Annotated in this window: 53 protein-coding genes and 1 pseudogene (1 of these 54 running past the window's edge); 32 read left to right on the forward strand and 22 right to left on the reverse strand. The window is 34.2% G+C overall.

Going from position 1 to position 57,671, the window contains the following annotated elements:
* Positions 1-267: 267 nt before the first annotated feature.
* Both AB8B52_RS11205 and AB8B52_RS11210 read right to left on the reverse strand, forming a co-directional pair.
* Positions 268-900, reverse strand: a complete 633-nt coding sequence (locus AB8B52_RS11205; protein WP_406028119.1) for a 7-carboxy-7-deazaguanine synthase QueE — start codon at positions 898-900, stop codon at positions 268-270.
* A 112-nt stretch (positions 901-1,012) separates the two neighbouring features.
* Positions 1,013-1,462, reverse strand: a complete 450-nt coding sequence (locus tag AB8B52_RS11210; protein WP_406028121.1) for a RidA family protein — start codon at positions 1,460-1,462, stop codon at positions 1,013-1,015.
* 58 nt (positions 1,463-1,520) lie between these two features.
* Between AB8B52_RS11210 and AB8B52_RS11215 the strand changes: the two genes are divergently transcribed.
* The 6 genes from AB8B52_RS11215 to AB8B52_RS11240 all read left to right on the forward strand — a co-directional run bounded on the left by AB8B52_RS11215 (position 1,521) and on the right by AB8B52_RS11240 (position 6,123).
* Positions 1,521-3,059 carry a helicase HerA-like domain-containing protein gene (locus AB8B52_RS11215; RefSeq protein WP_406028123.1) on the forward strand — a complete coding sequence of 513 codons (1,539 nt, stop codon included), beginning with the start codon at positions 1,521-1,523 and terminating at the stop codon, positions 3,057-3,059.
* A 17-nt stretch (positions 3,060-3,076) separates the two neighbouring features.
* Positions 3,077-3,634 (forward strand): hypothetical protein, encoded by a 558-nt coding sequence (locus AB8B52_RS11220; protein WP_406028125.1) that lies wholly within the window; start codon positions 3,077-3,079, stop codon positions 3,632-3,634.
* 83 nt (positions 3,635-3,717) lie between these two features.
* Positions 3,718-4,083 carry a cupin domain-containing protein gene (locus AB8B52_RS11225; protein ID WP_406028127.1) on the forward strand — a complete coding sequence of 122 codons (366 nt, stop codon included), beginning with the start codon at positions 3,718-3,720 and terminating at the stop codon, positions 4,081-4,083.
* Position 4,084: 1 nt separating this feature from the next.
* Complete coding sequence (locus tag AB8B52_RS11230) at positions 4,085-4,912, forward strand: alpha/beta fold hydrolase (protein ID WP_406028129.1); 828 nt, start codon at positions 4,085-4,087, stop codon at positions 4,910-4,912.
* Between the two features lie 21 nt (positions 4,913-4,933).
* Positions 4,934-5,698 (forward strand): 23S rRNA pseudouridine(2604) synthase RluF, encoded by a 765-nt coding sequence (gene rluF, locus AB8B52_RS11235; RefSeq protein WP_406028131.1) that lies wholly within the window; start codon positions 4,934-4,936, stop codon positions 5,696-5,698.
* A complete protein-coding gene (locus tag AB8B52_RS11240) occupies positions 5,698-6,123 on the forward strand; it encodes a VOC family protein (protein ID WP_406028243.1) in 426 nt (141 codons plus the stop codon). The genes rluF and AB8B52_RS11240 overlap by 1 nt, the downstream gene beginning before the upstream one ends.
* Before the next feature lie 84 nt (positions 6,124-6,207).
* On the opposite strand, the gene AB8B52_RS11245 is transcribed toward AB8B52_RS11240, so the two are convergent.
* The 5 genes from AB8B52_RS11245 to AB8B52_RS11265 form a co-directional block, all read right to left on the reverse strand.
* The gene (locus tag AB8B52_RS11245) at positions 6,208-6,450 is read right to left on the reverse strand and encodes a type II toxin-antitoxin system ParD family antitoxin (protein WP_406028133.1); all 243 of its coding nucleotides are present in this window, start codon (positions 6,448-6,450) and stop codon (positions 6,208-6,210) included.
* Between the two features lie 58 nt (positions 6,451-6,508).
* Positions 6,509-7,210, reverse strand: coding sequence for a TIGR02206 family membrane protein (locus AB8B52_RS11250; RefSeq protein WP_406028135.1), 702 nt, complete (start codon positions 7,208-7,210; stop codon positions 6,509-6,511).
* Between the two features lie 11 nt (positions 7,211-7,221).
* Positions 7,222-8,106 (reverse strand): bifunctional 5,10-methylenetetrahydrofolate dehydrogenase/5,10-methenyltetrahydrofolate cyclohydrolase, encoded by an 885-nt coding sequence (locus AB8B52_RS11255; protein ID WP_406028137.1) that lies wholly within the window; start codon positions 8,104-8,106, stop codon positions 7,222-7,224.
* 156 nt (positions 8,107-8,262) lie between these two features.
* The gene (gene ffh / locus AB8B52_RS11260) at positions 8,263-9,594 is read right to left on the reverse strand and encodes a signal recognition particle protein (RefSeq protein ID WP_406028139.1); all 1,332 of its coding nucleotides are present in this window, start codon (positions 9,592-9,594) and stop codon (positions 8,263-8,265) included.
* Between the two features lie 216 nt (positions 9,595-9,810).
* Positions 9,811-12,369, reverse strand: coding sequence for a hypothetical protein (locus AB8B52_RS11265; protein ID WP_406028141.1), 2,559 nt, complete (start codon positions 12,367-12,369; stop codon positions 9,811-9,813).
* Positions 12,370-12,470: 101 nt separating this feature from the next.
* Between AB8B52_RS11265 and AB8B52_RS11270 the strand changes: the two genes are divergently transcribed.
* The 4 genes from AB8B52_RS11270 to AB8B52_RS11285 all read left to right on the forward strand — a co-directional run bounded on the left by AB8B52_RS11270 (position 12,471) and on the right by AB8B52_RS11285 (position 17,834).
* A complete protein-coding gene (locus AB8B52_RS11270; RefSeq protein ID WP_406028143.1) occupies positions 12,471-12,986 on the forward strand; it encodes an RNA polymerase sigma factor in 516 nt (171 codons plus the stop codon).
* Positions 12,987-13,277: 291 nt separating this feature from the next.
* The gene (locus tag AB8B52_RS11275; RefSeq protein WP_406028145.1) at positions 13,278-14,174 is read left to right on the forward strand and encodes a FecR family protein; all 897 of its coding nucleotides are present in this window, start codon (positions 13,278-13,280) and stop codon (positions 14,172-14,174) included.
* A complete protein-coding gene (locus AB8B52_RS11280) occupies positions 14,167-16,479 on the forward strand; it encodes a TonB-dependent receptor domain-containing protein (protein WP_406028147.1) in 2,313 nt (770 codons plus the stop codon). Before AB8B52_RS11275 ends, AB8B52_RS11280 begins: the two co-directional genes overlap by 8 nt.
* An 83-nt stretch (positions 16,480-16,562) precedes the next feature.
* Positions 16,563-17,834, forward strand: a complete 1,272-nt coding sequence (locus tag AB8B52_RS11285) for an acyloxyacyl hydrolase (protein ID WP_406028149.1) — start codon at positions 16,563-16,565, stop codon at positions 17,832-17,834.
* A gap of 55 nt (positions 17,835-17,889) precedes the next feature.
* On the opposite strand, the gene AB8B52_RS11290 is transcribed toward AB8B52_RS11285, so the two are convergent.
* Entirely contained in the window at positions 17,890-19,185 is a 1,296-nt protein-coding gene (locus AB8B52_RS11290) for a carboxypeptidase-like regulatory domain-containing protein (RefSeq protein ID WP_406028151.1), read from the reverse strand.
* A 194-nt stretch (positions 19,186-19,379) separates the two neighbouring features.
* Positions 19,380-21,158 carry an arginine--tRNA ligase gene (argS, locus tag AB8B52_RS11295; protein ID WP_406028153.1) on the reverse strand — a complete coding sequence of 593 codons (1,779 nt, stop codon included), beginning with the start codon at positions 21,156-21,158 and terminating at the stop codon, positions 19,380-19,382.
* Between the two features lie 530 nt (positions 21,159-21,688).
* Between argS and AB8B52_RS11300 the strand changes: the two genes are divergently transcribed.
* Together AB8B52_RS11300 and AB8B52_RS11305 are read left to right on the forward strand one after the other, a co-directional pair.
* On the forward strand, positions 21,689-23,749 hold the full coding sequence (locus tag AB8B52_RS11300; protein WP_406028155.1) for a tetratricopeptide repeat protein: 2,061 nt from the start codon (positions 21,689-21,691) through the stop codon (positions 23,747-23,749).
* A gap of 53 nt (positions 23,750-23,802) precedes the next feature.
* Positions 23,803-24,429 (forward strand): chromophore lyase CpcT/CpeT, encoded by a 627-nt coding sequence (locus tag AB8B52_RS11305; RefSeq protein ID WP_406028157.1) that lies wholly within the window; start codon positions 23,803-23,805, stop codon positions 24,427-24,429.
* A gap of 210 nt (positions 24,430-24,639) precedes the next feature.
* Here the strand turns inward: AB8B52_RS11305 and ctlX are convergent, their stop codons facing one another.
* Entirely contained in the window at positions 24,640-25,572 is a 933-nt protein-coding gene (gene ctlX / locus AB8B52_RS11310; RefSeq protein ID WP_406028159.1) for a citrulline utilization hydrolase CtlX, read from the reverse strand.
* A 62-nt stretch (positions 25,573-25,634) separates the two neighbouring features.
* Here ctlX and AB8B52_RS11315 point away from each other — a divergent pair, with 62 nt between their 5' ends.
* The 6 genes and pseudogenes from AB8B52_RS11315 (at position 25,635) to AB8B52_RS11340 (ending at position 33,447) form a co-directional block, all read left to right on the forward strand.
* Positions 25,635-26,075: a hypothetical protein gene (locus AB8B52_RS11315; protein WP_406028161.1), complete on the forward strand. Its 441-nt coding sequence runs from the start codon at positions 25,635-25,637 to the stop codon at positions 26,073-26,075.
* Positions 26,072-27,838 carry a M14 family metallopeptidase gene (locus AB8B52_RS11320; RefSeq protein WP_406028163.1) on the forward strand — a complete coding sequence of 589 codons (1,767 nt, stop codon included), beginning with the start codon at positions 26,072-26,074 and terminating at the stop codon, positions 27,836-27,838. Before AB8B52_RS11315 ends, AB8B52_RS11320 begins: the two co-directional genes overlap by 4 nt.
* Positions 27,839-28,261: 423 nt before the next feature.
* On the forward strand, positions 28,262-29,860 hold the full coding sequence (locus tag AB8B52_RS11325) for a tail fiber domain-containing protein (RefSeq protein ID WP_406028165.1): 1,599 nt from the start codon (positions 28,262-28,264) through the stop codon (positions 29,858-29,860).
* A gap of 236 nt (positions 29,861-30,096) precedes the next feature.
* Positions 30,097-31,542, forward strand: a pseudogene (locus AB8B52_RS11330) (RimK family protein).
* Positions 31,543-31,546: 4 nt separating this feature from the next.
* On the forward strand, positions 31,547-32,773 hold the full coding sequence (locus tag AB8B52_RS11335) for a glutamate-cysteine ligase family protein (protein ID WP_406028167.1): 1,227 nt from the start codon (positions 31,547-31,549) through the stop codon (positions 32,771-32,773).
* Positions 32,770-33,447 (forward strand): N-formylglutamate amidohydrolase, encoded by a 678-nt coding sequence (locus AB8B52_RS11340; protein WP_406028169.1) that lies wholly within the window; start codon positions 32,770-32,772, stop codon positions 33,445-33,447. The genes AB8B52_RS11335 and AB8B52_RS11340 overlap by 4 nt, the downstream gene beginning before the upstream one ends.
* A 27-nt stretch (positions 33,448-33,474) precedes the next feature.
* Here AB8B52_RS11340 and AB8B52_RS11345 read toward each other — a convergent pair whose 3' ends face one another.
* Positions 33,475-34,056, reverse strand: a complete 582-nt coding sequence (locus tag AB8B52_RS11345) for an NUDIX hydrolase (protein WP_406028171.1) — start codon at positions 34,054-34,056, stop codon at positions 33,475-33,477.
* 120 nt (positions 34,057-34,176) lie between these two features.
* Between AB8B52_RS11345 and pyrE the strand changes: the two genes are divergently transcribed.
* Entirely contained in the window at positions 34,177-34,821 is a 645-nt protein-coding gene (gene pyrE, locus AB8B52_RS11350) for an orotate phosphoribosyltransferase (RefSeq protein ID WP_406028173.1), read from the forward strand.
* Between the two features lie 109 nt (positions 34,822-34,930).
* Complete coding sequence (locus AB8B52_RS11355; protein ID WP_406028175.1) at positions 34,931-35,326, forward strand: SRPBCC family protein; 396 nt, start codon at positions 34,931-34,933, stop codon at positions 35,324-35,326.
* Positions 35,327-35,351: 25 nt separating this feature from the next.
* Here AB8B52_RS11355 and AB8B52_RS11360 read toward each other — a convergent pair whose 3' ends face one another.
* Positions 35,352-36,083 (reverse strand): biotin--[acetyl-CoA-carboxylase] ligase, encoded by a 732-nt coding sequence (locus AB8B52_RS11360; protein WP_406028177.1) that lies wholly within the window; start codon positions 36,081-36,083, stop codon positions 35,352-35,354.
* 92 nt (positions 36,084-36,175) lie between these two features.
* Here AB8B52_RS11360 and rsfS point away from each other — a divergent pair, with 92 nt between their 5' ends.
* From rsfS to AB8B52_RS11390, 6 genes are all read left to right on the forward strand, one after another.
* Positions 36,176-36,547, forward strand: coding sequence for a ribosome silencing factor (gene rsfS, locus AB8B52_RS11365; protein ID WP_406028179.1), 372 nt, complete (start codon positions 36,176-36,178; stop codon positions 36,545-36,547).
* An 18-nt stretch (positions 36,548-36,565) separates the two neighbouring features.
* A complete protein-coding gene (ftsH, locus tag AB8B52_RS11370) occupies positions 36,566-38,521 on the forward strand; it encodes an ATP-dependent zinc metalloprotease FtsH (protein WP_406028181.1) in 1,956 nt (651 codons plus the stop codon).
* Between the two features lie 106 nt (positions 38,522-38,627).
* Positions 38,628-39,236: an LUD domain-containing protein gene (locus AB8B52_RS11375; protein ID WP_406028183.1), complete on the forward strand. Its 609-nt coding sequence runs from the start codon at positions 38,628-38,630 to the stop codon at positions 39,234-39,236.
* Positions 39,236-40,057 carry a phosphatidate cytidylyltransferase gene (locus AB8B52_RS11380; RefSeq protein ID WP_406028185.1) on the forward strand — a complete coding sequence of 274 codons (822 nt, stop codon included), beginning with the start codon at positions 39,236-39,238 and terminating at the stop codon, positions 40,055-40,057. The genes AB8B52_RS11375 and AB8B52_RS11380 overlap by 1 nt, the downstream gene beginning before the upstream one ends.
* The gene (locus AB8B52_RS11385) at positions 40,047-40,700 is read left to right on the forward strand and encodes a phosphatidylserine decarboxylase family protein (RefSeq protein ID WP_406028187.1); all 654 of its coding nucleotides are present in this window, start codon (positions 40,047-40,049) and stop codon (positions 40,698-40,700) included. Before AB8B52_RS11380 ends, AB8B52_RS11385 begins: the two co-directional genes overlap by 11 nt.
* Positions 40,697-40,963: an acyl-CoA-binding protein gene (locus AB8B52_RS11390; protein ID WP_406028189.1), complete on the forward strand. Its 267-nt coding sequence runs from the start codon at positions 40,697-40,699 to the stop codon at positions 40,961-40,963. The genes AB8B52_RS11385 and AB8B52_RS11390 overlap by 4 nt, the downstream gene beginning before the upstream one ends.
* On the opposite strand, the gene AB8B52_RS11395 is transcribed toward AB8B52_RS11390, so the two are convergent.
* The gene (locus tag AB8B52_RS11395) at positions 40,964-41,875 is read right to left on the reverse strand and encodes a dimethylarginine dimethylaminohydrolase family protein (RefSeq protein WP_406028191.1); all 912 of its coding nucleotides are present in this window, start codon (positions 41,873-41,875) and stop codon (positions 40,964-40,966) included.
* Between the two features lie 165 nt (positions 41,876-42,040).
* The gene (locus AB8B52_RS11400) at positions 42,041-43,327 is read right to left on the reverse strand and encodes a citrate synthase (protein WP_406028193.1); all 1,287 of its coding nucleotides are present in this window, start codon (positions 43,325-43,327) and stop codon (positions 42,041-42,043) included.
* Between the two features lie 174 nt (positions 43,328-43,501).
* On the opposite strand from AB8B52_RS11400, the gene AB8B52_RS11405 reads away from it, so the two are divergent.
* Positions 43,502-44,260 (forward strand): DUF481 domain-containing protein, encoded by a 759-nt coding sequence (locus tag AB8B52_RS11405; protein ID WP_406028195.1) that lies wholly within the window; start codon positions 43,502-43,504, stop codon positions 44,258-44,260.
* A 64-nt stretch (positions 44,261-44,324) separates the two neighbouring features.
* On the opposite strand, the gene eno is transcribed toward AB8B52_RS11405, so the two are convergent.
* The 6 genes from eno to AB8B52_RS11435 all read right to left on the reverse strand — a co-directional run bounded on the left by eno (position 44,325) and on the right by AB8B52_RS11435 (position 50,987).
* Positions 44,325-45,617: a phosphopyruvate hydratase gene (gene eno / locus AB8B52_RS11410; RefSeq protein ID WP_406028197.1), complete on the reverse strand. Its 1,293-nt coding sequence runs from the start codon at positions 45,615-45,617 to the stop codon at positions 44,325-44,327.
* Between the two features lie 186 nt (positions 45,618-45,803).
* Positions 45,804-46,907: a glutamine-hydrolyzing carbamoyl-phosphate synthase small subunit gene (gene carA / locus AB8B52_RS11415; protein ID WP_406028199.1), complete on the reverse strand. Its 1,104-nt coding sequence runs from the start codon at positions 46,905-46,907 to the stop codon at positions 45,804-45,806.
* A 234-nt stretch (positions 46,908-47,141) separates the two neighbouring features.
* On the reverse strand, positions 47,142-47,900 hold the full coding sequence (tpiA, locus tag AB8B52_RS11420) for a triose-phosphate isomerase (protein ID WP_406028201.1): 759 nt from the start codon (positions 47,898-47,900) through the stop codon (positions 47,142-47,144).
* A 150-nt stretch (positions 47,901-48,050) separates the two neighbouring features.
* A complete protein-coding gene (locus AB8B52_RS11425) occupies positions 48,051-49,127 on the reverse strand; it encodes an ABC transporter permease (protein ID WP_406028203.1) in 1,077 nt (358 codons plus the stop codon).
* Positions 49,128-49,293: 166 nt separating this feature from the next.
* On the reverse strand, positions 49,294-50,388 hold the full coding sequence (locus AB8B52_RS11430; RefSeq protein WP_406028205.1) for a BT_3928 family protein: 1,095 nt from the start codon (positions 50,386-50,388) through the stop codon (positions 49,294-49,296).
* A gap of 59 nt (positions 50,389-50,447) precedes the next feature.
* The gene (locus AB8B52_RS11435; RefSeq protein ID WP_406028207.1) at positions 50,448-50,987 is read right to left on the reverse strand and encodes a DUF1599 domain-containing protein; all 540 of its coding nucleotides are present in this window, start codon (positions 50,985-50,987) and stop codon (positions 50,448-50,450) included.
* A 185-nt stretch (positions 50,988-51,172) separates the two neighbouring features.
* Between AB8B52_RS11435 and folP the strand changes: the two genes are divergently transcribed.
* The 5 genes from folP (at position 51,173) to AB8B52_RS11460 (ending at position 55,277) form a co-directional block, all read left to right on the forward strand.
* On the forward strand, positions 51,173-52,000 hold the full coding sequence (folP, locus tag AB8B52_RS11440; RefSeq protein ID WP_406028209.1) for a dihydropteroate synthase: 828 nt from the start codon (positions 51,173-51,175) through the stop codon (positions 51,998-52,000).
* A gap of 56 nt (positions 52,001-52,056) precedes the next feature.
* Positions 52,057-52,740, forward strand: a complete 684-nt coding sequence (locus AB8B52_RS11445) for a hypothetical protein (RefSeq protein ID WP_406028211.1) — start codon at positions 52,057-52,059, stop codon at positions 52,738-52,740.
* 114 nt (positions 52,741-52,854) lie between these two features.
* Positions 52,855-53,637, forward strand: coding sequence for a diadenylate cyclase CdaA (gene cdaA, locus AB8B52_RS11450; protein WP_406028213.1), 783 nt, complete (start codon positions 52,855-52,857; stop codon positions 53,635-53,637).
* Entirely contained in the window at positions 53,637-54,434 is a 798-nt protein-coding gene (locus tag AB8B52_RS11455; protein WP_406028215.1) for a DUF3667 domain-containing protein, read from the forward strand. Before cdaA ends, AB8B52_RS11455 begins: the two co-directional genes overlap by 1 nt.
* Complete coding sequence (locus AB8B52_RS11460) at positions 54,435-55,277, forward strand: DUF3667 domain-containing protein (RefSeq protein WP_406028217.1); 843 nt, start codon at positions 54,435-54,437, stop codon at positions 55,275-55,277.
* A 1-nt stretch (position 55,278) separates the two neighbouring features.
* Here the strand turns inward: AB8B52_RS11460 and AB8B52_RS11465 are convergent, their stop codons facing one another.
* Both AB8B52_RS11465 and truA read right to left on the reverse strand, forming a co-directional pair.
* Positions 55,279-57,048 carry an ABC transporter ATP-binding protein gene (locus AB8B52_RS11465; RefSeq protein WP_406028219.1) on the reverse strand — a complete coding sequence of 590 codons (1,770 nt, stop codon included), beginning with the start codon at positions 57,046-57,048 and terminating at the stop codon, positions 55,279-55,281.
* Positions 57,049-57,075: 27 nt separating this feature from the next.
* Positions 57,076-57,671 carry the 3' portion of a tRNA pseudouridine(38-40) synthase TruA gene (gene truA, locus AB8B52_RS11470; protein ID WP_406028221.1) on the reverse strand. It continues 172 nt past the right edge of the window, so only the last 596 of its 768 coding nucleotides appear in the window; its start codon lies off the right edge, out of view — the gene reads right to left on this strand; it ends in the stop codon at positions 57,076-57,078.

The raw sequence follows: 57,671 nt of genomic DNA on the forward strand, positions 1-57,671 counted from the left end.
GCTAGAAGCTAGAAGCTAGAAGCTAGAAGCTAGAAGCTAGAAGCTAGAAGCTAGAAGCTAGAAGCTAGAAGCTAGAAGCTAGAAGCTAGAAGCTAGAAGCTAGAAGCTAGAAGCTAGAAGCTAGAAGCTAGAAGCTCGGAAAAAAGTTCCAAGAACAATGACGTTTCTTGGAACTTTTTTTTTGTCTATTATATTAAAACATTTTGAACTACCAATGGGTTCTCAGAACTCTGAACTCTGAACTCTGAACTCTGAACTCTGAACTAATTAAGGAATATTCAAATATTTATGCGTTTGTAACGACACTTTCCATTTCGGGTTTGCCATCACATAATCCACAATCTGTGGCATCATTTTATCGCGTTTACTCCACTCTGGTTGTAAATATAAAATGCAGTCTTTATTTGTTTTTTCTGCTTGTTCTTCGGCAAACTTAAAGTCGTCTTTATTATAGATGATGCACTTTAATTCATGTGCCTTATCGTAAACTTCTTCGGTTGGTAATTTATTCTTTTTAGGAGAGAGACAAATCCAATCCCATTCTCCTGTTAATTTATAAGCACCTGAAGTTTCAATATGTGTTTGCACACCTTTTGCTTTTAACTGTGCTGTTAACGGATTCATATCCCACATTAATGGTTCACCACCTGTAACTACAATAGTGTTACTGTATTTTACGGCATTTTCAACGATTTTTTCAGTTTCTGTTGGAGGGTGTAATTCAGCCAACCAACTTTCCTTCACATCGCACCAATGGCAACCAACATCGCAACCACCAATTCTAACAAAATATGCTGCAGTACCTTTATGAAAGCCTTCACCTTGTATGGTATAAAACTCTTCCATTAAAGGCAATAATAAACCTTTATCAATCAGTTCTTGTCGTTCTCTTCTTGTCATAGTTGGCAAAGATAGTTATTAAGTGTAAAGTATGAAGGAAAAAGTGTGAAGTAAGCTCATTACTAATACATACTTATTACTTATTACTCGTTACTTCTTACTTCTTACTCCTTTACTTCTTCGCAGCAATCACGTCAATTTCAATACTTGCTCCTCCTGCTAAATCTGAAGCTTCAAAAGTTGTGCGTGCTGGTTTATTTGGAAAATAAGTCGTGTAAACCCAGTTAAAATCTTTCAAATCATCAATGTCTTTAAGAATTACTGTACACTTTACCACATGGTCTAAAGACAAATCATGATACTCTAATACAGCTTTAATATTTTTAATAACTTGTTTTGTTTCCGCATTAATTCCTCCCGATACTAATTGACCTGTTTTATGATCTTTACCAATTTGCCCAGTTAGAAACAATAAATTTTCGGTTTCCACAACATCACTAAAAGGTGCATTTGCTCTATTTGGTTCATGCGAAGGATGAAATACAACATTAGATTTTGAATTCTCACAAGACGAAAAAAACATTAAAATAAAAATACTTAAAATTGAAAAATAACACTTCATGTTAATAGGTTTTAAACTTGATTAAAATTACAGTATTTTTATCCAAATTTTCTGACTAATGAAGAATTCTGAAGCTTTCGAAAAAGAGATTAACGACGGTAACGTATTTAAAGGCGAATATATTACGCTTGGTTCTGCGATGCTTGATGGAGAAACCATATCAAACACCTTTGTAAATGTGCCTTTAAAAACCATGAATCGTCATGGATTAATTGCAGGCGCTACAGGAACAGGAAAGACCAAAACACTTCAGGTATTGGCTGAAAACTTATCTGAAAAAGGAGTACCTGTACTTCTCATGGATATTAAAGGAGATTTAAGTGGATTGGCAAAACCAAGCCCTGGACATCCAAAAATTGACGAACGTCATGCCAAAATTGGTTTACCTTTTGAAGCGAAAGGATTCCCTGTAGAAATGCTCACCTTATCTGAACAAGATGGTGTGCGATTAAGAGCGACTGTGAGTGAATTCGGTCCAGTTTTAATTTCTAGAATCTTAAATGTAACCGAAACACAAGCCGGAATTATTTCAGTAATTTTTAAATATTGTGATGATCATAAGTTACCGCTTTTAGACTTAAAAGATTTTAAGAAAATTTTGCAATATGCCACCAATGAAGGCAAAGAAGAATTTAAAGAAGCCTATGGTAGTATTTCAACAGCTTCAACAGGTTCTATTTTAAGAAAGATAATTGAAATTGAACAACAAGGTGGAGATTTATTCTTTGGAGAAACTTCTTTTGATACGCAAGATTTATTGCGCATTGATGAAAATGGTCGCGGATATATCAATATTCTACGACTGACCGACATACAAGATAAGCCGAAATTATTTTCAACCTTTATGCTTAGCTTATTGGCTGAAATCTATTCCACATTTCCAGAACAAGGTGATAGTGGACGACCAGAACTCATTATGTTTATCGATGAAGCGCATCTTATTTTTAATGAAGCGTCTGATGCGTTATTAAACCAGATCGAAAGTATTGTAAAATTAATTCGTAGTAAAGGCGTGGGACTTTATTTTGTAACGCAAAACCCAACAGATGTGCCAGAAGCCGTTTTAGGGCAATTGGGTTTAAAAGTGCAACATGCCTTACGAGCGTTTACCGCAAAAGATAGAAAAGCCATTAAATTAACGGCTCAAAATTATCCTGATACCGAATATTATGATACAGCTGAAGTACTGACCTCATTGGGTATTGGTGAAGCTTTAGTATCTGCTTTAGACGAAAAAGGAAAACCGACTCCACTTGCTGCCACCATGATGCGTGCACCAATGAGTCGCATGGATATTTTAACTGAAGCAGAACTCAGTAGTTTATTATCCCAATCTAAACTCGCCAGAAAATACAATAAAGAAATTGACCGAGAGAGTGCTTACGAAATGCTGAATGAAAAAATTGAGCAAGCCGAAGCAGATGAAGCTAAGGCAAAAGCCAAAGAAGAAAAAGAAGCGATGCAGCGCGCAGAAACAAAACGCAGTACACGCTCTAGCCGAAGCCGAAGTACTAGACAAAATCCATTTGTAAAAGCACTTTCTAGCCCAACGGTAATACGAAGTGTTTTGGGTATATTAACCAAATTATTAAAATAATAAAACCTAAAGCTAAAATGAAAAACAGCCTATTTGCCTTACTAATTTGTATTGTTTTAATAACAAGTTGTGCTAAAGACAGCAAACCAAACCCGTTTGTAGTAACCAAACATCATATCGGTTTATTAAACGATTCTACCCAAGTGAAAGACTTAGAAACTATTTTTAGTGCGGATTCTGTTGTACGCTATATTGCAGGAGATGAATTTACAGGATCTGTAAATACCATTGAAGTTTTTGAAAAAGGCGGCAAAAAATTACTGGATTTATCTCCAGAGGAAGCTTTAGATTCGACCTCCGTAATTTCGAGTGTTAATATTATTGATACGCGTTACAAAACTGAAAAGAACATTTCAAATTTAAGCACCTTTGAGGATATTCGAACGGCTTATAAAATATCAAAAGTAGATAATCTAATTAATGTCATTGTGGTTTCTGTAAATGAAATTAATGCCTCTTTTACCATTGATAAAAAGGAACTACCAGCGAGTATGCGATTTGATATGGATATGAGTATTGATGCTATTCAAATTCCTGGGAAAGCTAGAATAAAGTTTTTTATGATACATTGGTAATACAGTAAGCAGTAAGCAGCAAGCAGTAAGCAGTAAGCAGTAAGCAGTAAGCAGTAAGCAGTAAGCAGTAAGCAGTAAGCAAAATGAAAAAATATAACATACAAAATTCACCATTTGTAGTGCCTACAGATGATGGTAAAATTATAAAAGAACACTTTGGCAATGCCACTGATGGTAATTCTGAAATTAGCATTGCACATATGGTAGCACCTGCTGGTTGGTCTGAACCTTTTCAAACTCCAGAATTTGATGAATACACGTTTATCATCAAAGGTAAAAAACAGTTTATTATTGATGGTGAAACGATTATTTTAGAAGCTGGGCAATCGATTAAAGTCGAAAAGAACACAAGACTGCAGTATTCAAACCCCTTTACGGAACCTTGCGAATATTTAGCCATTTGCCTGCCTGCATTTTCTATAGAAGCTGTAAATAGAGAAGACCAATAGTATGAGTAGTTTTGTTATTAAATCTATTGGAGGAGCACTTAATGCTACGAGTTTAATTTCGTCCAAATATGCATCAAAAAAAGCCTTAAATTTATTTGCTTCGCCACGAAAAGGGCGTTATAACGACGATCAAAAACGCCTTATTGAATCGGCATTTTTTGAAGAAGTCAGTTATAACAATCTCAATATTGCCACTTACCGTTGGGTTGGGAAAGGCAAAACCGTTTTACTAGCCCATGGCTGGGAAAGTAACACAGCACGTTGGGATTATATTTTAAAAGATTTAATAACAGAAGATTACAATATTATCGCACTAGATGCACCAGCGCACGGACGTTCTGGAAGCAAACAATTTAATGCCATTTTATATTCAGAATTTATAAGTGTTATCGCTAAAAAGTTTAACGCAGACGTCTTAGTCGGTCACTCCGTTGGCGGCATGGCAAGTGTGTTTTGCATGCACAACCATCAACTCCCTTCTATAAAAAAATTAGTACTGCTAGGAGCGCCTGCGCATTTTACAGGAGTTTTTGATCGGTACAAATCCATGATGGGTTTTAACAACCGTATTTCAAATGGGTTGGATTCTATTGTTTTAGAACGTTTTAAGCAGCCTGTCGCCTACTTTTCGGTGGCCAATTTCGCTGCATCTATTGAAGCCAAAGGCTTAATAATTCATGATAAAAAAGACCGTATTATTCCTTACGAAGATGGTCAACTCATTGCTAGCCGTTACCAAAATGCAGAACTGATTTCTACAACTGGTTTTGGTCATGGATTAAAGGATGCATCATTAACACCTCAGATTATTGGGTTTATTAATGCGTAATCTTTATTGTATTTTTGCAGCATGTCCGAAAACCTAACAAGACTCAACAAATACCTCAGCGAAGCTGGTTACTGTTCGCGTAGAGCTGCTGACCGACTCATTGAAGCTGGTAGAGTAACTATTAACGATGTCGTACCAGAAATGGGCACCAAAGTCGCATCAGGAGATGTCGTGAAAGTAGATGGTGAAATTATTGGAGAACGCCAACAAGATTTTGTGTATTTAGCCTTTAACAAACCCGTTGGTATTGTTTGCACTACGGATACACGTGTTGAAAAAGATAACATTATTGACTATATCAATTACCCGAAACGTATTTTTCCGATTGGCAGATTAGACAAACCAAGTGAAGGTTTAATTCTGCTTACGGATGACGGAGATATTGTCAATAAAATTCTAAGAGCCAGCAACAATCACGAAAAAGATTACCTCGTCACGGTTGATATTCCTATTTCTCAAACCTTTATTGAGCGTATGTCTGGTGGTATTTATTTGGAAGATTTAGGCAAACGCACCAAAAAATGCAAGGTTAAAAAAATAGATAAATTTACATTTAGTATCATTCTAACTCAAGGCTTAAACCGTCAAATACGTAGAATGTGCGAATACTTAAATTACGAAGTACAAACCTTAAAGCGTGTTCGAATAATGAATATTAAACTCGATATATCTTCTGGACAACACAGAGAATTGACCAAAGCCGAGTTTGAAGAATTAAATACATTGATTAGTGATTCTGTAAAAACCTTTCAGCCGAAAACCATCGATAGAACCAATAAATTTTAATTATGAAGTTGACACCTTTTCATTTGGCCATCCCTGTGTCTAATTTATCAGAATGTAGAGATTTTTACACCAACGTTTTAAATCTTGAAGAAGGACGAAGCAGTGATCATTGGGTCGATTATAATTTTTTCGGACACCAGTTGGTGATCCATTATAAAGCGATTCAAAATAACCATGACCAAACTACTAATCCTGTTGATGGCAAGGACGTTCCTGTGCCACATTTTGGTGTGGTTTTGCCTTGGGATGCCTTTCATGAATTTTCAGATCTGCTAAAATCGAAAGACATTAAATTTGTAATTGAACCTTACATACGCTTTGAAGGTCAAGTAGGAGAACAAGCTACGATGTTTTTTAAAGATCCTTCTGGTAATGCTCTAGAATTTAAGGCTTTTAAAGATATGAGCCAGTTGTTTGCGAAGTGATTTTTTTACAAATGGTGAACAAAATCCATTCGTTTTCCGAGAATTCTAATAACCACAATATCTCGTGCAGCAGCACCAGATAAATTATAATTCTCCATTATCTACTGCATTCATTAAATCCAAAATAGATTTATCACTTACGCCACTATTGAAACCTTCATCAATTGCCATTTTAAGTTCTAAAAGCTTTTCATTTTGTACTTGATCTTTCCTAACCAAATCTCTTATATACTCACTATCGTTAGTATAATTGCCTGACTTAACCTTTAATTTAATCCAGGTGTTCTGTTGGCCTGTAAATGTAATTGTCTTTCTAATAGTGTTCATAAAACCCACTATTTGATACAATATAACGTACAACTGCACCAACTAAAAAAATCTAAGTTTATTTCTTCAGTCTAAACGGCAAATAAATAACCAAAAACAAAGGAATAATCAGCAATTGAGCCACCAAAATATAATAAGGCCAATCTCCAAAATAATCTAATAACGAAGCAGACTTAGGCTTTTCATTCAGATAAAAATAATTGGCATTAAGTAGATAGTTGACACCAATCATTAACACCACATAAACTTGAAGTGCCAAGAAAGATTTAAGCATACTTTTCAATGTTGGTTTCATCTGAAACACAAAAATGAAATAAAAGATCACCACAAGTAATCCTAAGTGAACAATCCAATACCTGAAGAAATCAAAACTTGGAAATCCGGTTGTAATATCTGGCGTAATAACCGCTTGAAGTGTTCCGCCAATAATCCAAAAGACTAAAATTTCGAACATCCAATACTTACGATAATGGGTAAAAACAGGAATCAATAAACCCATTAAACTGCAAAGATAAAGTGGTAAATCTGTTTTAAAATTGTAATTATCATACAACATGCGATATGCATGAAATGCAATAACCGTTGCAGAAATCAACCACCCTAAGCATGCAATCGTTTTTTGTTTTTGAAGTCTACTAAAATTCTTATTGACATACCGAATGAGAAAAATGGTAAAAAAAACAGATAATACTATCGGAATTATATGCTGAACGCTACCTATTGCGACTTTATTTTGAACAATAGCTAAGCATATAAACATAATTTTAAAGTTTATTTATTTTGCTGTCTGTGCTGTTCTCTTGCTAATAATGTATTTTTTAGCAGCATCGCTATAGTCATTGGTCCTACTCCACCAGGAACTGGCGTAATAAAACTGGCTTTTTTACTGACATTTTCAAAATCAACATCACCAGTAATGTAGTAGCCTTTTTCAGAATCATCTGGTACACGTGTAATACCAACATCAATAATAACCGCATCATCCTTTACCATTTCAGCTTTCAAAAATTGTGGAATTCCTAAGGCAGAAATAATAATATCAGCTTGCGATGTTATTTGAGTAATGTTCTTGGTATGGCTATGTGTTAAGGTCACTGTTGAGTTTCCTGGGAATCCTTTTCGACCCATTAAAATACTCATAGGACGACCAACAATATGAGAACGACCAATAACAACGGTGTGCTTTCCTTGGGTTTCCACACCATAGCGCTCCATTAATTCTAATATTCCGAAGGGAGTTGCAGGAATAAATGTAGACATATCTAAGGCCATTTTTCCAAAATTCATGGGATGAAAGCCATCAACATCTTTATCTGGATTTACAGCCATTAATACCTTACGCGTATTAATCTGCGGTGGCAATGGCAATTGAATAATGAACCCATCAATATCGTCATTATTGTTTAACTCCTCAATTTTATCTAAAAGTTCAATTTCGCTGGTGGTGTTAGACATCCGCACCATGGTAGATTCAAAACCAATACGCTCACAAGCTCTTACTTTGCTGCCAACGTAAGTTAAACTCGCACCATCATTACCAACAATTACGGCAGCCAAATGAGGTACTTTTTCGCCATTGGCTTTCATTTGTTTTACCTCTTCTGCAATTTCATTTTTAATGTCGTTGCTTATTTTTTTACCGTCTAAGATTGTCATGCTTCTTTTTGTTTTCTCGCAAAGGCGCAAAGGCGCAAAGCGGATTGGCAATATTTTTTAAAGTGACATTAAAAACAATTCACTTTACTATTTTACTTTGTTCTCTAAACCTTTTACTTTCCCCTTCTGGGGAAATGTCCGCAGGACAAAGGGGCTTTACCTCGGCATATTCTTCATAGCCTGCATCATACGTTTGCCTCCTCCACCTTGCATCATCTTCATCATTTTACTCATTTGCGTAAATTGTTTGAGTAACTGATTTACTTCTTGTACTGATGTTCCAGAACCTTTACCGATGCGTTTTTTTCGACTTGCATTTATCACAGACGGATTAGATCGCTCTTCTGGCGTCATGGAATGGATAATTGCTTCAATACCTTTAAAAGCATCATCGTCGATATCAATATCTTTCATCATTTTGCCTGCACCAGGAATCATGCCGATTAAATCCTTCATGTTACCCATTTTCTTAATTTGCTGAATCTGTTTTAAGAAATCATCAAACCCAAATTGGTTTTTGGCAATCTTTTTCTGAAGCTTACGTGCTTCCTCTTCATCGAATTGCTCTTGAGCTCTTTCAACTAAGGAAACAACATCTCCCATGCCCAAAATACGATCTGCCATACGCGATGGATAGAAGACATCAATGGCTTCCATTTTCTCACCTGTACCAATAAACTTAATCGGCTTATTAACTACAGATTTAATAGAAATCGCTGCACCACCTCGGGTGTCACCATCTAATTTGGTAAGAATAACACCATCAAAATTTAAAATATCATTAAAGGCCTTTGCCGTATTCACAGCATCTTGACCTGTCATAGAATCCACCACAAACAAAGTTTCTTGTGGTTGAATGGCTTTATGAATATTAGAAATCTCGGTCATCATAGCTTCATCAACCGCTAAACGACCAGCTGTATCAATAATTACCACATTATGTCCATTAGCCTTAGCATGCGCAATACCAGCTTGCGAAATTGCAATTGGATCATTATTTCCGCGATCACTAAAAACCTCAACACCTATTTGATCTCCTACAACATGTAACTGATCTATTGCAGCCGGACGATACACATCACAAGCTACTAATAAAGGCTTTTTGGTTTTTTTAGTTTTTAAATAGTTGGCTAATTTACCTGAAAACGTGGTTTTACCAGAACCTTGAAGACCAGACATTAAAATAATGCTTGGAGTTCCTGAAAGATTCAGCCCTTCAGCATCTCCTCCCATTAATTCCGTTAATTCGTCTTTAACGATTTTAACCATCAACTGGCCTGGCTGCAATGTGGTTAATACATTTTGACCAAGTGCTTTTTCCTTGACACGTACGGTAAAATCTTTAGCAATTTTAAAGTTAACATCGGCATCTAAAAGCGCACGTCTTACTTCCTTTAAAGTTTCAGCAACATTGACTTCTGTAATGCTACCATGACCTTTTAATACGTGTAACGCTTTATCTAACTTATCACTTAAATTATTGAACATGTTTTTTCGTCTTCTCTATGCAGTCTGCAAGTTGGCAATCTGCGTTGTTATAATTAAGATGCAAATTTAAGAATTTACAGGAGATAAACGAATGTGAAATCTAGAAATCTAATGAACAATAATTAAGATTATTATAACAGAAAAGAGCCACCTAATAATAGGCAACTCTTCTCAATCAACTTAACTTACTAAAATTACTAACCTCTAGTATTGCCTTTATTCACATGTTCTGTCTATAACTATTTCATTACTACTATCATTGACGTTGTGCAACACCAATTGGCTTGCGGTACATTCTACAACCAACCAGCTTCCTGTTATCGCCTGAATATTTGAACCATTAACATTTGAAAACTCAATAATAACACCATCATTGGTTTGTGCTGTTAACCAAGAAGCATCAATTGTAATGGCATCTGTATATATCACTACAATTCCTGAATTTTCTTCAAAATTAAAATTATAGTCAATAAGATTATCACTTCCATTGTAACTTGTAATATTCCAATTACAGGCGGTTAAGATACCATCGATATCACTCGCTGTACAATTATCAGAATTACAATCAATGACATTTAAATCCAATGGACTAATTAAGGTTTGACCACTCAAATCGACCCTTACATAAACGGTTGAATTAATTTCTACTGTGCTAAATGCAGTTGGATTTGCAATTATATTCGTATCACTTTCAGCATCTGCTACACTGTAATAAAATCTAATATCATCAGCAGTACAATTATCATAAACCGATGGTAAATTGAATTCATAAGGACCATCAGTACCATTATCACAAACTTCTAAAACTGGATAAACGCTTTCAAAACATTCAAAAAGGTTGCAATTGTCTGTATTGAGATAAATTGTAAACACTTGAAAATTGCCACTATCTGCATTAATTCTTAAATAGACTTCACCTTGAATTGAAAAATAAGATTCAGTATTTGCAATTGGCTGTGTATTATTTTGAGCATCCGCTAAACTAAAATGAAACGTTGCTGTAAAAGGTTCAGCACAATCTACCAAACCGATGGTTTCTGCACTTAAATTAAATTCGGCTTCACCAGCATCGTTTGCACATTCCAACAATTCATAATCGCCAAAACAGTTAAACACCTCTTCGTTACAACTTTCAACAATTAACTCTAATTCTTGCACAGCGTACTCCTGTAATTCTTGATTAAAAATTCTAAAATATATAATTTGCGACTCTAATTCTAGAGGTGCTGTTAAGGGCAAATACAATAAATTCGCACTATTTACTGCGTCTTCATAAGTAGCATGGTAACTACCTGCCAAAGGATATAATGCTAAACATTCCTCAGTTTGTGCGCCATTGGTTTCTATTATAAATGTGGCAATACCATCATTATTGTCGTCACATTCTTGGGAAAAAATATAAATACCATAACAATCTAAAAGTGCTTGATTATTAACCTCACATTTTTGCTCTAAAGTGATGCTATTATTAGCACTAACTAGATACAAGCTGCCTTGTTCACATTCAACAATTTGCCATTGCCCATTAAGTTCTTCAAAACCTTGTTGAAAGGTATAGTTGATAAATACATCAGCAGCAATAGTTATGATTTCCCATGTTCCTATTTGTGATTCCATATTATCCACTCCCTCAATGTTTACAGCTCCGTTTGGCGCAAAGTGAACGAAAAAAGGATTAATATCTTCCACCAATTCCGTTTCAACGCGCCATGCACATTCTAAAATATCTGCATTGATTTCTGCTACGGAACACCCTAAATCACCTTCGCAGTCTTTTTGTAAGGTAAGCGTAGTATTTGCACGTGTAATTTCAATCACATTTTCAACACATGCTGTGATGAGCCAGTCCCCTTCAAGCGTATCTTGAAAAGCGGTTAATTCTGATAATGTGAGTATAAGTGCATTATCTGTGTTAGATAAACTCCAAGATCCACCAATAGCAGACGTCGCTAATCCTTCAGGAATCAGTAGATCTCCATTCGCATTAAATACCATTTGGTAATTAGTAAACGTATCTGTTCCATCGGTAAAATCCCAAGGGCATTCTACTAAATTTAGAGCCACGTCTTCGAGTGTGCAATTGTCATTTTCAGTTTCACAATATTGTTCTGCCGCTGCAATAGCATCTGCTAATTCACCGTTTGTATTCACCTCAATGATGTCTCCATTTTCATAGATGAGACTCATAGGGAAATTAAGACTTACAATCAATGCGTCTTCATTTTCTTCTAAGTTTTGTAAGAAATTATAAAGGGCTTCATCATTATTAAAAACAACCGTATCAATAAGATTAAACGATGCATTAAATACTGAAAACACTATTGGATACACAAAATCTACACAAGTAATGATCTCATTCTCTTCTGAATTACATTGGTCTATAAAACTTTGTAATGTGTCTTCATTTTCGATTACGATTTCACTGTAATCATTAAAAATTATGGTAATTGGAAACACAAAATCTAAAACAGCATCATCATTTAATAGGTTTTCTAATGGCTCTAAATCGAGTAATGTTTCAATAATGAATGTCGTATCATTAATTACAACAGTTACAGGCAGTTCTATTGAGAAACAACTGGCTCCATCTAAAATAGCATCGGCAGTGCCAGAATTTGCAGTGGTTCTGCTCATCAAATTTGATAATGTAGAATTTGGAGCAATACTATCTTGTTCATTTTGGTTTTCAGTCTCGCTAATCTCATCTTGACAAGCTGTAAAACTCAAAAGACCCAAAAGGAAACAAATTACGATATACCTATGTTTTATTTTCATGTTGTAAACTCGGCTATTTGTTATAAAACAGTTTAGATGGAAAATGTCCTACCCAAAATTATTGAAAATTTATTTCTAATTTGCAGCACCTATAAAAAGCTATGAGCAAACCCTTACAAGATCATATATGCGAATCGCGATTATTTGAGCGTCTTTATAAAAAACATTCTAAAAACCTACATGATTTTTTATACTACAAGTTTGGCGAGCATTTAAATCCGCAAGATAAAATGCAAGAAGCTTTTATTAAGCTATGGCAAAATTGCAGTAAAGTTTCTCCTGACAAAGCCAAAAGTTATTTATTTACCACAGCAAATAATTTAATGCTCAATGCTGTTGCTCACCAAAAAGTAGTTTTAAAATATAATAAACAACCTCAAAAGTTTAGTACTAATGAAACACCAGAATTTGTATTAGAGGAAAAAGAATATCATAAAAAATTACAGGATGCGATAAGTAATTTAAGTGACGCACAGCGCGTTGCTTTTTTAATGAATCGTGTGGAAGGAAAACGATTTAAGGAAATTGCAGAACTCTTAGATATTTCCGTAAAAGCCGTTGAAAAACGAATATATGGAGCGTTGAAGAAGTTGCGTTTGGAGATTGAAGAATTGTAGAGGTTGACGGTGAAGATGAAGACGAAGATGAAGACGAAGATGAAGATGAAGATGAAGATGAATACGAATACGAATACGAATACGAATAAAATATGAAATTGAATAGAGTCTATTCAGAATTTTGAATTTTCTCGCAAAAGTGCGAAGACGCGAAGAACTGGTTACGCTGAGATTCGCAGAGGTTTCACGGAGATGCATGGAATGTTTGTAGGACTGAACTCCGAACTCCGAACTCTAAAAATAAAAAAGGTAGGAGTTTTTGAATCGAAGCTGTTATATACTTGAAATCATATGATGCAAAGAGAAGAACTTATAAAAAAATGGTTAGATCATAACCTAAATACTGAAGAGCAAATAGCTTTTGAGCAGCTAGAGGATTATAAAGATTTGATTCAAATGAATACGGCTTTGCTAGATTTTAAAGCTCCTGAATTTGCAATAGATGACACCTATGCGCATTTGAAACCGAGTCTTAAAACGAAAACTTTAAACCCACAATGGTTAAAATCCTTACTTAGAATAGCAGCAATTTTAGCCATTGGTTTTAGTGTTTATTATTACACCTCTACTTTAGATACGGAGGTTGGTACGTTTATCGCAGAACAAACTACAATTGCCTTACCAGATGAATCAACGGTTAATTTAAATGCGAATTCAACACTAAGCTTTAATGAACATAGTTGGACCGACACTAGAATCGTAAATCTTCAAGGTGAAGCTTTTTTTAAGGTCGCTAAAGGTCAGAAATTTGATGTCGTTACTAGCGATGGCACAGTAAGTGTTTTAGGCACAGAATTTAATGTAAAACAACGCGAATCGTATTATGAAGTGATTTGTTACGAAGGTTCGGTAGCCGTAACACACAATGCAAAAACAGTAAAATTACAACCAGGAGATCGATTTAAAATAATAGATGGGAAAATACATGCTAATGAAAAAGAAAACGCATTACAACCACAATGGTTACTTGGCGAAAGCGGCTTTACCAATGTCCCTTTAAAACATGTGATTGCTGAGTTTGAAAATCAGTACAACTACCAAATTGTCTTGGACAATGTTGATACCTCTCGCCTGTTCAAAGGAAGTTTTACGCATAATAATTTAGATTTAGCCTTGCAGTCTGTTACATTACCATTAAATTTAAGCTACAGCAAATCAGAAAAATCTATAGTATTAAAGAGTGAATAAAACATTACGGTGCCTAATTTTCTACATTTTAACTCTTGCTTTTTGTAACCTTGGCTATTGCCAAGACCAAGGAGAAAAACAACCACTTGCCCAAATACTTACGCAATTAGAAAAAAATTATAACGTTAAATTTTCTTTTGAAACAAAAACCGTAGAAGGCATTTCAATTTCGCCCTTATATCCTGAGCTTTCATTAGAACAAGTGCTTACGCAGTTAAGACTTGCAACCGCTCTTAATTTTCAAATTTTAAGCAATCGCTTCATCGCTATTACTCCAAGAATCGCCTTAGAAGCTGAAAACACCATTCAACGTTTAGAAGCGGTTGTAGTTACCAATTTCCTAACAAAAGGCATTTCTAAAACCAGCAACGGAACCGTTGAAGCCAACACCAAAGCTTTTAGTATTTTACCTGGTTTAATTGAGCCAGATGTCCTTCAAATTGTACAGAATTTACCAGGCATTATTAGTGTAGACGAACGCATTTCCAATATCAATGTGCGTGGAGGAACCAACGACCAAAATCTCGTCTTATATGAAGGGATTAGAATGTACCAATCCGGACATTTTTTCGGCCTAATATCAGCATTTAATCCTTATTTATCTGAACAGATTACAGTTTCTAAAAACGGAACGAGTGCCAAACTAGGAAATGCCGTATCGAGTACTATGACTATAAAAAATTCTGATAACATAGATGGTGAATTTAAAGCAGGTCTTGGAGGGAATCTTTTAAGCGTGGATGGCTTTGCCAAAATTCCATTATCTGATAAAATGGAATTACAATTAGCTGCAAGACGCTCTTTTACAGATGCCATCGTTTCTGAAACTTACGATGTTTATTTTGATCGTATTTTTAGAGATTCTGAGTTAAACACTTCAACAAATACCACACTTTTAGCCTTAGACGAACGCTTTTTATTTTATGATTTTAATGCTAAATTTTTGTACAACATAAATGACAGTTCTAAGCTACGTGTCAACCTGATTAATATGTATAATGATTTAAATTATAATCAAGTATTTACCACACCAAATAATACAATACAAGAAACCAATAGTGAACTTAATCAAGTTAGTTTTGGAGCAAGTGCCAGCTATTATAAACGCTTAAAAAACGGTTTCAATTTATCTGCTGAAACCTACTATTCTAACTACAACTTAGATGCTGAAAACAATAATATTACCAACACACAAATTTTAAAACAAGAAAATAAAGTTGAAGATTATGGTCTTCGGTTCGACCTGTCTAAAACTATTAATAAAGAGCTTAAATTTAATGGTGGCTATCAATTTAATGAACTTGGTGTTACTAATTTTGAGGATGTTACCAATCCTAATTTTATCAGTTTAACTAAAGAAATTATAAGAAGTCATGCTGTATTTGGAGAAGTAGAATGGTATTCTAAATCTCGTGATACGTATATCAGATTAGGCTCTAGAATGAACTACTTTGGCAAGCTTTCTAAATTTTTAATTGAACCAAGATTTACAGTTAACTATAAGTTTTTAGATCATTTTAGACTCGAAGTTTTAGGCGAAATAAAAAGCCAATCCATTACACAGATTATTGATTTACAACAAGATTTTTTCGGTATCGAAAAGCGAAGATGGCAACTTGCTAACAATGCTGATGTCCCTTTAATTACGAGTGAACAAATATCAGCAGGAGTCAGTTATAATCACAATAATTTACTGGTATCCATTGAAGGTTATTACAAAGGAGTTAATAACATAACGGCACGCAGTCAAGGGTTTCAGAATCAGTTTCAATTTACCAATGACATTGGTTATTATACCGTAAAAGGCATTGACTTTCTTATCAACAAACGTTTTAATGATTTTAGTACATGGCTGAGTTACAGCTATAGCAAAAATGATTATGAATTTGACAATTTAAATAATGGAGAACCATTCGCAAATACCTTGGATCTGAGACATGTGGCCAATGCGTCTTTGACTTATAATCGCGATAATTTCAAAATTGGTTTAGGTCTTAATTGGCATTCTGGACGACCTTATACATCTCCATCAGATAATCAAAACACTAGCAATTCTATTATAGAATACAATGCACCAAACCATGCTAATCTCAACAGTTATTTTAGAACCGACATTTCTGCCATTTATAATTTCAACATCTCAAAAACAGTGAAAGCCGAAGTTGGTGCTTCTGTTTGGAATATCTTCAACAGAACCAACATCATCAATCGTTTTTATACCTTAGATGAAGACAACGCTATAGTTGAAGTTAATAATCGGTCTTTAAAATTGACGCCAAATCTTAGCATGCGCATCAATTTTTAATGCGATAAGATCATTTCTTAATTAAGATTAGCGTAAAATAAAACTGGAAATGGTATTATTGTAATGTTAACACTCTACAATTCATGTACAACAAGTATTATCTGCATTGTTTAATAGGTATCATATTTTCTTTTTTTTGTTTCAGTCTTGTCGCACAATCACCAACAACCAAAGTGCCTAGTTCTGTGTTTTTTATTCCTGAAATTCTGGTTGGAAAAACTTTAGAAGCAAATACCGACTTTCCTGAAACCAGACTTCAAAAGAATCTATTTTTCAGTATTGGACGCTATCATTTTAATGCAAACAAAGAATGGGCTGCACGATTAAATTACCCAAGAACTGGCATCTCATTTGGATATACAGATTTCGGAAATTCAGAACAAGTTGGTCGTGCGTATAGCCTATTACCCTTTATAGAATTTACCCTTTTAAAGCAGAAAATTGAAGGTTTACATCTACAAATTGGGTTTGGAAGTTCTTACACTGACACGCAATACGATGCTATTACTAACGCATTTAATAGAGCCATAACTACAAAAATCAACTGGTCGTTTCGATCCTTTTTATATTACGATCTGTTTAAAACTGAGGCTACCGACTGGCGCGTTGGTTTAGGTTTTCTGCATCATTCTAATGGTCATACCAACTTACCAAACCAAGGATTAAATTCTATTGCTGCCAGTGTTTCTGCTAAAATTGATAAACAGCCACAATCGGATTCAGATTTTGAAAAACCCGATTTTAAATCGAAATCACAAACCTATATGTCGTTCAGATTTGGTTTAGGTCAGAATGTATTATCAGAAAAATTCAACACTAAAAAAGAAGTTTACACCATCTCTGCTTCAGCCGGAAAAATCATTAATAACACCTTTAAATTTGGTGGTGGATTTTACTACCGATTTTACGAACATTATTACGATTACATCAATAACAACGAAGCTCTAATACAAGAACAACTACCTCAATTTACACAAAATCCGTTTGGTTATGCTACCAACCTTGGGCTGTTTGCTACTTCAGAATTATTAATAGACCATATTGGTATTGAGCTCGATTTAGGTCTCAATATTTTTAAACCCTTTTACCAAATTGATTGGCAGCTTAATCAAGGGTATTCTTATGAAAACTCAAATGGAGATACCATAGACGTTTTAGGGGAACTCAATTGGTATTATGAAATTAAACGAACCGTTTCGGCAAGACTAGGCCTTAAATATTACATCTGGAATACCAACAACGCTCCAAAACATAATATGTTTATTGGAGCGCATATTAATTCTAATCTCGGCCAAGCCGATTTTACAGAATTAAATTGTGGTTATGTGTATCGTTTTAATTTAAAAACTAACTAAAATAAAAACCCTGAACTTAAATTCAGGGTTCTTGATTATTATAATTTAAAGATGACTATGGTTTGCCACTCATGGTGTTTTTAGCCGCTCTTTCTTTTTGCTTTTCAATGCTCTTTCTAATTTTTTCTATGGCAGTTTCAATTGATTTATCCGGTTCAATGAGATTGTATTCTCCCCAGAAATTCGGATCTGAAAATCCAGAAATAGCATCTGTAATAATTACGGTAGGTTTTAACTTATCTTTATTTCTAATTTTATTCTCCACTAAATTTACTTCCCAATCGGTTACAGCCATTTCACTAGATAAGGTGTAAACTTTGTTAAACAATTCGCGTTTTTTATTCACCTTAAATGTTAAACTCAAATTAGAATAACTGTAATACCATTTATCATCTTTTTCTCTGTAATCAACTTTATAAAGCGCTTCTAGCGGCTGAACATCGATACTGCGAGGTTTCTTTCTAACCAGTAAATTTTTGGTTTTAGTCTTATTACTCAAATCCAAAGCATAATCGGCACTCACTAAAGCTAACGATTCTACGTCTATAAAAAGTTTTCCATTATAATTGACTTTCGTGGCACTATTTTTTGGTGAAAAACGGACCACAAAAACAGCTCTATTGTTGATGTTTGAAGGAGTCTCAAAAGCAAAATTATAACCCGAAATACTTTGATCTGTAAATATGTATTCAGGATATTTCATAATATCTAAATAAATAGTTGAAAATGGACCACCTTGTAATTTTACAGACACCGTATCTAGTCGTTTGTAATCTGTACTTTTTCTGGCTTTACCTAATTGTATGGCATCGCGCTGTGAGGAGGCATTCGGTTGCTTCAAAATATTAACGATAGCTTCTGTTAGCGATACATTTCTGTTACGACGTTTTATAGTTTCTCTATAAAATGCAGTCATAAATACAGATTCGTCTTTTGTATTTTCATTTTTATCTTCAAAAACTTTTCTTACCAAACTTTCAGCATCTTTATAAGCTTCAATACTTACGGTTGACAACTCTGTAACTGCTTGGTAAATTTTAATGGGTTCGTTACCAGATAATTCTGATAAAGGCATCACATAAGTATTATAACCTAATAATGAAATCACCAGCTTTGAATCTAAATATTGATTCGGCACTTTAAGTGCAAACTCGCCTTCAGAATTAGTAATAGTACTAATATTTGTAGCGTTAATACTGAGATTAACGGCTTCTAAAGTTTTGTTAGAATTACCATCTACAACAGATCCATTGAATTCTGTAAAACTTGTTTGAGCACCCAGCGAAAACAAGACAAATGCCATAGCCACGACTGTGCTGGTATAGATTTTTAAAATGTGAGATTTTTCCATAACCACTTATTTTTTAACTTTTTCTTTGTTACTAAGATACAATAAAAGTTGCGGAACTGCTGTAGTCCAATATGTTAAATCGGTTATAAAAGTGATTATCAGTTTTGAATCTAGAATCTAGACTTTAGACATTAGACCATAGACATTAGACGTTAGACTTTAGATTCTAACTTCTAACTTCTAAAGTAAAAAAACTACATACGCTCAGGAACATCAATTCCTAAAAGACCAAATGCATTTTTAATTGTTGCGCTCACAGATTGAGATAAACCTACTCTAAACTGTTTTTCTTCTTCCGTATCTGCACCAAGAATAGAAACATTTTGATAAAACGAATTAAAATCTTTCACCAAATCATAGGTGTAGTTAGCGATCAACGCAGGACTGTGCTGTGCTGCTGCATTTTGTATCACCTCTGGAAATTGCTCTAATTGCTTGATGAGTTGTTTTTCTTTTTCGTGAAGTTTAACATCCTTATAAACTTGGTCACTGAGCGAAGTCGAAGTGGCTTTTCTTAATATAGACTGAATTCGTGCATAAGTATATTGAATAAAAGGACCTGTATTGCCTTGAAAATCGATGGATTCTTTAGGATCGAATAAAATTCGTTTTTTAGGATCTACTTTTAAGATGTAATATTTTAAAGCACCCAAACCAATGGTTTTGTAGAGCTCTTGTTTTTCGTTATTAGAATACTCTTCTAGTTTTCCTAATTCTTTAGAAATCTCCTCAGCTGTATCTGCCATTTCTTGTATTAAATCATCGGCATCTACAACGGTTCCTTCTCTACTCTTCATTTTTCCGCTTGGTAAATCTACCATACCATAACTTAAATGGAATAGCTGTTTTGCCCAATCGAAACCGAGTTTCTTCAAAATTAAGAATAAGACTTTAAAATGATAGTCTTGCTCATTTCCAACGGTATAAACCATACCACCAACATCTGGATAATCTTTAATCCGCTGAATTGCTGTACCAATATCTTGGGTCATGTAAACAGCTGTACCATCACTACGTAATACAATTTTTTCATCTAAACCGTCTTCGGTTAAATCGCACCACACAGATCCATCTTCTTTTCGAATGAATACTCCTGTTTTTAAACCTTCGGCTACAAATTCTTTGCCTAATAAATAGGTTTGACTTTCGTAATAATAGGCATCAAAATCGACTCCAATATTTTTGTAAGTTACATCAAAACCATCGTAAACCCATTGGTTCATTTTTTCCCAAAGCGCAACGACCGCTTTGTCTCCTGCTTCCCATTTGATTAGCATGTCTTGGGCTTCTAACAGTAATGGAGCGTTCTTTTTGGCTTCTGCTTCAGACTGTCCTTGAGTTATTAAGTCTGCTATTTCGGCTTTATAAGCTTGATCGAACTTTACATAATAATTCCCAACTAATTTATCACCTTTCAAAATTTCAGTTGGTGCTTCATTTTCTCCAAATTTCTGATAAGCCAACATACTTTTACAAATATGAATCCCTCTATCATTGATAATTTGCGTTTTATAAACTTTCTTACCTGAGGCTTTTATAATTTCGGCGACAGAATAGCCTAAAAGTACATTTCTAACATGACCTAAATGTAAGGGTTTGTTGGTGTTTGGCGAGGAATATTCTACCATAACGGCTTTGTCATCCTGCTCCTTTGCAAAACCAAATTTGGTATCGTCTTTTATATTCTGAAAGAAATCCAGATAATAACGATCGCTGATTTCAATATTTAAAAAGCCTTTTACCACATTGAAGCCTTTTACTAAGTCTACATTATCGAGCAAATACTGACCTACTTGCTCACCAATAACTGCAGGATTACCTTTTACAACGCGCAACATCGGAAACACTACAACCGTAATATCTCCTGCAAACTCTTTGCGAGTGGCTTGAAATTCTACTGATTCTAAGTTAGACTGAAACAACGCTTTTATCGCTGCTTTTACATGTACTTCTAAGGTTTCTTGAAGGCTCATAACTTTAATCTATTTTGGCATTTTAAAACGTTGGCAAAGATAGCAGTTTTATTGTTTCAATATCCTTCTGTACAAACATAATTAATGACACCGTAAACGGTAAACTAAACGCTTAAAAGCGATCATTAAATTAATTGAATTATTTACTTTCTTTTTTTACTTTTTATGAGATATATTTTGAAATGCTTTACATTTAAACAATTAGTAATCAACACAATAAAGCAAACATGCATTTCATCGATGAAACTGTAATACTCCTATGTTTTTTACCGTTAATCGGTTCGTCGATTTTTTCAAAATTTTAATTCAACCGTTCATCTAATTTATTCGTATTAAAACCTAATTATTAGCATATTTGTAGACATAATAGCATTTTTGGTAGGCTATTAATCAATGTCCCAAACATTAATGAAGCTTAATAATCAAACTTTAACAACGTTGTTATTGTTTTGTGTTAACTTACTTTTTTTATCCCTCTCTAAAAGTTTTTCGCACCAAAACAGCGCCATTCGTTTAAACGCTATTTTAAGATGAAGCAGTTACTAACATTAGCTGTATGTCTTATATCGTTGTCTCTTTTTTCGCAAAATGAAAAAATAGATGAATTAACGGTACAAATAGCATATCAAAAACCAGACTCTACTAAGGTGGACCTGTCGCTGATGCTTATTAACGAACTCTACGCTATTGAAAATTATAATAAAGCCTTATTATTTGTCAACGAAACATCAAAGCTTGCCAAAGATCTGAATTACATTAAAGGGCTTGCAGAAAGCAGCTATTTTAGAGCTTTAATTTTCACCAAACGCAACGACTACTTTAACGCTATTGATAATTACACAAAATCTAGAAATCTCTACTTACAAATTAGTGACACATTAGGCGTTGCCAAAGTAAGCAACCGCATTGGGCTTATTGAAATAGAACGCGGTAACTATACGGTTGGTTTACAAAACTCGCTATCAGCTATCGCTATTTTTGAAGAACAATCTCTTAATGAAGATTTAAGTGCGGCTTACAATAATTTGGCTGAGGCGTATTTTAAAACCAATCAGATTGATAAAGCGCTCGAATTTAATTTTAAAGCACTCGATGTGCAAAAAAAAATAACGGATAAAGAAGGTATTAAAAACTCTACTAAAAACATTGCTGAACTCTACTCTATTTTAAAAGAACATCGCAAAGCTATTGAGTATTATGAAAAAGCTTTAGATATTTTAAACCCAAAAACAGATCAAGATTTACGTGGTGAAATTTTACCTAAATTAGGCAGTGAGTACTTACGTTTTAGAGATTATGATAAAGCCTCAAAATATTTAGTAGAAGGTTTAAAATACAACCGTAAACAAGATAATAAAGAAGGTGTTCTGCGTGCCTTAAATGCCATTGGAAATTTAAATCTTCAAAAGAAAAAGGTAAAATTAGCAGCAAAGCAACTCAATGAAGCTTACGAAATTGCTAAGAACATAAATAATAAAACAGAACTTTTAGAAAATTACAAACTTCATATTGCGTTAGATTCTACTCGTGGTTATTTTGAAAATGCTTTTTTTTGGCAGAATAAATTTCATGATTTAAAAGACTCACTCGCCCTAATGGATCAGCCTGTTTTCCCTACTGATGTAGATCCTTTAAAGTTAATTGAAAACCATACGCCAACTCAAGAGGATTTACCTGAACTGGAAAAGGAATTGCCGATGACATCAACCTCGATTTGGTACAATAGTCCTTGGATATTATATGGCAGTATTGCAGCTTTTACACTTTTGCTCTCATTATTAATATTTAGCCTTTTAAAAACCAAAACGCATAAAGAAGCTTTAGATAGACAAAAACACTTATTGGCAGAAGAAAAAATTAGAACAGATGCCATTTTAGAACAAACGCATCATTTAGAGGAAGTGAATCAGGTAAAAGATAAACTTTTTTCTATTGTATCGCACGATTTAAAAGATTCTATTTCTTCTATTAAAGCCTTTTTAGATTTACTAAAAGAAGACAGTATTTCTAAAGATGAATTTTACGAATTAATACCAGAACTGAGTGAAAATGCTAATAATGCCAATTCACTTTTATTTAATTTATTAAATTGGTCTAAATCGCAAATGCAAAATTTAGAACCAAAACCTGAGTTGTTTAATATACAAGATGTCTTTCAAACTAAAATGGCATTAGTTGAGCAAAAAGTGGAAGATAAACGCATTGTATTGATTGACGAATCTCAGCGTGATTTTGTGTACGCAGATCGCAGTATGGTAGAAATTGTAATTCAGAATTTAATTACTAATGCTGTGAAATTTAGCCGCACAGGAGATGTCATTACACTATCTAATATAGATGTTAATGGTAAATCCTTAATCTGCATTGAAGATACAGGTGTTGGTATTGCTAAAGACAATATAGATAAGCTATTTGCTGCCCATAAAAACTTTACGACTACTGGTACCAAAAACGAAAAAGGTACAGGTTTAGGTTTAACCATAGCGAAAGATTTAGTAGAACTCAATAACGGTAGAATTTGGGTAGAGAGCACGCAAAATGTTGGTAGTAAGTTCTTTGTTGAATTACCAAAGGTAGAATCAAAAGCTTAATCATAATTAGCCTTATTTATTTTCTCTATATTTAGCTTCTCAACCGAAGCTTTATGAAACGTATATTTCCTTTCCTTATTGTGTTATCATTTTTTTACAACTGTAAAAACGACACCAAACCTCAAATTAAAGAAGACACAGAACTCAAAGAATTGTTCTACTTAATGCAAGGTTCTTTTAATTCTGAAGTTCAGGCGCAAGTGGATTCGTCTTATTATAACATTGCTTTACACATGTATCCAATTTGGGAAGACAAAGGCAACTTTTTATACGTAGAACAAGCCTTAAACAGCAGACAGAATAAACCTTATCGACAACGAATTTATGAAGTGACGCGAGCTTCAGACAGCACCTTTAGTTCCGCTATTTATACTTTGAATACAGATTCACTTTGGATTGGCAAATGGAAAACACCAAAGGCCTTCGATTCTATTTCCTTAAAAGATATTGCTCTAAAAGAAGGTTGTGAAGTGATTTTAACGCGAATTAACCCAAACCAATTCATAGGGAAAACAGGAGATACCACTTGCGTAAGTACTATGAATGGAGCTGCCTTTGCTCGCAGTGAAGTTGAAATTTTAGAAGACAAAATTATTTCTTGGGATCGTGGATTTGATGCCAATGGAGATTATGTTTGGGGAGCCGAAAAAGCGGGTTATATTTTTAATAAGATGGATTGAGATGAGAGATGCTAGATGACAGATGACAGATGACAGATGACAGATGACAGATGACAGATGACAGATGACAGATGACAGATGACAGATGACAGATGACAGATGACAGATTTTAAAATAAAATTTCTAAATAATTATTATAGTGAAAAATTCAACATCACTTTTTCAAAAAAGTTTTATTGAACTCAATCGTAAATCTCTAATCATAAATCATTACTCCCTTGGCAAAAACACCTCAGCCATCATACAACGTGCACTTCCACCACCACAAGTCTCAATAGTTGCTAAAGAACTTGAGAGTATGGCACAATGCTTTTCAATCGCTGCTATTTGATTTGGAGTTAAGCTGTTGTGCGCAGCTTCACTCATTACCAAATAACGTTGATTATTTTCTCCTCTTAATTGCAACATATTTCCTGCAAATTGATGCATTTGCGCTTCAGTAATAGAAATAATTTCTTTCCCATCTTGCTTCAAATGTTTTACCACATTTTTTCGTTCTTTTTTGTCATCTATCGTATCTAAACAGATTACAGCAAAATTTTCAGCCAAACACATCATCACATTCGTATGATAAATTGGTAATCGCTTTCCATCTACTGTTTGGTTGGCCGTAAATATTACAGGTGAATATTCAAAATCTTCACAGAATTCTATAAATAATTCCTCATCAGCTCTGGCCGATAATGCACAATAGGCTTTTCTATTTTCGCGATCCATCAGAATACTTCCTGTGCCTTCTAAAAAAACACCTTCGTGCTCAGCAGCGGTATAGTCAATGATATTTTCAATTTTAAAACCTTCAGCTTCCAAGCGAATAAAAACTTCATCTCTACGTTCTCGTCTTCTATTTTCAGCAAACATTGGGTATTTAGCCACATCACCATTACTATGAAAACTCACCCAGTTATTTGGAAAAATGGAATCTGGTGTGTCATTCAATTTATCGTCTTGTTCTACAATCACCTTAATACCCACAGCCTGTAGTTTTGTAACAAACGCATCAAATTCTTCCTGTGCTTTTGCATTGATTTCAGCATTTTTTAAATCCAGATCCTCTTGAAAATAATTGTTTATTGCGGTTTGTTCATTCATTCTGAAATTTACAGGACGAATCATTAAGATGGTATTGGTTGTTTGTTGCATTTTTTAAAATTTGAAAGTGTTACAAAATTAGTCTTTAAAATTATATTTCTTTAAGTTTGAATATGAAAAAAATGTGGCTTTTTTTATTTCTTATCGTACAAAGTTGTTATTTAATACCTTGTACTTTTAATTCAGATTTAGATGTTATAAATGAACAGATTACCGCAGAAAATGTTAGTGGAATCTACAAAATTGAAAAAAGAACTATTGATTATGTAAAAGGCTATGAAAATAGTGTTGCCTATATAGAATTAAAACCAGATGGAAATTTAATTTATTCTGATATAACAAATCACACACTAAATTATTTTAATATTGATACAATCAGTTTAGTTAGCGGTATAGGTACTTGGGAAATAAAAAACAAAGGAGTCTATACTTCAATTAACAGAGTCGGAAACCATTGGAAGTTATTCAAAAAAAATGATAATTATGTAATATCACAGTTATATGGCGATCCAGACGATTGTTTATTTACAAGATTTATAAAAGAAACGAAATGAAAAAATTATTAATTCTATTACTATTCATAACATCTTGTGCAGACAAAACAGGACAACAAGATTCAAAACAAAAAAACGTTGACTTCGATTTCACCACAATATTCGAAAAAAGTAAAGGACTTGAAACTGCTACTTATGACGAAACGATTCAATATTACAAAGACTTAGCCGACACCTATTCTGAAATTTCCATACGAGACATCGGTGAAACTGATTCTGGCAAACCGCTCCATATAGCAACTTTAAATATGAATAATTCTGGTAATGACTACGAAACATTAAGAACCAACAATAGAATTATATTAATCAATAATGGCATTCATCCTGGTGAATCAGATGGTATTGATGCGACGATGATGCTGTTTAGAGATTTTGTTCAAGGTAAAATTGATGCTCCAAAAAACACCATTTTAGTCACGATACCTATTTATAATGTTGGAGGTAGTTTAAATAGAAATTCAACCACCAGAACCAATCAAAATGGACCAAAAGCCTATGGTTTTCGTGGTAATGCTCGTAATTATGATTTGAATCGGGATTTTATAAAATCAGATACCAAAAACGCCAAAACTTTTGCTCAAATTTTTCATTTGGTACAACCAGATGTGTTTATTGATAATCATGTGAGCAATGGTGCCGATTATCAATATACGCTCACCCATTTATTTACACAGCATAACAAATTGGGTGGACCTCTTGGAGCCTTTATGCATACTGAAATAATGCCAACACTAGAACAAAAACTAGAAGCCAAATCTTGGGACATTACACCTTATGTTAATGTGTTTAATCGCACACCAGATTCTGGATTTACTCAGTTTTTAGATACACCTCGTTACTCTACAGGTTATACGACCTTGTTCAATACGGTAGGAATGATGATAGAAACACACATGCTAAAACCCTATAAACAACGTGTGGAAGGGACTTATGAATTGATGAAAAGCATGATTGAGATTACCGAAGAACAAGGAGACAAAATCGCACAGCTCAGAAAAGAACAAAGCGCATTATGGTCGGCAGGACAAAGCTACCCTTTAGCTTGGACTGTTGACACCACCAAATCTTCAATCTTAAAATTTAAAGGTTATGAAGGGAATATGATACCCAGTGAACTCACAGGAGCAAAACGATTAAAATACGATAGATCGAAACCTTTTACAAAAGACATTACGTATCAGAATTATTTTAAAGCAACAGATACTGTGACCATTCCAAAGGCTTACATCATTCCTCAAGGTTGGCATAATGTGATGGATGTATTACGATTGAATAATGTAGAATTCGTACCACTAAAAAACGATACCATACTTACTGTTGAGTCTTACAAAATAGCAAATTACAAAACCAGAACATCAGCTTACGAAGGCCATTATCTACATTATAATACCACTGTAAAGTCATCAGATGAAAAAATAACTTTTAAAAAAGGGGATTATCTCATTTCTACCAATCAAAAAGCCATACGCTATTTACTCGAAACTCTTGAGCCAACAGCGCCAGATTCCTTTTTTAACTGGAACTTCTTCGACACCATTCTACAACAAAAAGAAGGCTTTTCACCCTATGTTTGGGAAGACAAAGCCCAACAACTTTTAAAAGAAAACCCGACCCTTCAAATAGAGTATAACGTAAAAATTAGTTATGATGAAGACTTCGCTAATAACTGGTATGCACAATTAGATTGGTTACATAAACAAAGTAAAAATTATGAGAAGGAGCATTTGCAGTATCCTGTTTATCGGATTAAAACAAAGCGCTAACTGCAACAAAAGTGGTTTCAAAATGTTAATATCATTGAACACCTTAAGATCCCAGAATTAAAGAAATGACAATTAAAAACTAATATTATGAGGATTTGATTTTAAAATTCTTAAAATAATATCATACTTACAAAAAATAACCCACTACATTAGCACAACATTGTTTGTTTTTCTATGAGTTCTCTAAGGGGCTGAAACACATTGAACACCATACAGACCAAGATTAGGACTGAATAAAACAACAAAAGAAAGACATCTTATTAGATTGTATGGTTCATGTAACCAAAAAATACCTAAACTATTCAAAATCTTTGTCTATATTCAACTAAATGAAACATAGCAGGCATTTGGTGTTTTAGAGAGCGAAATATCTAAAAAACATTTAAGACTATTTCTCATTTTTGAAACATAAATTCCCTAGTTATGAAATTCTATTCAAGCCTATTATTTATTCTTATTTTTTCGATGGCGCTTCATGCTCAAGTCGGAATTGGAACCACTGCACCAAATGGTGCACTTGACATTACCTCCGCAACAGATGGTTTGTTGATACCACAAGTAGCTTTAACAAATTTAACAACGCTAACGGTAGTAACTCCTACTGCGTCTGAAATTGTATATAACACTACCAGCAATGGCATTGTTGAACCTGGTTATTACTACTTATTAACAGCAACTGGTCCGTGGGTTAGATTTGGTGGCTCAGGCTGGCTTTTAGATGGTAATACTGGCGTAACAGCGGCTAGTTTTATAGGTTCTATAAATGATGCTGATGTTTCGTTTCGACGATTCAATTTACCAGCAGGAAGAATTGGGACCACAAATACCTCGTTAGGATTAGCATCGCTCTCAAATAATGTAAGCGGAAACGACAATACTGCGATCGGAACAAATACATTATCAGCGGTAGTTAATGGAATACAAAATGTAGCTGTAGGCTATAATGCTCTAACAAATAATGCTGGTTCTGCAAATATCGGGATTGGTTGGAATGCTGGTGCTGGCTCCGGAACTTCTTTTAATAATATTGCCATTGGTTTCGAAGCCATGATAAACAATGCCGCGAGTAATAATATTGCTATTGGATTTCAAGCCATGCGCGCCAATGTTAATTCACCTAATAATATGGCAATCGGATTTCAAGCATTAGCAAACCTAAATAATGCTGCTGCCAACTCTAACGTAGCAGTTGGTTTTCAAGCCATGCAAAACAGCGCTGGCAATATATCTGGCACTTCTTTTTTTGGTACAGGAGCAGGACGCAACAATACAGGAAACTTTAGCACAGGTCTGGGCATGAATGCTCTAGGAAGTAATAACGGAGGTCCAAGTAGTGGAATTTTTAATACCTCCGTTGGATATGAGTCTCTATCATTTAATACGTCTGGTCAACAAAATACAGCTGTAGGTGCAGATGCTTTATATCGAAATACTACTGGTAGTTTTAATACAGGTATTGGTTATAGATCTGGTGAAGCTTTAACTAGTGGTGCATCAAATACGATGTTAGGCTATCAGGCAGGTAACAATATTACTGTTGGAAGTAATAATACTGCTGTTGGTTTTCAGGCTCAAGTAGGCACAGCAGGTGGTTCTAATCAAATACGTATCGGTAACGGAGCAATTACACTAGCCACTACACAAGTTGCCTGGACCACCACCTCCGACCGAAGATGGAAAGAAAATATAACAGACGCTAGTTTAGGTTTAGATTTTTTACAAACGCTTAGACCTGTATCTTATATTAGAAATAATGACGAAAAAGGAAAAACAGAATATGGTTTTATTGCCCAAGAGCTAGAACAAGCTTTAATTAATGTTGGTGATAAAAACAACGGTATTATATCTAAAGATGATGCAGGTATGTATGGAGTTCGTTACAACGATTTCATCTCTATAACCGTAAAAGCTGTTCAAGAACAACAAGCGCTAATTGAAACACTTCAAAAACAAAATGAAGAACTAGTAAATCTTAATTCCGCAATCTTAAAACGCTTGGAAGCTTTAGAAAAAAAGCAATAAAAATTGCCTGTATCTCTTTAAAATAATTTACTTCAGCAACTAATTTCCTTAGCATATCTTAGATTCATTGTTCCCAATATAAAAAAATTATTTAAAAAAAATAAACCTAAATATTTAAGTTATTTCAACTAAAAAATGAGGTAAGTGATGCAAAATATTGATTTATTCCACTTTGTAAAACCAATCAAAAAATAGTATAATTTTACTTAAAATTATGATAGCGTAATGCGCTCTAAATGAATAAATACATTGTTGTAAATCAACCTGAAAAATGGAACTTTTCAATTGATAACATCACCGTAATTTCCTCCCAAGATTATCTTACAAATCCCAAGTATTCGCTTTTAAAAAACGCACGGATTTTTAATCTTTGTAAAGATTACTCATACCAATCTAAAGGTTATTATGTGTGACTTTTGGCAGAAGCCAGAGGTCATTTACCAATTCCGACCACAAAAAACATAGTGGATATTAAAGCTTTAAAGCTGGTTAGAATCGTCTCCGATGAGTTTGATGATGTTATCCAACAGAGTCTTTAAAATATAAAATCGCGTGAGTTTACTTTAAGCATCTACTTTGGTCAAAATGTGGCGCAGAAATACAAAAACCTAAGCACACTTTTTTACAAACATTTTCAAGTACCGTTTTTGCGCGTCAACTTCAACCACACAACCAAGTGGAATATACAAAGTATTAAAGCCATTTCTGAATCTGAAATTCCAGCAGAACATCTGTTCAGTGTCAATGAATTTGCAAACCAATATTTTGCTAAAAAACGTTACGATACTGCAAAGGTGAGCACCTATGATTTTGACTTGGCCATTTTGGTTAATCCAAACGATCCTGCTCCACCGAGCAATGCAAAAGCTTTGAAAAAATTTATTGAGATCGCTGAACGCATGAATATCTACGCGGAAATTATTGAGCCCAAAGACCTATCGCGCTTACCGTCGTTTGATGCTCTTTTTTTAAGACAAAGCACCGAAGTCAATAACGAAGCCTACACTTTTGCAAGAAAAGCTCAACAAGAAGGTATTGCCATTATTGACTATCCAGATGCCATTCTTAAATGTTGTAACAAAGTTTATATGGCAGAAGCTTTACAAAACGCCAATATTAGTACTCCTAAAACGGTGATCGTTCACAGCAACAATCGTGATTTGGTATTAGAACAAACCGGTTTACCTTGTGCTTTAAAAGCTCCTGATTCCACCTTTTCGTTCGGTGTAAAAAAAGCTAAAACTAAAAAAGAGTTTGATGTTTTGGTTACAGAGATGCTCAAAGAATCAGATCTGATTATTGCGCAAGAGTTTTGCCCTTCGGACTATGATTGGCGCATTGGTATTATAGACCATAAACCGTTTTACGCTTGCCGATATTATATGGCAAAAGGCCATTGGCAGATTTATAATTGGCAAGCTAAAGACAAAAATGAACAAGATGGAGATGCCGATTGTTTACCGATAAAAGATGTCCCTAAAAACGTCATTGATATCGCTTTAAAATCTGCCAAATTAATGGGCTTAGGCTTATATGGTATCGATATTAAAGTGGTAGACGACAAATTAATGGTTATAGAAATTAACGACAATCCGAATATTGATTTTGGTGTTGAAGATGCCTATTATGGAGACGCCATTTATACCGAAATTCTTTTAGCTTTAAAAAAACGATTAGATTAAACTCATGACTAAAAAATACCACTTATTCGAAGTTTATGGCATTGAACTCGAATATATGCTTATCGATAAATCAACCTTCAAAGTTGCCCCAAAAGTAGATGAACTCTTAACAAAAAAAGCAGGAAAACTAACAGGAGATATAGATAATGGAGCAATTGCATGGAGTAACGAACTTGTGAGCCACGTTATTGAGCTCAAAACAAATGGCCCTACCAAAGCTATTGATGATTTATCTGAAAAATTTCATGAAAATATTCTAGAAATCGAAGAACATTTACAGTCTTTAAATCTGCATCTTTTAGGTGCGGCTTCTCATCCATTAATGAATCCGGATACAGACACCCAACTCTGGAAACATAGTTACAGCGAGGTCTATGCGCTTTACAACACCATATTTAATTGTAAAGGTCATGGTTGGAGCAACGTGCAAAGCACACATATTAACTTACCGTTTTATGACGATAAGGAATTTGAAAAACTACACGCAGCAATAAGAATACTATTACCACTTTCACCTGGCTTGTGTGCAAGTTCTCCTATTCTGGATGGAAAAATTACAGGTTTTAAAGATACACGACTAGAATTTTATAAAACCAATCAGAAAGAAATTCCGGAGTTAACAGGCTGGGTAATTCCTGAACGTACATTTTCAAAATTAGATTATCATGCTACTATTTTTGAACCTATAAAAAAAGCCATAGCACCTTTTGATAAAGCTGGAATTTTAGAGCATAACTTTCTTAATTCTCGTGGAGCCATTGCACGCTTCGATCGTAACGCTATTGAAATTAGATTAATGGACATCCAAGAATGTCCAAAAGCCGATATTGCCATTTGCGCGTTGGTTATTGAAGTCTTAAAAGCAATCATAAACAAAGTATTCTGTTCACTGAATGAGCAAAAGACATGGACCAAAGAAGATTTATTTCTCATTTTAGATGATGTCATAAAACATGCTGAAGATTCTAAAATTGAAAACAGAGACTATTTAGGATTATTTGGATTAAAGCGTGTTACGACGGTAAAAGACGTCTGGAAACATTTGTATAAATCCGTAAAGCCACAGCTACATAAATCGCATCATAAGGCTATTGAACTGATTTTAGAAGAAGGCACTTTGGCTACTAGATTATTAAAAGCTATTGGCAATGACACCTCTGAAGCTAAAATTATTTCCGTCTATAAAGACCTGCAGACATGTTTAAGAACCAATCAGTTATTTAATCCGTGAAACTCATTTTAACGTGCGAACATGGTGGCAATAAAATTCCTAAAAAGTATGAGAAATACTTCAAAAATAAAGCGATTTTAAAAACACATCGTGGGTACGATTTAGGAGCGTTAAACTTATTTCAATCGTTAGAACTATTGTCTGATGCCTCTTATTTTAGCACAACGTCTCGTTTGTTAATTGAGTTGAATCGCTCTTTACACCATCAACATTTATTTTCAGAATTTACACAAAGTCTTTCTAAAAGTGAAAAAACAGCCATTATAAAAACGCATTCTGTTCCATACCGAACAAATGTTGAAAATAACATCAAACATTATATTAACAATGGTGAGGCTGTACTTCATTTATCCATACACAGTTTTACACCAGTTTTAAATAACATCGAAAGAAATTGTGATATTGGTTTATTATATGATTCTTCTAAAAAACCAGAACAACAGTTTTGTAGAGATTTTAAAGCAGCACTTTTAGAACAAAATTCAAGTTTGAAGGTACGCTTCAATTATCCTTATTTAGGCAAGGCAGATGGATTTACAACGTCTTTGAGAAAGCAATTTTCTAATAATTATTTGGGTATTGAGATTGAGGTAAATCAGAAATATAGCCTAGATAATTTTATGGATTCCCGAATAACAACAGCTCTATTCAACAGCATAAACGCATCTAAATAAACCATTTACAAATTCAAAAAAACTAACTTAAACCAAAATCCGAATATTAGCATAACTATTCTTCAAAGCATCTTGAGCAGATTGGGCATCTAACCATTCTACTTTGGTAATACCTTCATTTTCTTGCGGAAACAACTCACCTTCAAAATCGGTTTTCATTTCAAACCAATAGGTTACTTTAATTCTGTGCTTTCCATTACGCTTAAAAATATGATAAGTCGTTGGGAGCGGTCTTACAATTTTTAAACCTGAAACACCAGTTTCCTCCTCAACTTCTCGTATCGCTGTCTCTTCTATGGATTCTTTGCGCTCAGTTTTTCCTTTAGGCAAATCCCACTTATCATTCCTATAAATAAATAGAATATCACCTTTAGCATTGTAGACTTTTCCGCCACCTGCAACAACATTAGGAAGTAACTTTAAAAATGTATCTAATAACTTTTTTTGATTTTTATGAACTAAATGAACGGCTTTTAAATCTGTATTATTTAAAGTTTTAATTACCTTACCAATATTTACAGATTTTAAAAGGTAAGATTTAAAATCTGTTTCCTTTTTCACTTCAGTAGTTAAATAAATAGGCTTGTCTCCGACGTAAATAGTGTACATAAATTGGGCATGTTTCAACGTTGCTCATGTAAAAATATTCTTTTTTGTGAGAAATGATTTGAAATGAAATTTATTTTTATTTAAAATATGCTATGCTTTAAAATTCATTATTTTTGTAATATGATTTTTAACAAAGAAACCGCAAAACAAACAGCAGAAGTTTTATTGCAAATTAACGCTATAAAATTACAACCCAATGAACCTTTCACTTGGGCTTCTGGCTGGAAATCGCCTATCTATTGTGACAATAGAATTATTTTATCTTTTCCCTTAATTAGAAATTACATCCGAGAAACCCTCGCCAAAAACATCGAAACGCTTTATGGCAAACCAGATGTTATTGCAGGTGTTGCAACAGGAGCTATTGGTATTGGCGCTTTAGTAGCAGATTATTTAAACTTGCCATTTGTTTATGTAAGACCCGAAGCTAAAAAGCATGGTCGCCAAAACCAAATTGAAGGTTATATTGAAAAAGGACAAACTGTAGTTGTAGTAGAAGATTTAATTAGCACAGGAATGAGCAGTCTTAATGCTGTAAAAGCCTTAAATGAAGCTGAAGTCAACGTCAAAGGTATGGTTGCCATTTTCTCTTATGGTTTTGAAGTCGCTTCTCATAATTTTAAAGATGCAAACGTTGAATTACACACGCTCGGTAATTACGAAAATTTGTTAGAACAAGCCTTAGAAACCTTATACATCACCAAAGAACAACAAGCTATTTTAGCACAATGGAATGCCAATCCTAGTAAATGGAACGCTAATTGATACTCATGATGTAAAGTCATTTAACTGCGAAGCTTTAGGTTCTTTTTATGATACATAATTTATGGTAGAAAAACCAACCTAAGGACGCAACAACAAAAAAATAAAAAAAATGAAATTAGAATCACCAAAAGTAACCCTAGATAAAACCGCAGAAGAAACCTTCAATTTTCTATCTGATGTTAAAAATTTTGAAAAACTAATGCCAGATAACATTAGCAAATTCGAAGTCTTAGAAAACGACAAATTTCTATTCGCATTAAAAGGAATGCCAGAAATTATTTTGAAAAAAAAGGAAGCCACTCCTAACAGTAGAATTGTTTTGGGAGCTGCTGGCGGAAAATTAGACTTTGCCTTAATTGCTGATATTAATGAAACTGAAACCAAGGCTACGGATGTTCAATTGCATTTTGAAGGTGAATTTAATGCTATGATGGCCATGATGATAAAAGGACCTATTGGCAAGTTCATTGAAACTTTGGTCAGCAATATGAAAACTGCTATTTAATAACAAAACTAAGAAAAGGAAACTCTCAATATAATAATTGGACTTCTTTAAGGTCGAAAGTTTTTAAAATTCCATCCTCTACAAGAACCTTGAGATGACCACTTTCGGTAACGCCTTTTATAATTCCGGCAAATCTTGAGTTATCTGATGCTATAAACGTTGATGGTCGATTTTTTCTAAACAAAAGACGTTCATATTCTGATACCAATTCAGCGTATGCCTTAGATTCTAAAATATCGAAGTAAAGTTTTAGTTGTTTTAAGATTTCCGAAAGTACTTCGTCTTTATTATAAAGCACACCAGTGAGTAAACTCATTGAAGACGCTTTAGGTAAATTGTTGAAAAATTTCTGATTTACATTCAGTCCGAAACCAATCACTGAACCTTCGAGTTTGTTATTTTTTATGACATTTTCAATCAGAATACCACATATTTTTGCGTTTGCTGACAAAATGTCGTTAGGCCATTTAATCTGTAATTTCGGTATTTTTAAGCTATATAATGCTTTATAAATTGCCAAAGAAACAGCCATACTAATGTAAAACTGTTCCGTAATATCAAAATAGGGCAACCTTTTAAACACGCTTGCAGTGAGGTTTTTACCCTGTTCTGCCTCCCATTCCGATCCCATTTGTCCGCGTCCTTTGGTCTGCTCCTCCGCTACAACTACCGTATAATCTTTAGGTAATGCAACGGACACCAAATCCTTTAGATAGGTATTTGTAGAGTCAATGGCATTAAGTTTGATTATATACATGCAAAACGATTTATATTTTATAGTTTTCTTATGACATTTAGAGCCTACAAGAACTAAAAAAATAATAACTTTGCAAAAATTAATACAAGTTAATGACGAAAGATAAAATCAATGCAGACCAACTCATTACAACAATTATTGGTGGCATAGAAGAGGTTAAAGGAAAAGAGATTACCATTTTAGATTTAAGAGAGATAGAAAATACCGTTTGCGATTATTTTATTGTTTGCGAAGGTTCTTCAAACACGCAAGTAAATGCAATCGTCAGTTCCATACAAAAACAAGTTAGCAAAACCCTTCATGATAAACCTTGGCATATAGAAGGTACCGAAAATGCCGAATGGGTTTTAATGGATTATGTTAATGTTGTTGTGCACGTTTTTCAAAAACACATCCGAGAATATTACGATATAGAAAGTCTTTGGGGAGATGCTAAAACCACCCAAATAGAAACAAGTTACTAAAAAAGATACACGCTACTAATGGCTAAAGAAAATAAAAATTTAAATAAAAAACCAAAGTTAAGTCCTTACTGGATTTACGGAATCATCATTGTTGTATTTTTATCTATTCAGGTTTTTTCTGGAGGATTTAATAGTGACCAAGGTGAACAAACCACTCCTGCTCAATTTTTAGAATATTTGAATGATGGAGAGGTGTCTAAAATTGAAATTGTAAACAAAAGAGAAGCTCGTGTTTACCTAACTCAAGAAGCGAAACAACAAGCTAAGCACAAAAAGACAAAACCCAACTCCATATTACCGTCTGTTGCAACTGCCGCAAACTATAAGTTTGAATTTGGTGATCTTCAGAATTTTGAAAAAGAAGTCAACGATATTATTAGAGAAAACAATCTCGAAACCACCTTAGTTTATGAAACTGAGCACAACGTTTGGGGCGATTTTCTTATTGGTATTTTACCTTTTGTCTTAATTATAGGTGTTTGGATTTTTATAATGCGACGCATGTCTTCAGGAGGAGGCGGAGGAGCAGGTGGCCAGATTTTTAATATCGGAAAATCTAAAGCCAAGCTGTTTGATGAAAAAATAGATACCAAAACCTCATTTAAAGATGTTGCTGGTTTAGAAGGTGCAAAAGAAGAAGTGCAAGAAATTGTCGACTTCCTAAAATTCCCTGAAAAATATACTGCTTTAGGTGGTAAAATTCCTAAAGGAGCTTTACTAGTAGGACCTCCTGGAACAGGAAAAACGCTATTAGCTAAAGCTGTTGCTGGCGAAGCACAAGTACCATTCTTTTCCTTGTCTGGATCAGATTTTGTTGAGATGTTTGTTGGTGTAGGAGCCTCAAGAGTAAGAGATTTGTTTAAACAAGCCAAAGAAAAATCACCATCAATTATTTTTATTGATGAAATTGATGCTATTGGTAGAGCAAGAGGAAAAAATAACATGTCTGGCTCAAACGATGAGCGCGAAAACACATTAAATCAGCTCTTAACAGAGATGGATGGTTTTGGCACAAACACCAACGTTATTGTTATCGCAGCCACCAACAGAGCAGATGTTTTAGATAGCGCTTTAATGAGAGCTGGTCGTTTTGATCGTCAAATCTATGTCGATCTTCCAGATGTTAGAGAACGTAAGGAAATTTTTGAAGTACACTTACGTCCTCTTAAAAAAGAAGAAACCTTAGATATTGATTTTTTAGCCAAGCAAACACCAGGTTTTTCTGGTGCAGATATTGCTAATGTTTGTAACGAATCGGCATTAATCGCAGCTAGAAAAGGAAAAAAAGCAGTTAATAAACAAGACTTTTTAGATGCTGTTGATAGGATTATTGGCGGTTTAGAAAAGAAAAATAAAATTATTACACCTTCTGAAAAGCGTGCTGTTGCCTTTCATGAAGCTGGTCATGCCACGGTAAGTTGGATGCTTGAGCATGCTGCGCCTTTAGTAAAAGTTACTATTGTACCAAGAGGACGTTCCTTAGGTGCTGCGTGGTATTTACCTGAAGAACGCTTAATTGTAAGACCAGAACAAATGTTAGATGAAATGTGTGCAGCCTTAGGAGGAAGAGCCGCAGAAAAAGTGATCTTTGATAAAATTTCTACAGGAGCTTTAAGTGATTTAGAAAAAGTTACCAAACAAGCCAGAGCTATGGTGACGGTTTACGGTTTAAGCGATAAAGTTGGAAATTTAACCTATTATGATTCTTCTGGACAATCAGAGTACGGTTTTACCAAACCCTACAGTGAAAAAACAGCTGAACTTATAGATAAAGAAATTTCTGATATTATTGAAGAGCAATACGAACGTGCCATTAAATTGTTAGAAAAGAACAAAGACAAACTCACAGAGTTGGCGGAAGTATTATTAGATAAAGAAGTTATTTTTAAAGATAACCTTGAAAAAATCTTTGGAAAACGCCCTTATGATAAACCAGAAACCATATCTGAAATTATAACTGAGGAAGAAGAATAACAACAGATTCTACATTCATATAAAAAACTTAAATTGACCTAATGTTAATTTAAGTTTTTTTATATTTGAAAATCACACCATCACAAGAAATAATAGCAACTATTGAATGAGCTTATTTCGTAAATTCTTCGGAAAAAAGTCTGAAAAGACTGAAGAACACATACCAAATCAAGAGCGTGGCAAGTATATGCCAGAAGTTAAGCTACCTGTAGATGAACGTTTTACTATTAATTTTAAAGCGAATGGTGGTAAGTTTTTATACTGCGAAAATTTTACTGAAGTAAAAGAGAGTTTTAATGCCATCTTGGATGAAAACAACTGGCAAAATGACAAGGTTTTTCTCTTCGATCAACGTTTAACAGAATTATTTAAAGGTTTTGACCTTAACACCACCAAAAAACTTTCTGAAAGCACTTACTTTTTATCCACTTGCGAATATTTAATTTCTGACGATGGGTCACTTTTGATTTCCTCAAACCAAATTGCAGAAAAAAAATTAGTCGAATTACCAGACAACTTTATAATTTATGCCACAACAAGTCAGTTTGTAGAAACTATTGGTGAAGGCCTAAAAGGCATTAAAGCAAAAAACAAGGTCACTATCCCAACAAATATTACGACGATAAAACATTTTAAAACCGCAGATGATAAGGACTTTTTAACTTATGGCAGCAGTTCTAAAAACTTATATCTACTTTTATTAGAAGATTTATAATGAAGGAACTCGCTATAAGAGCATTTTCTGGTGCGATTTATGTTTTACTCCTCATAGGTTCACTTTATTTTCAACAAGCCTCAGTCGTTTTAATTGCTTTCTTTGGTATTATCTCTTTAGTTGAATTTAGTCAGCTCATTAAGCTCAAATCATTTATTCAATACCTTATTTTTGGTATTATCTACGGTGGATTTTGGTACTTTAATTTATATAATTCAACCGTAATAGGTATCGACGAGGCTATTCAGATTTTATTGGTATTGACCATATTTGTAAATCTTATTTTAATTAAAGATCTGTTTGCTTCGAAAAAAATTCCACTTTTTGAATCTAAGCGCTATATAGCAACTACCTTTTATCTCTCGAGTGGCTTTGTGTTTATGTTGCTTATTGCTAATTATCAAAACGCCTTTACACCTTTATTACTTTTAGGTGGTTTTATACTTATTTGGATTAATGATAGTGCTGCCTATTTGGTTGGAAAGAACTTTGGTAAGCAAAAGTTGTTTCCCAGTATCTCACCCAAAAAAACGGTTGAAGGTTTTTTAGGAGGTTTGTTTTTTGCCTGTGTGTCTAGTTATTTTATTGCTACATATACCGAAACACTCGGCTTTACCCAATGGCTTATACTCGCCATAATTGTGAGTGTTATGGGTACTTTTGGAGATTTAATTGAGTCTAAATTTAAGCGTCAGGCTGGCGTAAAAGATAGTGGATCTATTATGCCAGGTCATGGAGGCCTGTTAGATCGGTTAGATAGTATTATATTTGCTGCACCATTTATTTATTTATTTTTAAGAATTTTGAGCTATGTTTCATAAAGAAGGTCATAAAATTATATTTGTTACGCTTGTTATTGTTGTGGGTTCATTCTTTTTAATAGATGAATTTATTTTAAATCCATGGCTGAGAAAAGGCCTGATGATTGCCATTCTTGTATTTTTTATTTTAATTCTGCAGTTTTTCAGAAACCCAAAACGCAACACGCATCCCAATGATAAGCAAGCTTTATCTCCAGTTGATGGTAAAGTTGTGGTGATTGAAGAGGTTGAAGAAAACGAGGTTTTTAAAGATAAACGCATTCAGGTTTCCGTATTTATGTCTCCTATAAACGTGCATGTAACGCGTTATCCTATTGCTGGTAATGTGAGTTACAGCAAATACCATCCAGGCAAATACTTAGTGGCTTGGCACCCTAAGGCCAGTGAAGAAAATGAACGAACCACTGTTGTTGTTGAGAATGATAGTTTTGGAAAAGTTCTTTACCGTCAAATTGCAGGTGCTTTAGCAAGACGTATTGTTAATTATGCAAAAGTGAATGATAATGCGCAACAAGGAGCCGATTCTGGATTCATAAAATTTGGGTCGCGCGTAGATTTATTCTTACCTTTAGATGCCGATATTAAGGTTGTACTTAATCAAAAAGTAAAAGGAGGTGAAAGTATCATTGCCGAAATGAAATGACATCAGAGGAATTAGACATAGAATTTAGGGCTGCTGTAGATCGTGTAAACGACCATACGGAACCTTTTCCTGCCGATTTCTTATTACGTCTCTATGCTTACTACAAAAAAGCTACTAATAACTATAACCGACCAAGCAGTAGAAAACCCATTATTAATGCGTTTAAAACTAATGCTTTATTTCAGGTTCAAAATATTAGTGAGGATGAAGCTAAACAAGAGTATATAGATCTTGTTACCAATTATTTTTTGTATCGCAAGTAATTAATCTCTTATTAAAGGTAAGGTAGAACAACGCAATAAACCTTCTTGTTTTGCAATTTCAGCATAAGGGACTTCTTCGACTGTAAATCCTTTTTCTCTTAACCAAGTATTTAATCTTGTAAAGTTTTTTTCAGAAATAATAACGTCTTCTGAAATTGAAAACACATTACTATTCATGTTGTACATTTCTTCCTTTGTAATTTCGAAGATATTGTCCTTCCCGAAAAAATTTACTAACCATTCGTATTCTTTTTCAACTAGAAACCCATTTTTATGAAGAATAGCTTTATCGGTTCCGATAGGTTGAAAACAACAGTCTAAGTGTAAGGCATTATCCATAGCGTTGGTCTGAGACTTTCTAAGATCAAAACTTTTTACTATTTTATTTGGAAATGTATGCGCTATAAAATCGACTCCTTCCATATTGGTGCGTGCAACAATATAGTCTGCGTAATCCTTGCCTCTATAGGTTCCAATAAAAATATAATCGTTCCATACAATAACATCTCCTCCCTCGATATGAGCTTCTTCGGGTGGACGAATTACTTTTTTAGGATCAATTTTGTCTATAATGTATTGAATAGCATCTAACTCTTCTTCACGATTTGGTAAAATGTTTGCTTTTACAAAAATATCGTTTATTACAAAGCCAATATCTCTGGAAAAAATCTGATTGCAATTTGCAATAATATCAGGTCTGTAAACCGTAACATCATATTTTCTAAAAACCTCTGCAACGGCTTCCATTTCTAAAATCATGTCCGCTTCTAAAGGATAGGTACCAGCTTTTATATGCTCAGCGGACTTAGGGTCATAAGCTTCCTCTAGCTTCGGTGTTGGTCCGTTACTTTTTGCTGTGCCCAAAATGACTGCTTTAAGATGCGACGTTTCGTTTTGTATATTAAGTTTCATAGGTCAATATCAATTATTTTATGGAAAGAAATTTAAAATACCAGAACTATTTTAGCTATAGCGGTTGTATTAGCTCAGCATACATTTAACATCCATACTTGGTCATTCTAAACATAGAAAAAGCTCCATAATACATATGAAGCTTTTTAAAAATATTGTGATAATTTATCTGTTTTCAACCGTTTTAAATGGTCGATGCGTTTCGCCAATATACAATTGTCTTGGACGACCAATTGGTTCTTTACGCATGCGCATTTCTTTCCATTGTGCAATCCAGCCTGGTAAACGTCCCATAGCAAACATTACGGTAAACATTTCTACCGGAATTCCCATAGCTCTGTAAATAATACCTGAATAGAAATCTACGTTTGGATACAATTTACGATCTACAAAATAAGGATCTTCTAAAGCTTCTTTTGCTAAACCTTTAGCGATATCTAAAATAGGATCATCGATACCTAAATCACCAAGGACTTCGTCAGCAGCTTTCTTAATAATTAAAGCTCTAGGATCAAAATTCTTATAAACACGATGCCCAAAGCCCATTAAACGGAATGGATCGTTTTTATCCTTAGCTTTTGCCATGTATTTTTTAGTATCTCCTCCATCTGCTCTTATCGCTTCAAGCATTTCTAAAACTGCTTGATTAGCACCTCCGTGTAATGGTCCCCAAAGTGCAGAGATACCAGAAGCTAATGACACAAATAAACCTGCATGAGATGAACCTGCTATTCTTACCGTAGAGGTAGAACAGTTTTGCTCATGGTCTGCATGTAAAATTAACAGCTTATCGAGTGCATTTACCAAAATAGGGTTCTGTTCATAGTCACCACTTGGGCTCTTAAACATCATTTTTAATAAATTCTCTACATAACCTAATTTATTATCTCCGTAATCTAGAGGTAAACCGTGTTTTTTACGCATCGTCCAAGCTACTAATACTGGAAATTTAGCTAAGATTCTTACAATAGCGTTATACATTTCTTCTTCTGAATTCACATCTACAGAAGATGGATAAAATGCTGTAAGGGCACTGGTTAAAGAAGATAACACTCCCATTGGGTGTGCTGACTTAGGAAATGCATCTAATATTTTTTTAATATCGTCATCTACTACGGAATGGTTTTTAATGTCAGCATCAAATTTATCTAATTGTGCTTGGGTTGGCAATTCTCCAAAAATTAATAGGTATGCAACTTCTAAAAAATCCGCTTTTTCAGCAAGTTCCTCAATCGCGTAGCCTCTATATCTTAAAATTCCTTTTTCACCATCTAAAAACGTGATGGCACTTTCGCAGCTGCCTGTATTTTTATAACCAGGATCAACAGTAATAACTCCACCTGTTGCACCTCTTAAACTTTTGATATCAATAGCGACTTCATTTTCTGTACCTACCAACAAAGGGAATTCGTACTTCTCACCATTAACTTCTAATGTAGCTTTATCTGACATATTTTCTTTTCGGATTTTAATAAATTATAAGGACTGTAAATTTACAAAATATCAAACGATTTCGGAACTACATTTATAAACGTTTTAACACTTAGAATACGGTTCTTTTAATCGTTTCTAATTTTAAACTTAAAAGCTAAAAAATGATGCTATTTTTGCGCTTATTTTATAATTATGAAAGCGCAACATCTCCTACTTTTTGTTTTAATAGTTAACTTTCAATATCTCACAGCTCAAATTGTAAATGTAGAATCATTAAGACGTGTTTCTGATACTTCTAAATGGTCTGGATCTGCGAGTCTCGATGTGGCACTAATAGAAAATAGACGTTCTATTTTTAGACTGACCAACCGCGTGAGGTTGCAATACAAAACAGAAAACAATCTGTATCTTTTTGTAAACGACCTTAATTTGCAGCGAATTGATGAGAACGCACTGGTTAATCGTGGTATTCAGCATCTGCGATATAATCGAAGACTTAATGAACGTATAAAATTAGAAGCTTTTACACAAAGCCAATACGATGCGATTTCAAATATTGATTTTAGAGGTCTTATTGGTATTGGACCAAGATATAGGCTCACAAAAAGTGATACCTATCGGGTTTATCTTGGAACGCTTATGATGTATGAATATGAAAAAGCCACCGAAGCTAATATTCCAATAATTAGAGATTTTAGAAATAGTACTTATGCGTCTTGTAGTTTGTATCCTTTAGAAAACCTCTCTATTGTTAGCACTACTTATTACCAGCCTCTGGTGAACCAATTATCGGATTTTAGAATTTCTAACGAAACGTCAATTGCATTCAAAATATTAAAAAACCTGTCTTACAAAACGACGCTTATCTATCATTTTGATTCGAGACCTATTATAGGTATTCCTCAAACGCAGTATGAATTAACTAATAGGATTGTTTATTCGTTTGATTAACAGCATAAAAAAACCTACAAAAATTAATTTGTAGGTTTTAAAACTCATTCAGTAAAATGTTGACTTACTTTATTTTAAAAGCATTTTCGCCAGGAAAATAAGCGACACTGCCTAATTCTTCTTCAATACGTAATAACTGATTGTATTTTGCCATACGATCACTACGTGATGCAGATCCTGTTTTAATCTGTCCGCAATTTAATGCTACTGCTAAATCTGCAATAGTATTATCTTCGGTTTCACCAGATCTATGAGACATTACTGATGTATAACCTGCATTATGTGCCATATTTACAGCAGCAATAGTTTCAGTTAACGTACCTATCTGATTCACTTTAATTAAAATAGAATTAGCAATACCTTCTTTAATACCTCTTTCTAAACGCTCTACATTAGTTACAAATAAATCGTCACCAACTAATTGTACTTTATCGCCAATTAATTCGGTTAAATATTTAAAACCTTCCCAGTCGTTTTCATCCATACCATCTTCGATAGAAATAATTGGATATTTACCAGCTAATTCAGCTAAGTATTCAGCTTGTTCCTTACTTGTTCTAATAACACCAGGATCTCCTTCAAATTTTTTGTAATCGTATTTTCCATCTACGAAAAATTCTGCAGCAGCACAATCTAAAGCGATTTTGACTTCATCACCAAATTTATATCCAGCGTTTTCAACCGCTTTTGCAATAGTATCTAAGGCATCCTCTGTGCCGCCTGGTAAGTTTGGTGCAAAACCACCTTCATCACCTACAGCTGTACTTAAACCTCTATCGTGTAATACTTTTTTAAGATTATGGAAAATCTCAGTTCCCATTTGCATGGCGTGTGTAAAGTTTTTCGCTTTTACAGGCATTACCATAAATTCTTGAAATGCAATTGGCGCATCACTATGAGAACCACCATTAATGATATTCATCATTGGTAATGGTAAGGTATTAGCCGAAACACCACCAACATATCTGTATAAAGGCATACCTAATTCGTTAGCTGCAGCTTTAGCAACCGCTAAAGACACTCCTAAAATGGCATTAGCACCTAATTTTGATTTGTTTGGTGTACCATCTAAATCCATCATCATTTTATCGATGGCGTTTTGTTCGAAAACAGAAACACCTAATAATTCTTGAGCAATTTCAGAATTTACGTTCTCTACAGCTTTTAAAACTCCTTTTCCCATGTAAGTGTTTCCACCATCACGGAGCTCAACGGCTTCGTGCTCACCTGTAGAGGCACCAGAAGGCACTGCTGCTCTTCCCATAATACCGTTCTCTGTAGTGACATCAACTTCTACTGTTGGGTTTCCTCTGGAATCAAAGATTTGTCTTGCGTGTACGTTGATTATAATACTCATTATTTTATGGTTTTAATTACTTTATATTAAAACCTACAAGGTTTTAGAAACCTTGCAGGTTAGTCAAATTTACGAAAATATAAGGCTAAAAACTTGTCGAAAATCATATTTATGATTTCTATTTACGATAGCGTTTTCGTTACTAAAAAAACGCAATAAAAGTTGAGTTTTATTGCGTTTTCTTTATTAGTTATTTTTAATATTCTCGATAAACTGATCAAACAGATACAGCGAATCGTTTGGTCCCGGACTTGCTTCTGGATGGTACTGAACAGAGAAACAGTTTTTATCTTTTAGCTTTATACCTGCAACGGTATTATCATTTAAATGGACATGTGTAATTTCAACATTAGCATTGGCTTCGGTTTCTTCTCTGTTAATGGCGAATCCATGGTTTTGAGACGTAATTTCACCTTTGCCTGTGATTAGATTTTTTACAGGATGATTGATACCTCTATGTCCATTGTGCATTTTATAAGTTGAAATACCATTAGCTAAAGCAATGACTTGATGACCTAAGCATATGCCAAATAAAGGCTTGTTCTTAGCTATAATTTCTTTAGCTAATGCTTGCGCTTCTACTAATGGTTCTGGATCACCAGGGCCGTTAGATAAGAAATAACCGTCTGGATTAAATGCTTCTAAATCTTCAAACTTTGCATTGTATGGAAATACCTTAACATAGGCATCGCGTTTGACCAAATTTCTTAGAATATTCTTTTTAATCCCTATATCTAAAGCCGCAATCTTATAGGTTGCGTTTTCATCACCAACATAATAAGGCTCCTTAGTTGAGACTTGAGATGCCAACTCTAAACCCTCCATTGAAGGTATTTCTGCTAATTGTTTTTTTAAGTCTTCTATATTATCAACTTCTGTCGTGATCACAGCATTCATTGCTCCGTTGTCTCTAATATAACTTACCAAGGCTCTTGTATCGACATCTGCAATTGCTAAAGTGTTATGCTTTTCAAAGAACTCCTCTAGCGATGCATCTGCTGCTGGTCTGGAATAATTAAAACTAAAGTTCTTACAAATTAAACCTGCTATTTTAACTGAATCTGATTCTACTTCGTCTTCTTTTGTTCCGTAATTTCCAATATGCGCATTCGTAGTGACCATTAACTGCCCATAATAAGAAGGATCCGTAAAGATTTCTTGATAACCTGTTGTACCTGTATTGAAACAGACTTCTCCATATGCCGAACCTTCTTTTCCAATAGACTTACCGTGGAAAATTGTTCCGTCTGCTAATAAGATGAGTGCCTTTTTTCTTTGTTTATATTTCATGTGATACTATGGTTGTTTAGTCGTTTGTTCTGAAACATGTTCAGCCTAAATTGTTGAATTGCTTTTAGATCTTAAAGGTTTTAAAAACCTTTGAGGTCTTTGGCGTACTGCTTGCGTTAGCGATTGAACGGTCTGTTTGAGCTCCTCGCAGAGAGCGAGTAGTGAAAGCGCGACCCTTGTGGTAACGCCCAACTTCACTAAAGCTTCGTTGAATTTTCTAAAGTTGTTACTAATTTAAAATGCCGTAATAATGGCATGAAAATCTTCTGCCTTTAAAGCTGCACCACCAATTAATCCACCATCTACATCTGGCTTACCAAAAATTTCACTTGCATTTGCTGGTTTTACGCTACCTCCGTAAAGTATAGAAACTGAATCCGCAACTCCGTTACCATATTTGTCAGCCAAGGTTTTTCTGATAAAGGCATGCATATCTTGTGCTTGCTCCGGACTTGCGGTTTCACCTGTTCCGATTGCCCAAACGGGTTCATAGGCCAAAACGATTTTCTTAAACGCATCGGCCTCTAAATGAAATAACGCATTTTTTATCTGGCTCTCAACAACAGCCTCTTCTTTATTTGCTTTACGATCTGCTAATTCTTCACCAAAACAGAAAATCACTTCTAATTTGTGTGCTAATGCTGCATTCACTTTTTCAGCTAGTAATGCATCTGTTTCGCCAAAATAAGCACGTCTTTCTGAGTGTCCTAAAATAACTGTTTTTACACCAACACTTTTTAGCATCTCAGCCGAAATTTCGCCAGTAAACGCTCCGCTAGTCGCTTGGTGCATATTTTGCGCAGCCACTTCTATTTTAGATTTTTTACAACGCTTTACCGCAGAAGGTAAATTGGTGAATGTTGGAGCGATAATCACTCTTGTATTTTTTAACTTGGTCTTCTTTAATGACTTTTTGATTTGTTTTACCAACGTTTTAGTGGCTTTTAAATCATTGTTCATTTTCCAGTTTCCTGCTACTATGTTTTTTCTCATAATATGGCCCACGAAAGTGGGTATCTTATTAAATTAAACTTCTTTTTCTGTTTTTCGAACCCACAAGGTTTTTAAAACCTTGCAGAATAATTCTATTTACAAAAATAACATAATAAAGAAGAAAGCTTGTTGATAAATGTCATGTAATTGTTAGGACAACTTAACTCTAGGATCTAGCCAAGCATAAATAATATCGACAAAAATATTAATAGTAATAAAGATAATTGCAATTACTAAAACAGCTCCCATGATTACTGGAAGGTCCAAAGTATTTAGTGCATTTACGATTTCTTTGCCTAAACCATTCCAACCAAAAATATACTCTACAAAAACGGCTCCTGCCAACATAGATGCAAACCAACCCGAAATTGCAGTGACTACAGGATTTAAAGCATTTTTTACGGCATGATTTTTTATCACTTGAAATTCACTTAGTCCCTTGGCTCTGGCTGTTCTGATATAATCTTGGTTTAAAACTTCTAACAAAGAATTTCGCATCAATTGAATCACAACTGCCAATGGTCTAATGCCTAAAACAATAGCAGGAAGGATGAGATTTTTCCATTGAATGGTCATTTGTTCGCCGAAATCATCGAGTTCGTATAAACTACCTGTCATTTCTAAATTGGTGTATTTGTGTAACACAAAACCAAATAACCATGCGAATAAAATAGCACTAAAAAAGGACGGCACACTCATACCAAACGTGCTTAAAATCTGAATGGCTTTATCTAACCAAGTGTCTTTATACAAGGCTGAAATAATACCAAAAATGATGCCTAAGACAATGGCAATAACAATGGCTGAGACTGCTAAAACAAACGTATTGGGAATGGTTTCGCCAATCACTTGGGTTACTTTCTTCCCTTGCTTGGTAAAGGATTCTCTTAAATAGGGTGTTTTTAAAACGGTTGTAGTATTGCCAGCAGTAAACAGTTTGGTCGCTGTGTACTTATTAGCTCTTAAATAGGTATAATCGTTTGGTGTGTTAGAATGGAATGACACAGGTGATAAATCATTTAAATAATATAAAAACTGTGTTCCGATAGGTTTATCGAAACCGTACTTCTGCTTAACGGCTGCAACTTGTTCGGCAGTTTGGTTTTGGCCTAACATCATTTTTGCAGGATCACCTGGAAGAATATTAAATAAAAAGAAAATGACAGTGATGACACCTAATAAGGTGATGAACGCATAGCCTAGTTTGTTAAGTAAATATCTTATCAAAAATTGTTTGTTTTCTAAAATCTTACGGGTTTAAATAGACGTTATTTCACAAAGTTACACAGAGAAGGCACAAAGTTTCACAAAGCACCCTTAAAACTAGAAAAACATTCTTGCCTTATGAAATAGCAATTATTGAACATCTTAGGTTCAGTTTTTCTGACCCTTACTACAGATTTATATCTTCAATATCATTCCAATGCGCTTTATTCACCACAGTACCATTTTTTAAAATGATCACTCCTGGATTTGCTCTCACAATGGTTTTAACTACTTTTTCATCACAGAGGTAAAAATCAAAATTAAGGTTATAGTTGGCTTTTAGTTGGGCTTTGTCCTCAGATCCTGACGAGGTTAACCCAATAACGGTGTAGCCTTTTTTAATCGCTTCGTCCGTAAACGCTTTTAACTTTGCCACACCTTCTGGCTCGCCTTTAGTGACATTATACATGGTAATCATCACTAAGTTATCTTTTTCTAAAAAATAATCTGTTAAATTTTCATCATCAGATTCTATAGAAAAATCTTGAATTGGTGGTATATAACCTTCGTCAATAAGCTTTGTTTCTACACCAACATAATCGCCATCTACTTTTGGATAGCTTCCGTTGGTTACAAATTCTTGTGGTTCTCCATTAACATTAAAGGTCCATGTATATTCTGAAATCGCTTTAGGAGCATTTTCTGGAGTGGTCATCCCTTCTTGGAAATTAGCACCAATTTTATAAGCTCTAAAGTCTATAGCAGGCAAATGCGACAACACATGATAACCGAACCAAAGCGATAGAATGAAACTCAACAACGCAATTATAGTCGTTGCAAGTTTTGTAAATATGGGTTTGATGTGTCTTATTCCGAAGAATAAAATTAAAATGAGTCCTAATAATACAATATCCTTAGTGAAGCTTTCCCATGGAGTCAGTTTAAGCGCATCGCCAAAGCAACCACAATCTTTCACCTTATCGAAATAGGCTGAATAAAACGTGAGAAAGGTGAAAAACACAATCATCAGTAATAAACTCCAAACCGTGAATTTAGGTTTGTAACCTATTAATAAAAACACACCCAATACGACTTCAAACACGACTACGATTACCGAAATACCAAGGGCATAAGGAATGAAAAAATCGATATTTAAAACGTCAGCGCCAAAATATTCTTCGAGTTTGTATGAAAAACCTAAAGGATCGTTCAGTTTTATAAATCCTGAAATTATGAATAATATTCCTGTGAATATTCTGCTAATTTGTACTATATATTTCATATGATTTTTAAATTATTCAAAAAGACTTCAACTGCACTCAACCTGAAAACCTAAAACAATTAACCTTCACCCAAATGAATCATCGCAAAAACCGAATAATTTATCATATCCTGATAATTAGCATCAATCCCTTCGCTTACTATGGTCTTACCAGCGTTATCTTCAATTTGTTTAACACGCAATAATTTTTGCAAAATTAAATCCGTTAGCGAACTCACACGCATATCGCGCCAAGCCTCTCCATAATCGTGATTTTTATCTAGCATTAATTGTTTGGTAATCGCAATATTATCGTCGTATAATGCTGTAGCTTCTTCAGTATTTAAATCGGGTTGTTCAACAACACCTTTTTCGAGTTGTACCAAAGCCATAATACAATAGTTAATGATACCCATAAACTCGCTAACTTCGCCTTCGTCTACTTTTCTCACTGCATTTTGCTGTAAACCTCTTATGCGCTGTGCTTTAATAAAAATCTGATCGGTTAATGATGGTAATCTTAAAATACGCCATGCGCTTCCGTAATCACTCATTTTATTAACAAATAGCGCTCTACATTTTGCGATAACAGCATCGTATTGTTTTGATGTATCTTGCATTTATTACGTAATAATTTCCGTAAATTTCGGACAAATAATTTAGAAGTTCAAGGTTTGTGGTTATTTTGTTTCTAGCGAAGTCGCAAAGGCGCAAACTTGAATTCTTAGAGATGTAATATTGCATAAAAACTATTCCTAAAAACTCGTTGGGATTTAGGATTTTTATATTGGAATTTTTCAACAGCATGACCATAAACTGCAAAGGCCATTTAATAGACTTATCCAAACCAAAAGTGATGGGTATTTTTAATGTAACACCAGATTCGTTTTACGATGGTGGCAAATACAAGGATGAAGCTGATATTTTGAATCAGGTTGAAACCATGCTGAACCATAAAGCTACGTTTATTGATATTGGAGGTTACAGCTCTCGACCTGGTGCCGACTTTGTAAGTGTTGAAGAAGAATTGAAACGTGTGATTCCTGTAGTGGAACTTATTCTAAAACATTTTCCTGAAACACTCATCTCAATTGACACCTTTAGAAGCGCTGTTGCAAAAGCAAGTGTTGAAGCCGGAGCTGCTTTAATCAATGATATTTCAGCAGGTAAATTAGACGACATGATGCTAACTACAGTTGGCAAATTGAGAGTCCCTTATCTTATGATGCATATGAAAGGGAATCCGCAAACCATGCAACAACTCACGCAATACGATGATGTATTGAAAGACATTATCGCTTATTTTGCCGAACGGATTGCTGCGGCACACCAAGAAAACATAACTGATATAATTATCGATCCTGGCTTTGGCTTTGCCAAAACGCTAGACCAAAACTTTGAATTGCTTCGTAAATTCGAATTACTTCAAATTATAGGAAAACCTATTTTAGGTGGTGTTTCTCGAAAATCCATGATTTATAAAACGCTAAATTCAAATTCTGAAAACGCACTAAACGGTACCACTGCTTTGCACATGGTAGCTTTGCAAAAAGGAGCTAAACTATTACGTGTTCATGATGTAAAAGAAGCTATGGAATGTGTGACGCTGTATAATAAACTAAATACGACCTAGCAGGTTTACAAAACCTAGCAGGTCTAAAAAACAAAACTTAAAACTACCAGAAAATAATGCGCTATTTATATCTACTTTTCATTCTATGTTGTTTCAACTGCAATAACGAACGGGTTTTAGAACTACCCGAAATTGAAAACACAGAAATCACGGAAGTTTTAGATGTGTCTCCTGCCTATATTTTTTATGATGAGACACAAACAGATTCTACGTTATTAAACCGAAAAAACCTGATTATTACAACCAACTGGTTAGTTAATGTCGATAAACGTTTAACATTAAAACAAGCGCTTCCACATATTAAATTCTTACAAGATAAAAAGCGAAATGCCGAAATGCATAAAAATGAAGAAGCAAAAAATTATTTTACTTGTAATGATACTGCTATTGAAAATTTAGGTTTTATTGAATTTACAGATATATTCTATAAAGATGAAAATCCAGATTTCATGAATTATACCATGAAGCAACCTGGAAATTATATTTTACTCAAATATCATAGCGATAACAGCATTTCAATTTCCGTATCTTATGAAGATACACGACTTAAGGTGATTGAAAAAGAACGTTTAGACAATTCCGATACTTTAAAAAAACAACTTATTGACTTAAAACCGAAGACCTTACTTTTATTTTTTGATACCAATATGAGCTTTCAAGATTACATCTCAGCAAAATCGCAGCTTTTAAAACTTGATTTGGATACTATTACCATTAGTCCTGATGAGTTTATGTATTGAATCCTATCTTTAAGACCTATCAGATTTTAAAAATAGGATAGGTCTGTAATAATGAAAACACTTTTTTCTCTTCTAATAAACATAAATTCTTAAATTAGCAGAAACACCAACCATTTGGAAAACTTACAGCTTTGGGATTTTAGATTTATAGACTTCGTGGATGTCTTCCTCGTGGCTATACTACTCTATTACATCTACAAACTTGTAAAAGGTACGGTTGCCATCAATATTTTTATCGGTATCCTTATCATTTATTTTGCTTGGCGACTTACAGACTACCTCAACATGCACATGCTCTATGGCATTTTTGATGGCTTTATGAAAGTTGGTATTATTGCCTTAATTGTTGTTTTTCAGCCTGAAATAAGAAAATTTCTTTTAATGGTCGGCTCTACCAATATTGGCGGCAAGCGCAATCTGTTTAAAAATTTTAAATTTCTTAAAAACGACGATCAAACCACCACAGATGTTGATGCCATTATCAACGCTTGTAATAAAATGGGAGCTACAAATACAGGAGCACTGATTGTTATTGAACGTAATAACAACCTAGATTTCCTTACAGATACTGGTGATGAAATGAACATTTTAGTCTCACAACCGATTATAGAAAGTATTTTTTTTAAAAATAGTCCTTTGCACGATGGTGCTGTAATTATCGACAAAAATATTGTAAAAGCCACTCGCGTTATTTTGCCTGTTAATAATGAAAAAAATATTCCTGAACGCTTTGGTTTAAGACATAGAGCTGCTGTTGGTATTACCGAAAAAACGGATGCTTTAGCCCTTTGCGTGAGTGAAGAAACGGGACAAATTTCTTACATCAAAGGAGGTGAATTTGAAATGTTTAAAAACACCGACGAGCTAAGAGATAAAATTAAACAAGATTTAGGGTAATGGATTGCAAAAATTGCCATAAAACGCTCAGAGATACCCAAAAGTTTTGTGACGACTGTGGCGCAAAAGTCATTCGGAATCGTTTGACGCCTAAAGTTCTTTTAACTCAAGTCAATGAACAATTTTTATCCCTTGATAACACCTTTTTAAGAACCTTCATAGACCTTTTTAAAAAACCCGATATTGTTATTGACGGCTATATCAATGGTACCAGAAAAAAATATATTGATGTCATTACGTTTTATGCCGTTTCCTTAACGATTTTAGGGTTTCAAATGTTTTTACTTCAAAAGCTCTTTCCTGAGTTTCTTGAATCTTCAAACAATGCTTTTACTGATAATTTTAAAGTCTCATCAGATGGCAACGACATGGCTTCTGCTAATTTTTCAAACGTCATGAACAATTATCAAGGAGTCGTTTTTTCAATATTTATGCCGCTTATGGCTATTGGCACTTGGGTGGTATTCATGGGAAAACAAAAGCACAATTATACGGAGCATGTGGTTATTAATTTATACATCGCAGCTCAAACGATATTTTTTAGTGCTATCATTTTTATCTTTTTAGCTGTAATTAATGTTTTAGATTTTTTAACAGCTACTTTTATTGTTTCTATCCCAACGATTTTATATGGTGCCTATGTTTTTAAAAAAATATATCAATCTTCATATATAAATGCACTCTTGCGCTATTTAGCAGCTTATATTATTTATATGATTGTATTTACTGTTATCATTGTCTTAATTGTAATTATAGCTTTAATATATGCACTGCTAACAGGTAAAATCAACCTTTAAATGAATTGTAAAAACTGCCATACGACCTTAGAAAAACATGACGACTATTGCAAAAATTGTGGTGGAAAAGTAATTAGAAATCGGTTGACCATTAAAAATCTGTTTGCACATTTTGGTGAAACTTATTTTAATATTGATAACACCTTTTTAAGGACATTTATAAATTTATTTAAAAAGCCAGAACTAGTTATTGGTGGTTACATTAGTGGTGTCCGGAAACGTTTTTTAAATCCCATTAGTTATTTAGCTTTAGCCATCACTATTGGTGGTGTGTATGTTATTGTTCTTAATAAGTATTTTCCCAATGCTATGGTTGAAATGTCTTCTGCTGGTATAAAAGAGCAAGAAGCGATGGCAAAACAGATAACATCAGTTTCACAAGATTACTACTCTTTAATGATGGTACTCTATATTCCTTTTTACGCCTTAATATCTCGCTTAGTATTTATAAACAAAAAAGAATTTAACTATACGGAGCATCTTGTAATGGCCATGTATATTGTTGCACAATTCTCTTTAGTCAGCTCCTTTTTAAACCTACTCCTCCTTGTAATGCAATTACCAGGAAGTTTTTTAATGAGTTTTAGCATCTTATTTCAAATAGGTTATTTTGGCTATTGCTATAAACGCTTGTACAAATTATCTATTCCAGAAATTATGCTAAAAACATTAATCTTTTTAGGCATATTATTAGCATTAATGATCGTCGGCATTATTATTTTGATTATTCTCGGGATCTTATTTCCAGATTCTCCGTTTATTCAAGAAATTCTGGAGTCGCAGCGCGGAGCTTATGAAGCTGGCAGAAAAATTGGTGAAGAAGCTGCAAAAAAGGGCACGTAATCTAAGCCACTTCAGCTTTTAAAAATTGAACTTCGTAAAGGTTTTTATAGTACCCATTTTCTTTTTCGAGAAGTGATCTGTGTGTACCTATTTCAACGATTTCGCCTGCATCCATCACAATAATTTTATCGGCTTGTTGTATCGTTGCCAATCTGTGTGCAATAACAATAGAGGTTCGTCCTTTGGTAATTTTATCTGTGGCGTCTTGTATGAGTTGTTCCGAATAAGAATCAACAGACGAAGTGGCTTCATCTAAAATTAAAATACTTGGATTGGTCACATACGCTCTTAAAAACGAAATCAATTGACGCTGACCAGAGGATAACATGACACCACGTTCTTTTACGTTATACTGATAACCGTTTGGCAAACTCGAAATAAACTCATGGATTCCAATGGCTTTGGCTGCAGTTACCACATCACCTTCAGTAATGTCATCGTTATTTAAAGTGATGTTATTCAGAATGGTATCGGCAAACAAAAACACATCTTGAAGCACAACCGCAATCTGACTTCGTAATGAACTCAACGTCATGTCTTTTATATTGGTATCATCAACCTTTATCATTCCTGAATTGATATCATAGAAACGATTCAATAAATTGATAATCGTAGATTTCCCTGCTCCTGTAGCACCAACAATGGCAACGGTTTCACCTGCTTCAACATTTAAAGAAATACCTTTTAAAACCTCTTCATCCTTCACATAAGCAAAACGCACATTTTCAAAAGCAATACGACCTTCAAAATTAGCAGCTTCAATAGTACCAGAGTCATCAATATTAGAGGTTGTATCTAGCACTTTAAACACACGGTCCGCAGCCACCATTCCCATTTGTAACGTATTGAATTTATTCGCAATTTGATTCAATGGTCTAAACAACATCGGAATAAACATGGTAAAGGAAATTAAATCTCCTAAGGTCGTTCCTACGCTTTCCGAAACAGCATCAAATCCACCAACCAAAACCACCATACCTAAGGTTAAAGACGCTAAAAATTCAGCAATTGGAAAAAAGATAGAGTTGTACCAAACCGTTTTCAACCAGCCCTTTTTATGACGCTCGTTAATGGCTTTAAAGTTTTTATACTCGGTATCTTCACGTGTGAATAATTGTAAGATTTTCATTCCTGTAACACGTTCTTGCACAAAGGAATTGAGATTAGACACTTCGGTACGTACATCTTCAAACGCACGTTTCATATATTTTTGGAAAATCTTAGTGGCAAATAAAACAATAGGTAAGGTTATAAACACGATAAGACTGAGTTTGATGTTTATAAACGCCATAAATCCGGCTACAACCAGCATTTTTAATACGTCACTAAATATCATAAAAAGCCCTTGACCAAAGATGTCTGCAATACGCTCCATATCAGTGACTGCTCTGGTAATTAAAACTCCGACGGACGATTTATCGAAATAGGTCATTTTAAATTTAAGCATGTGCTTAAACAATTTTACACGAATATCTCTCACCACAGACTGCCCTAACCAACTTGCATAGTATATAAAAAGTAATTGAGAAATCACTTCAAACAATAATAAAGCCAACATAATAAACATGTACATTACAAAACCATCATACTGCTTATTAGCGATCTTAACGTCTATAGCTTCTTTTAAAACATAAGGTCTAAACGCACCAAATAAGGCCAAACCAATGACACAAAATAGTGAAATGACAAAAACTGTACGATACGGTTTTATGTATTGCAACAGCCTTGTAAATAAGGATACGTCAAATATTTTTTTGCCTTTTTCTGCCATTTTATGCTCAACTTGTTTGTGCTGAATTTATTTCAGTAATTCAGTATTCTTCTCCATTTTTATGGTCTCTGGATATACAATTTTAACCAAATATAACCCATGAGCAGGTACCGAAAAGCCTGCTTCACTTCTATTCTTTGACGTAATAATATGGTGCAAATCGTCTACCTTCAGTTTTCCTAAACCAATATTTATCATCGTTCCGACAATAGCGCGTACCATATTTCTCAAAAAACGATCTGCTGTAATTGTAAACTGCAATTGGTTTTCGTTTTGCGTCCAATGCGCTTCCTTAATCTCACAATTATACGTTTTTACATCTGTATTCGTCTTTGAAAAGCATTGAAAATCTTTATACTGAAATAAGATGTTGCAGGCTGCATTCATCGCATCAATATCTAATGGTAATTGCACTTGATAAGCAAAATCATAGTCAAACACATTTTTTGAAGTCGAAATTTTATAATGATACGTTCTGCTGGTGGCATAAAATCGTGCATGAATTTCTGGCTTCACTTCAAAAACCGACCTTACGGCAATATCTTTTGGTAAAAAAGAATTCAGTTTATAAACTAAATCTTTGGATTCAATTGCAGTATCAAAATCGAAATGCGCAAACATTT

This window comes from Winogradskyella sp. (assembly GCF_045105575.1).
In the GTDB taxonomy this organism is placed as follows: Bacteria; Bacteroidota; Bacteroidia; order Flavobacteriales; family Flavobacteriaceae; genus Winogradskyella.

What these genes read in the sequence shown, in the direction of transcription:
- AB8B52_RS11435 (WP_406028207.1), bottom strand. Translation starts at nt 50,987, where the DNA reads ATGCAAGATACATCAAAACAATACGATGCTGTTATCGCAAAATGTAGA.
- AB8B52_RS11225 (WP_406028127.1), top strand. Translation starts at nt 3,718, where the DNA reads ATGAAAAAATATAACATACAAAATTCACCATTTGTAGTGCCTACAGAT.
- AB8B52_RS11335 (WP_406028167.1), top strand. Translation starts at nt 31,547, where the DNA reads ATGACTAAAAAATACCACTTATTCGAAGTTTATGGCATTGAACTCGAA.
- AB8B52_RS11270 (WP_406028143.1), top strand. Translation starts at nt 12,471, where the DNA reads ATGAGCAAACCCTTACAAGATCATATATGCGAATCGCGATTATTTGAG.
- AB8B52_RS11210 (WP_406028121.1), bottom strand. Translation starts at nt 1,462, where the DNA reads ATGAAGTGTTATTTTTCAATTTTAAGTATTTTTATTTTAATGTTTTTT.
- AB8B52_RS11380 (WP_406028185.1), top strand. Translation starts at nt 39,236, where the DNA reads ATGAAGGAACTCGCTATAAGAGCATTTTCTGGTGCGATTTATGTTTTA.
- tpiA (WP_406028201.1), bottom strand. Translation starts at nt 47,900, where the DNA reads ATGAGAAAAAACATAGTAGCAGGAAACTGGAAAATGAACAATGATTTA.
- AB8B52_RS11290 (WP_406028151.1), bottom strand. Translation starts at nt 19,185, where the DNA reads ATGGAAAAATCTCACATTTTAAAAATCTATACCAGCACAGTCGTGGCT.
- AB8B52_RS11220 (WP_406028125.1), top strand. Translation starts at nt 3,077, where the DNA reads ATGAAAAACAGCCTATTTGCCTTACTAATTTGTATTGTTTTAATAACA.
- ffh (WP_406028139.1), bottom strand. Translation starts at nt 9,594, where the DNA reads ATGTTCAATAATTTAAGTGATAAGTTAGATAAAGCGTTACACGTATTA.
- rsfS (WP_406028179.1), top strand. Translation starts at nt 36,176, where the DNA reads ATGACGAAAGATAAAATCAATGCAGACCAACTCATTACAACAATTATT.
- AB8B52_RS11460 (WP_406028217.1), top strand. Translation starts at nt 54,435, where the DNA reads ATGAATTGTAAAAACTGCCATACGACCTTAGAAAAACATGACGACTAT.
- AB8B52_RS11320 (WP_406028163.1), top strand. Translation starts at nt 26,072, where the DNA reads ATGAAAAAATTATTAATTCTATTACTATTCATAACATCTTGTGCAGAC.
- AB8B52_RS11405 (WP_406028195.1), top strand. Translation starts at nt 43,502, where the DNA reads ATGAAAGCGCAACATCTCCTACTTTTTGTTTTAATAGTTAACTTTCAA.
- folP (WP_406028209.1), top strand. Translation starts at nt 51,173, where the DNA reads ATGACCATAAACTGCAAAGGCCATTTAATAGACTTATCCAAACCAAAA.
- AB8B52_RS11390 (WP_406028189.1), top strand. Translation starts at nt 40,697, where the DNA reads ATGACATCAGAGGAATTAGACATAGAATTTAGGGCTGCTGTAGATCGT.
- AB8B52_RS11430 (WP_406028205.1), bottom strand. Translation starts at nt 50,388, where the DNA reads ATGAAATATATAGTACAAATTAGCAGAATATTCACAGGAATATTATTC.
- AB8B52_RS11275 (WP_406028145.1), top strand. Translation starts at nt 13,278, where the DNA reads ATGATGCAAAGAGAAGAACTTATAAAAAAATGGTTAGATCATAACCTA.
- AB8B52_RS11455 (WP_406028215.1), top strand. Translation starts at nt 53,637, where the DNA reads ATGGATTGCAAAAATTGCCATAAAACGCTCAGAGATACCCAAAAGTTT.
- AB8B52_RS11355 (WP_406028175.1), top strand. Translation starts at nt 34,931, where the DNA reads ATGAAATTAGAATCACCAAAAGTAACCCTAGATAAAACCGCAGAAGAA.
- AB8B52_RS11305 (WP_406028157.1), top strand. Translation starts at nt 23,803, where the DNA reads ATGAAACGTATATTTCCTTTCCTTATTGTGTTATCATTTTTTTACAAC.
- AB8B52_RS11395 (WP_406028191.1), bottom strand. Translation starts at nt 41,875, where the DNA reads ATGAAACTTAATATACAAAACGAAACGTCGCATCTTAAAGCAGTCATT.
- ctlX (WP_406028159.1), bottom strand. Translation starts at nt 25,572, where the DNA reads ATGCAACAAACAACCAATACCATCTTAATGATTCGTCCTGTAAATTTC.
- AB8B52_RS11255 (WP_406028137.1), bottom strand. Translation starts at nt 8,106, where the DNA reads ATGACAATCTTAGACGGTAAAAAAATAAGCAACGACATTAAAAATGAA.
- AB8B52_RS11230 (WP_406028129.1), top strand. Translation starts at nt 4,085, where the DNA reads ATGAGTAGTTTTGTTATTAAATCTATTGGAGGAGCACTTAATGCTACG.
- AB8B52_RS11445 (WP_406028211.1), top strand. Translation starts at nt 52,057, where the DNA reads ATGCGCTATTTATATCTACTTTTCATTCTATGTTGTTTCAACTGCAAT.
- eno (WP_406028197.1), bottom strand. Translation starts at nt 45,617, where the DNA reads ATGAGTATTATAATCAACGTACACGCAAGACAAATCTTTGATTCCAGA.
- AB8B52_RS11315 (WP_406028161.1), top strand. Translation starts at nt 25,635, where the DNA reads ATGAAAAAAATGTGGCTTTTTTTATTTCTTATCGTACAAAGTTGTTAT.
- carA (WP_406028199.1), bottom strand. Translation starts at nt 46,907, where the DNA reads ATGAAATATAAACAAAGAAAAAAGGCACTCATCTTATTAGCAGACGGA.
- AB8B52_RS11285 (WP_406028149.1), top strand. Translation starts at nt 16,563, where the DNA reads ATGTACAACAAGTATTATCTGCATTGTTTAATAGGTATCATATTTTCT.
- AB8B52_RS11205 (WP_406028119.1), bottom strand. Translation starts at nt 900, where the DNA reads ATGACAAGAAGAGAACGACAAGAACTGATTGATAAAGGTTTATTATTG.
- argS (WP_406028153.1), bottom strand. Translation starts at nt 21,158, where the DNA reads ATGAGCCTTCAAGAAACCTTAGAAGTACATGTAAAAGCAGCGATAAAA.
- AB8B52_RS11360 (WP_406028177.1), bottom strand. Translation starts at nt 36,083, where the DNA reads ATGTATATAATCAAACTTAATGCCATTGACTCTACAAATACCTATCTA.
- AB8B52_RS11265 (WP_406028141.1), bottom strand. Translation starts at nt 12,369, where the DNA reads ATGAAAATAAAACATAGGTATATCGTAATTTGTTTCCTTTTGGGTCTT.
- pyrE (WP_406028173.1), top strand. Translation starts at nt 34,177, where the DNA reads ATGATTTTTAACAAAGAAACCGCAAAACAAACAGCAGAAGTTTTATTG.
- AB8B52_RS11250 (WP_406028135.1), bottom strand. Translation starts at nt 7,210, where the DNA reads ATGTTTATATGCTTAGCTATTGTTCAAAATAAAGTCGCAATAGGTAGC.
- AB8B52_RS11300 (WP_406028155.1), top strand. Translation starts at nt 21,689, where the DNA reads ATGAAGCAGTTACTAACATTAGCTGTATGTCTTATATCGTTGTCTCTT.
- ftsH (WP_406028181.1), top strand. Translation starts at nt 36,566, where the DNA reads ATGGCTAAAGAAAATAAAAATTTAAATAAAAAACCAAAGTTAAGTCCT.
- rluF (WP_406028131.1), top strand. Translation starts at nt 4,934, where the DNA reads ATGTCCGAAAACCTAACAAGACTCAACAAATACCTCAGCGAAGCTGGT.
- AB8B52_RS11400 (WP_406028193.1), bottom strand. Translation starts at nt 43,327, where the DNA reads ATGTCAGATAAAGCTACATTAGAAGTTAATGGTGAGAAGTACGAATTC.
- AB8B52_RS11245 (WP_406028133.1), bottom strand. Translation starts at nt 6,450, where the DNA reads ATGAACACTATTAGAAAGACAATTACATTTACAGGCCAACAGAACACC.
- AB8B52_RS11325 (WP_406028165.1), top strand. Translation starts at nt 28,262, where the DNA reads ATGAAATTCTATTCAAGCCTATTATTTATTCTTATTTTTTCGATGGCG.
- AB8B52_RS11345 (WP_406028171.1), bottom strand. Translation starts at nt 34,056, where the DNA reads ATGTACACTATTTACGTCGGAGACAAGCCTATTTATTTAACTACTGAA.
- AB8B52_RS11465 (WP_406028219.1), bottom strand. Translation starts at nt 57,048, where the DNA reads ATGGCAGAAAAAGGCAAAAAAATATTTGACGTATCCTTATTTACAAGG.
- AB8B52_RS11375 (WP_406028183.1), top strand. Translation starts at nt 38,628, where the DNA reads ATGAGCTTATTTCGTAAATTCTTCGGAAAAAAGTCTGAAAAGACTGAA.
- AB8B52_RS11385 (WP_406028187.1), top strand. Translation starts at nt 40,047, where the DNA reads ATGTTTCATAAAGAAGGTCATAAAATTATATTTGTTACGCTTGTTATT.
- AB8B52_RS11215 (WP_406028123.1), top strand. Translation starts at nt 1,521, where the DNA reads ATGAAGAATTCTGAAGCTTTCGAAAAAGAGATTAACGACGGTAACGTA.